This window comes from Halobacillus aidingensis (genome assembly GCF_900104185.1).
Lineage (GTDB): Bacteria > Bacillota > Bacilli > Bacillales > Halobacillaceae > Halobacillus > Halobacillus aidingensis.
The window spans coordinates 1-57671 of the sequence record NZ_FNIZ01000026.1 but is presented as its reverse complement, the minus strand read 5'-3'; the positions used below and the strand labels follow the sequence as shown (position 1 = coordinate 57671).

Annotated in this window: 58 protein-coding genes and 5 tRNA genes; 19 read left to right on the top strand and 44 right to left on the bottom strand. The window is 44.9% G+C overall.

Annotated elements, in window-relative coordinates; genetic code table 11:
• Positions 1-80: 80 nt before the first annotated feature.
• From BLS23_RS18845 to BLS23_RS18820, 6 genes are all read right to left on the bottom strand, one after another.
• A tRNA-Gln gene (locus BLS23_RS18845) sits at positions 81-155 on the bottom strand.
• A 7-nt stretch (positions 156-162) separates the two neighbouring features.
• Positions 163-239, bottom strand: a tRNA-Asp gene (locus BLS23_RS18840).
• A gap of 14 nt (positions 240-253) precedes the next feature.
• Positions 254-325: transfer RNA gene (locus BLS23_RS18835), tRNA-Glu, on the bottom strand.
• 9 nt (positions 326-334) lie between these two features.
• Positions 335-425 (bottom strand) — tRNA-Ser (locus BLS23_RS18830).
• Positions 426-429: 4 nt separating this feature from the next.
• Positions 430-504 (bottom strand) — tRNA-Asn (locus BLS23_RS18825).
• Positions 505-678: 174 nt separating this feature from the next.
• Complete coding sequence (locus BLS23_RS18820) at positions 679-1122, bottom strand: SprT family protein (RefSeq protein ID WP_089654571.1); 444 nt, start codon at positions 1120-1122, stop codon at positions 679-681.
• 75 nt (positions 1123-1197) lie between these two features.
• Here BLS23_RS18820 and cmpA point away from each other — a divergent pair, with 75 nt between their 5' ends.
• Positions 1198-1308: a cortex morphogenetic protein CmpA gene (gene cmpA, locus BLS23_RS18815; protein ID WP_089654570.1), complete on the top strand. Its 111-nt coding sequence runs from the start codon at positions 1198-1200 to the stop codon at positions 1306-1308.
• Positions 1309-1353: 45 nt separating this feature from the next.
• On the opposite strand, the gene BLS23_RS18810 is transcribed toward cmpA, so the two are convergent.
• The 15 genes from BLS23_RS18810 to acpS form a co-directional block, all read right to left on the bottom strand.
• A complete protein-coding gene (locus tag BLS23_RS18810; RefSeq protein ID WP_425250626.1) occupies positions 1354-3525 on the bottom strand; it encodes a Tex family protein in 2172 nt (723 codons plus the stop codon).
• 672 nt (positions 3526-4197) lie between these two features.
• Positions 4198-4794, bottom strand: coding sequence for a PP2C family serine/threonine-protein phosphatase (locus tag BLS23_RS18800; protein WP_089654567.1), 597 nt, complete (start codon positions 4792-4794; stop codon positions 4198-4200).
• Positions 4794-5573: an RNA polymerase sigma factor SigB gene (sigB, locus tag BLS23_RS18795; protein WP_089654566.1), complete on the bottom strand. Its 780-nt coding sequence runs from the start codon at positions 5571-5573 to the stop codon at positions 4794-4796. Before sigB ends, BLS23_RS18800 begins: the two co-directional genes overlap by 1 nt.
• Positions 5545-6021 carry an anti-sigma B factor RsbW gene (gene rsbW, locus BLS23_RS18790; RefSeq protein ID WP_089654565.1) on the bottom strand — a complete coding sequence of 159 codons (477 nt, stop codon included), beginning with the start codon at positions 6019-6021 and terminating at the stop codon, positions 5545-5547. The genes sigB and rsbW overlap by 29 nt, the downstream gene beginning before the upstream one ends.
• A gap of 2 nt (positions 6022-6023) precedes the next feature.
• The gene (locus BLS23_RS18785) at positions 6024-6353 is read right to left on the bottom strand and encodes an STAS domain-containing protein (protein ID WP_089654564.1); all 330 of its coding nucleotides are present in this window, start codon (positions 6351-6353) and stop codon (positions 6024-6026) included.
• A gap of 65 nt (positions 6354-6418) precedes the next feature.
• Positions 6419-7429 (bottom strand): PP2C family protein-serine/threonine phosphatase, encoded by a 1011-nt coding sequence (locus tag BLS23_RS18780; protein ID WP_089654563.1) that lies wholly within the window; start codon positions 7427-7429, stop codon positions 6419-6421.
• 15 nt (positions 7430-7444) lie between these two features.
• The gene (locus tag BLS23_RS18775) at positions 7445-7846 is read right to left on the bottom strand and encodes an anti-sigma regulatory factor (RefSeq protein ID WP_089654562.1); all 402 of its coding nucleotides are present in this window, start codon (positions 7844-7846) and stop codon (positions 7445-7447) included.
• A 2-nt stretch (positions 7847-7848) separates the two neighbouring features.
• Positions 7849-8205, bottom strand: a complete 357-nt coding sequence (locus tag BLS23_RS18770) for an STAS domain-containing protein (RefSeq protein WP_089654561.1) — start codon at positions 8203-8205, stop codon at positions 7849-7851.
• Positions 8206-8209: 4 nt separating this feature from the next.
• On the bottom strand, positions 8210-9079 hold the full coding sequence (locus BLS23_RS18765) for an RsbT co-antagonist protein RsbRA (RefSeq protein WP_089654560.1): 870 nt from the start codon (positions 9077-9079) through the stop codon (positions 8210-8212).
• Between the two features lie 308 nt (positions 9080-9387).
• Entirely contained in the window at positions 9388-9738 is a 351-nt protein-coding gene (locus BLS23_RS18760) for a type II toxin-antitoxin system PemK/MazF family toxin (RefSeq protein ID WP_035511328.1), read from the bottom strand.
• Between the two features lie 5 nt (positions 9739-9743).
• Positions 9744-10025: a CopG family ribbon-helix-helix protein gene (locus BLS23_RS18755; protein ID WP_027956786.1), complete on the bottom strand. Its 282-nt coding sequence runs from the start codon at positions 10023-10025 to the stop codon at positions 9744-9746.
• A gap of 159 nt (positions 10026-10184) precedes the next feature.
• Positions 10185-11345: an alanine racemase gene (gene alr / locus BLS23_RS18750; protein ID WP_089654559.1), complete on the bottom strand. Its 1161-nt coding sequence runs from the start codon at positions 11343-11345 to the stop codon at positions 10185-10187.
• A gap of 222 nt (positions 11346-11567) precedes the next feature.
• Positions 11568-12590, bottom strand: coding sequence for a LolA family protein (locus BLS23_RS18745; RefSeq protein ID WP_089654558.1), 1023 nt, complete (start codon positions 12588-12590; stop codon positions 11568-11570).
• 53 nt (positions 12591-12643) lie between these two features.
• Entirely contained in the window at positions 12644-14143 is a 1500-nt protein-coding gene (locus BLS23_RS18740) for an NAD(P)H-hydrate dehydratase (RefSeq protein ID WP_089654557.1), read from the bottom strand.
• 72 nt (positions 14144-14215) lie between these two features.
• Positions 14216-14575 (bottom strand): holo-ACP synthase, encoded by a 360-nt coding sequence (gene acpS, locus BLS23_RS18735; protein WP_089654556.1) that lies wholly within the window; start codon positions 14573-14575, stop codon positions 14216-14218.
• A gap of 214 nt (positions 14576-14789) precedes the next feature.
• Between acpS and BLS23_RS18730 the strand changes: the two genes are divergently transcribed.
• Positions 14790-15557, top strand: coding sequence for a rhomboid family intramembrane serine protease (locus BLS23_RS18730; protein ID WP_089654555.1), 768 nt, complete (start codon positions 14790-14792; stop codon positions 15555-15557).
• Positions 15558-15819: 262 nt separating this feature from the next.
• Here BLS23_RS18730 and cshA read toward each other — a convergent pair whose 3' ends face one another.
• Positions 15820-17298, bottom strand: a complete 1479-nt coding sequence (gene cshA, locus BLS23_RS18725) for a degradosome RNA helicase CshA (protein ID WP_089654554.1) — start codon at positions 17296-17298, stop codon at positions 15820-15822.
• A gap of 220 nt (positions 17299-17518) precedes the next feature.
• Between cshA and BLS23_RS18720 the strand changes: the two genes are divergently transcribed.
• A complete protein-coding gene (locus BLS23_RS18720; protein WP_089654553.1) occupies positions 17519-18433 on the top strand; it encodes a DMT family transporter in 915 nt (304 codons plus the stop codon).
• Between the two features lie 80 nt (positions 18434-18513).
• The gene (locus tag BLS23_RS18715) at positions 18514-19371 is read left to right on the top strand and encodes a DegV family protein (RefSeq protein WP_089654552.1); all 858 of its coding nucleotides are present in this window, start codon (positions 18514-18516) and stop codon (positions 19369-19371) included.
• 34 nt (positions 19372-19405) lie between these two features.
• On the opposite strand, the gene BLS23_RS18710 is transcribed toward BLS23_RS18715, so the two are convergent.
• The 5 genes from BLS23_RS18710 to BLS23_RS18690 form a co-directional block, all read right to left on the bottom strand.
• A complete protein-coding gene (locus BLS23_RS18710; RefSeq protein WP_089654551.1) occupies positions 19406-20677 on the bottom strand; it encodes an MFS transporter in 1272 nt (423 codons plus the stop codon).
• Positions 20678-20691: 14 nt separating this feature from the next.
• A complete protein-coding gene (locus BLS23_RS18705) occupies positions 20692-21384 on the bottom strand; it encodes an alpha/beta hydrolase (protein WP_089654550.1) in 693 nt (230 codons plus the stop codon).
• Between the two features lie 231 nt (positions 21385-21615).
• The gene (locus tag BLS23_RS18700; RefSeq protein WP_089654549.1) at positions 21616-22020 is read right to left on the bottom strand and encodes a YppG family protein; all 405 of its coding nucleotides are present in this window, start codon (positions 22018-22020) and stop codon (positions 21616-21618) included.
• Positions 22021-22158: 138 nt separating this feature from the next.
• Positions 22159-22440: a glutaredoxin family protein gene (locus BLS23_RS18695; protein WP_089654548.1), complete on the bottom strand. Its 282-nt coding sequence runs from the start codon at positions 22438-22440 to the stop codon at positions 22159-22161.
• Between the two features lie 741 nt (positions 22441-23181).
• Positions 23182-23802, bottom strand: a complete 621-nt coding sequence (locus tag BLS23_RS18690) for an SDR family oxidoreductase (protein WP_089654547.1) — start codon at positions 23800-23802, stop codon at positions 23182-23184.
• Positions 23803-23942: 140 nt separating this feature from the next.
• Between BLS23_RS18690 and BLS23_RS18685 the strand changes: the two genes are divergently transcribed.
• The gene (locus BLS23_RS18685) at positions 23943-25040 is read left to right on the top strand and encodes an SDR family oxidoreductase (RefSeq protein ID WP_089654546.1); all 1098 of its coding nucleotides are present in this window, start codon (positions 23943-23945) and stop codon (positions 25038-25040) included.
• Between the two features lie 85 nt (positions 25041-25125).
• On the opposite strand, the gene abc-f is transcribed toward BLS23_RS18685, so the two are convergent.
• The 5 genes from abc-f to BLS23_RS18665 all read right to left on the bottom strand — a co-directional run bounded on the left by abc-f (position 25126) and on the right by BLS23_RS18665 (position 29857).
• On the bottom strand, positions 25126-26988 hold the full coding sequence (gene abc-f, locus BLS23_RS18680; RefSeq protein WP_089654545.1) for a ribosomal protection-like ABC-F family protein: 1863 nt from the start codon (positions 26986-26988) through the stop codon (positions 25126-25128).
• Between the two features lie 107 nt (positions 26989-27095).
• The gene (locus BLS23_RS22165; protein ID WP_279615135.1) at positions 27096-27203 is read right to left on the bottom strand and encodes an RAxF-45 family protein; all 108 of its coding nucleotides are present in this window, start codon (positions 27201-27203) and stop codon (positions 27096-27098) included.
• Positions 27204-27263: 60 nt separating this feature from the next.
• Positions 27264-27728, bottom strand: coding sequence for a MarR family winged helix-turn-helix transcriptional regulator (locus BLS23_RS18675; protein ID WP_089654573.1), 465 nt, complete (start codon positions 27726-27728; stop codon positions 27264-27266).
• A 94-nt stretch (positions 27729-27822) separates the two neighbouring features.
• On the bottom strand, positions 27823-28746 hold the full coding sequence (locus tag BLS23_RS18670; RefSeq protein WP_089654544.1) for a YegS/Rv2252/BmrU family lipid kinase: 924 nt from the start codon (positions 28744-28746) through the stop codon (positions 27823-27825).
• A 31-nt stretch (positions 28747-28777) separates the two neighbouring features.
• Positions 28778-29857, bottom strand: coding sequence for a hypothetical protein (locus tag BLS23_RS18665; RefSeq protein ID WP_143015304.1), 1080 nt, complete (start codon positions 29855-29857; stop codon positions 28778-28780).
• Positions 29858-30046: 189 nt separating this feature from the next.
• Here BLS23_RS18665 and BLS23_RS18660 point away from each other — a divergent pair, with 189 nt between their 5' ends.
• From BLS23_RS18660 to BLS23_RS18620, 7 genes are all read left to right on the top strand, one after another.
• A complete protein-coding gene (locus tag BLS23_RS18660; protein WP_089654542.1) occupies positions 30047-30499 on the top strand; it encodes a MarR family winged helix-turn-helix transcriptional regulator in 453 nt (150 codons plus the stop codon).
• Positions 30496-31878, top strand: a complete 1383-nt coding sequence (locus tag BLS23_RS18655) for an MATE family efflux transporter (RefSeq protein ID WP_089654541.1) — start codon at positions 30496-30498, stop codon at positions 31876-31878. Before BLS23_RS18660 ends, BLS23_RS18655 begins: the two co-directional genes overlap by 4 nt.
• A gap of 747 nt (positions 31879-32625) precedes the next feature.
• Positions 32626-33297, top strand: a complete 672-nt coding sequence (locus BLS23_RS18645) for a hypothetical protein (protein WP_089654539.1) — start codon at positions 32626-32628, stop codon at positions 33295-33297.
• Positions 33298-33320: 23 nt separating this feature from the next.
• On the top strand, positions 33321-34574 hold the full coding sequence (locus BLS23_RS18640) for an efflux RND transporter periplasmic adaptor subunit (RefSeq protein ID WP_089654538.1): 1254 nt from the start codon (positions 33321-33323) through the stop codon (positions 34572-34574).
• Positions 34575-35488: 914 nt separating this feature from the next.
• Positions 35489-36502: an LLM class flavin-dependent oxidoreductase gene (locus tag BLS23_RS18635; protein WP_089654537.1), complete on the top strand. Its 1014-nt coding sequence runs from the start codon at positions 35489-35491 to the stop codon at positions 36500-36502.
• A 665-nt stretch (positions 36503-37167) separates the two neighbouring features.
• Positions 37168-38115 (top strand): BMP family lipoprotein, encoded by a 948-nt coding sequence (locus BLS23_RS18625; protein WP_089654535.1) that lies wholly within the window; start codon positions 37168-37170, stop codon positions 38113-38115.
• 12 nt (positions 38116-38127) lie between these two features.
• Positions 38128-39867: a methyl-accepting chemotaxis protein gene (locus BLS23_RS18620; protein ID WP_089654534.1), complete on the top strand. Its 1740-nt coding sequence runs from the start codon at positions 38128-38130 to the stop codon at positions 39865-39867.
• 15 nt (positions 39868-39882) lie between these two features.
• On the opposite strand, the gene BLS23_RS18615 is transcribed toward BLS23_RS18620, so the two are convergent.
• Both BLS23_RS18615 and BLS23_RS18610 read right to left on the bottom strand, forming a co-directional pair.
• Complete coding sequence (locus BLS23_RS18615) at positions 39883-40134, bottom strand: DUF2164 domain-containing protein (RefSeq protein ID WP_089654533.1); 252 nt, start codon at positions 40132-40134, stop codon at positions 39883-39885.
• Between the two features lie 20 nt (positions 40135-40154).
• Complete coding sequence (locus BLS23_RS18610) at positions 40155-40757, bottom strand: class I SAM-dependent methyltransferase (protein WP_089654532.1); 603 nt, start codon at positions 40755-40757, stop codon at positions 40155-40157.
• A gap of 157 nt (positions 40758-40914) precedes the next feature.
• Here BLS23_RS18610 and BLS23_RS18605 point away from each other — a divergent pair, with 157 nt between their 5' ends.
• The 5 genes from BLS23_RS18605 to BLS23_RS18585 are packed head-to-tail and all read left to right on the top strand — an operon-like array spanning position 40915 to position 45373.
• A complete protein-coding gene (locus tag BLS23_RS18605; RefSeq protein ID WP_244157278.1) occupies positions 40915-42141 on the top strand; it encodes an ABC transporter substrate-binding protein in 1227 nt (408 codons plus the stop codon).
• Entirely contained in the window at positions 42122-42973 is an 852-nt protein-coding gene (locus BLS23_RS18600) for an ABC transporter permease subunit (RefSeq protein ID WP_089654531.1), read from the top strand. The genes BLS23_RS18605 and BLS23_RS18600 overlap by 20 nt, the downstream gene beginning before the upstream one ends.
• Positions 42970-43770: an ABC transporter permease gene (locus tag BLS23_RS18595; protein ID WP_089654530.1), complete on the top strand. Its 801-nt coding sequence runs from the start codon at positions 42970-42972 to the stop codon at positions 43768-43770. The genes BLS23_RS18600 and BLS23_RS18595 overlap by 4 nt, the downstream gene beginning before the upstream one ends.
• Entirely contained in the window at positions 43767-44732 is a 966-nt protein-coding gene (locus BLS23_RS18590) for an ABC transporter ATP-binding protein (protein WP_089654529.1), read from the top strand. The genes BLS23_RS18595 and BLS23_RS18590 overlap by 4 nt, the downstream gene beginning before the upstream one ends.
• Complete coding sequence (locus BLS23_RS18585; protein WP_089654528.1) at positions 44729-45373, top strand: TVP38/TMEM64 family protein; 645 nt, start codon at positions 44729-44731, stop codon at positions 45371-45373. Before BLS23_RS18590 ends, BLS23_RS18585 begins: the two co-directional genes overlap by 4 nt.
• 781 nt (positions 45374-46154) lie before the next feature.
• On the opposite strand, the gene BLS23_RS18580 is transcribed toward BLS23_RS18585, so the two are convergent.
• From BLS23_RS18580 to BLS23_RS18560, 5 genes are all read right to left on the bottom strand, one after another.
• Complete coding sequence (locus BLS23_RS18580) at positions 46155-47237, bottom strand: FAD-dependent oxidoreductase (protein ID WP_089654527.1); 1083 nt, start codon at positions 47235-47237, stop codon at positions 46155-46157.
• A gap of 55 nt (positions 47238-47292) precedes the next feature.
• Entirely contained in the window at positions 47293-47610 is a 318-nt protein-coding gene (locus BLS23_RS18575; protein WP_089654526.1) for a thioredoxin family protein, read from the bottom strand.
• 72 nt (positions 47611-47682) lie between these two features.
• A complete protein-coding gene (locus BLS23_RS18570) occupies positions 47683-48498 on the bottom strand; it encodes a DUF368 domain-containing protein (protein ID WP_089654525.1) in 816 nt (271 codons plus the stop codon).
• 250 nt (positions 48499-48748) lie between these two features.
• Positions 48749-50263, bottom strand: coding sequence for a glycine betaine uptake BCCT transporter (locus BLS23_RS18565; RefSeq protein WP_089654524.1), 1515 nt, complete (start codon positions 50261-50263; stop codon positions 48749-48751).
• Positions 50264-50464: 201 nt separating this feature from the next.
• Entirely contained in the window at positions 50465-51031 is a 567-nt protein-coding gene (locus BLS23_RS18560; protein WP_089654523.1) for a nucleotidyltransferase domain-containing protein, read from the bottom strand.
• Between the two features lie 126 nt (positions 51032-51157).
• Here BLS23_RS18560 and BLS23_RS18555 point away from each other — a divergent pair, with 126 nt between their 5' ends.
• Together BLS23_RS18555 and BLS23_RS18550 are read left to right on the top strand one after the other, a co-directional pair.
• On the top strand, positions 51158-51709 hold the full coding sequence (locus tag BLS23_RS18555; RefSeq protein WP_089654522.1) for a GNAT family N-acetyltransferase: 552 nt from the start codon (positions 51158-51160) through the stop codon (positions 51707-51709).
• Between the two features lie 90 nt (positions 51710-51799).
• Positions 51800-53308, top strand: a complete 1509-nt coding sequence (locus tag BLS23_RS18550) for a BCCT family transporter (protein WP_089654521.1) — start codon at positions 51800-51802, stop codon at positions 53306-53308.
• Between the two features lie 65 nt (positions 53309-53373).
• Here the strand turns inward: BLS23_RS18550 and BLS23_RS22160 are convergent, their stop codons facing one another.
• The 5 genes from BLS23_RS22160 to ltrA form a co-directional block, all read right to left on the bottom strand.
• Positions 53374-53505 carry a hypothetical protein gene (locus tag BLS23_RS22160; protein ID WP_258871675.1) on the bottom strand — a complete coding sequence of 44 codons (132 nt, stop codon included), beginning with the start codon at positions 53503-53505 and terminating at the stop codon, positions 53374-53376.
• Positions 53506-53527: 22 nt separating this feature from the next.
• Entirely contained in the window at positions 53528-54544 is a 1017-nt protein-coding gene (locus BLS23_RS18545) for an AimR family lysis-lysogeny pheromone receptor (protein ID WP_089654520.1), read from the bottom strand.
• A gap of 660 nt (positions 54545-55204) precedes the next feature.
• A complete protein-coding gene (locus BLS23_RS18540) occupies positions 55205-55816 on the bottom strand; it encodes a metal-dependent hydrolase (protein WP_089654519.1) in 612 nt (203 codons plus the stop codon).
• A 105-nt stretch (positions 55817-55921) separates the two neighbouring features.
• The gene (locus BLS23_RS18535) at positions 55922-56206 is read right to left on the bottom strand and encodes an iron-sulfur cluster assembly accessory protein (protein ID WP_089654518.1); all 285 of its coding nucleotides are present in this window, start codon (positions 56204-56206) and stop codon (positions 55922-55924) included.
• A 178-nt stretch (positions 56207-56384) separates the two neighbouring features.
• Positions 56385-57641 (bottom strand): group II intron reverse transcriptase/maturase, encoded by a 1257-nt coding sequence (gene ltrA, locus BLS23_RS18530; RefSeq protein ID WP_089651672.1) that lies wholly within the window; start codon positions 57639-57641, stop codon positions 56385-56387.
• Between the last annotated feature and the right edge of the window lie 30 nt (positions 57642-57671).

Here is a 57671-nt window from a genome sequence, read left to right as displayed (position 1 = left end):
TGATGATGTTGTTTTTTTGAAGCACAAGAAACATCATATAACTTATTCAGCTTTTTGTCAACTCTTTTTCGAAAGAAAAATGGCTGGGCCAGCTGGATTCGAACCAGCGCATGACGGTACCAAAAACCGTTGCCTTACCGCTTGGCTATGGCCCAAAAAGAGTGGCGGTCCGGACGGGACTCGAACCCGCGACCTCCTGCGTGACAGGCAGGCATTCTAACCAACTGAACTACCGGACCTTTATAAGGTTAAGTGACCCGTACGGGATTCGAACCCGTGTTACCGCCGTGAAAGGGCGGTGTCTTAACCACTTGACCAACGGGCCAAAAATAAATGGCGGAGAAGGAGGGATTTGAACCCTCGCGCCGCTTACGCGACCTACACCCTTAGCAGGGGCGCCTCTTCAGCCACTTGAGTACTTCTCCGTAATGGCTCCAACGGTAGGATTCGAACCTACGACCGATCGGTTAACAGCCGATTGCTCTACCACTGAGCTACGTTGGAATAATTCGTAATGTTCGTTGCTGTTTATCAGCGACGTTTTATATCTTATAACATTTCGTCCGTGGTGTCAAACCTTTTTTACATGAAATTTAAGTCGTTTCCCATGTGTTTTTGGCTTGTTTTGTTAGGACTTAACTAATTTAACATGTGGCCCCTCTTTCGTCAATGGAAAATTTACTTCTTTTTTATATTCCCTTTACATTTCCCACATCCGAAACGTTTTGTGTTCACCCGTCTTTTCCGCTTGTATGTTTGTCCGCATTTTGTACAAACATAGTGATGGAAGTTCCCACTTTTTTCAGAAGGCAATGGTGAACAGTGTCGTGGAGACCCTGTTTCTTTTAATAAAGCCTTGAACTCAGGATCGCGATGCCCAAAACCTTTCCCTTCAATATGAAGGTGGTAATGACAAAGTTCATGTTTAATGATGCCTTCTAATTCGACACCATCTAATTCTACTATATATTTCGGATTGATTTCAATTACTTTTTTAGAAGGAATGTATCTCCCTCCTGTCGTCCGAAGACGAGAATTGAAGTATACATCATGCGCAAAAGGCTTGTCAAAGTATTTTTTCGATAATTCATCGGTCCATTGCTGCAATTCCTGGTCTGTCATAGGAACACCTCCCTCGCCCTTTGCATACTGTATCATAAGAATGAAAAAAGTTGAATATGAAGGAGATGACTTCTTATGCCTTCCTGGTTGAAGAACCAAATGACAAAAGCATTCTTGAACAAAGATAAATATCAAATTAAAATGCTGAATCAATGCTGGTATTACTATCAGCACCTATACAAATAAAAACTACCCGGAAAGCTTTCTCTCTCCAGGCAGTTTCGTTTAGTATTATCCTTGATTGATCATGGTCAAAGCGATCCTCTGCTTTTGTACATCCACTTGATCGACCCAAACGGTAACGACGTCCCCTACCGCCACCACGTCCATTGGGTGTTTGACGAATTTGTCAGCAAGTTTTGAGATATGGACAAGCCCATCCTGTTTCACACCAATATCCACGAAAGCACCGAAGTCTACTACGTTCCTTACGGTTCCTTCCAGTTCCATCCCCTGTTCTAAATCTTCCATTGAAAGAACATTCGTTTTCAACAATGGCTTAGGCAAATCATCCCTTGGGTCGCGGCCAGGCTGAACGAGAGATTTCACAATATCCTGCAGCGTCAACTCCCCAATGTCCAGTTGTTCTGCTACAGATGATGTGTCTACACTTTTCAATTCTTCTGCTAACTTGTCCGTTCCGATATCTTCTGTGGTAAATCCGAACTTCCTCAGCAGTTCCCTTGTCGCTTTGTAACTTTCCGGGTGGATAGGTGTGCGATCAAGAGGTTCTTTTCCGTCTAGTATTCGTAAAAAGCCGATACTTTGCTCAAATGTCTTTGCACCTAAGCGTGGAATATCTTTGAGTTCGGATCGTTTCGTAAACTTGCCTAACTCCTCCCTCTTTTTCACGACATTGTTCGCAACGGTTTTACTTAGCCCTGATACATATTGCAGCAGAGAAGAAGAGGCTGTGTTCACATTAACTCCCACTTGGTTTACCGCCGTCTCTACAACGAATGTTAATGATTCATTCAGTTTTTTCTGAGTTACATCGTGCTGGTATTGACCGACACCGATCGATTTAGGATCAATTTTCACGAGTTCTGCTAATGGATCCTGGACACGGCGAGCGATAGATACCGCACTTCGTTCTTCCACTTGAAAGTCAGGGAATTCTTCACGGGCGAGCTTCGAAGCTGAGTACACACTTGCCCCTGCTTCATTCACAATCATATAAGAAGCCTTCAGCTGATGTCTTTGGATCATATCTGCGATGAATTGTTCCGTTTCTCTGGAGGCTGTACCATTCCCGATGGCCATCAGCTCAATGTCATACGTATCCATGAAGGCAAGAATCTTTTTCTCTGCTCCTGCCGTATCATTTCTAGGTGCTGTTGGGTAGATGACGCCAATGTCCAGCACTTTCCCTGTTTCATCTACGACGGCAAGCTTACATCCGGTACGGTAGGCAGGGTCTACTCCCAGAACCACTTTCCCTTTCAACGGGGGTTGGAGCAAGAGGTTTCGCAGGTTACTGGAGAAAACTTCAATCGCCTGTTCCTCGGCTTGCTCAGATAATGCACCTCGGATCTCCCTTTCAACAGATGGCTGAATTAAACGCTTATAACTGTCCTGAATGGCTTCTTCCAAAATGGAACGAAGCTTCCCGACCGTATGGCGTTTAATGACACTCCTCTCCAAATATTGAACAATCGCCTCTTCAGGAGGCTGAACGGATACTTTAATGATTTCTTCTTTTTCACCACGGTTAAGGGCTAGAACACGGTGGGACACGATAGACCGAACGGGTTCTTGGTAGTCATAATACATTTCAAAAATGCCTTTTTCATCTTTATCTGCTTTCTTTTCAGATGAAGCGATGACACCCTTGTCGTGCGTCTGTTTTCTAATCTTTTCTCGATATGTAGGGTCATCCGAGATCCATTCGGCGATGATATCATTCACCCCTCCCCGGACATCTTCAACCGTATTCACTTCGTGTTCATCAGAAAAGAAGGCTTCAGCTTCCTTTTCAAAGTCGATGTTCTGCTGTTCCCACACTTGAGTCGCGAGAGGCTCCAACCCTTTTTCTTTGGCAATCGTCGCTCTTGTCCTACGTTTTTGTTTATAAGGGCGGTACAAGTCTTCCACTTTTTGAAGTTTTTCAGCGGATTCAATTTGGTGGCGTAAGTCTTCGGTCAGTTTGTCCTGTTCATCAATGAGGCGAATGACTTCTTCCTTACGCTGAACAAGGTTCGTTACATAGTTCCACTGATCTTCTATCTCTTTGATTTGCACTTCATCCAGTCCGCCTGTCAGCTCTTTCCGATAACGGGCGATAAACGGAACGGTATTTCCTTCTTCAAGCAATTCAATGACTTGTTTGATTGTCTGATCCTTCAATTTCGTCTGTTTCGCTACGAGCTTCATAAGCTCGGTATTTTTATTTGTTTCACTCAACAAAATGACCTCCTTCAATGACGTCTCATCCATTGTATCAAATTATAAAAGAGAATACTTGAACACTCAGTTTCGAGACTTTTGTGAGAGTTTAGGGGCTGCGGGAAAAGGTTCGCTTTCCATGGGGCGGGCGGTGAGCCTCCTCAGGCTACGCCTTCCGGGGTCTCACCTGTCCCACACGTCCCATAGGAGTCTCTCCGTTCCCCTCCGCCCCTTTGCCATATAAGTGTCTCGAAACCACTTCCAGAATAAGCTGCTTTTATGCACAGAATAAATGGAGGATACGAACTTGCAGGCACTCTATTCTGGGTGCGGAAAGCTTGTTATGTAGCGCTTTATGCATATACCACAAGGATAGTGGAAGACCCCCCCACACAGTAATGGGGTTCGTTTCTCACATTCATCGAATGGGATGGTTGGGAAGCTGCGAGACTCCCGCGGGAATGGATTGGCTGGCGAGACCCCGCACGAGGAGGCTTGCCGTCATCCCCGCAGGAAAGCGAGTGGCTTCCCAGCCATCCCTGACGCTCAACACGGCAAACGAATCCCAAAACATCTCGAAATCAAGTCTTCCACAATCCTGCCATATACTTTAATAACTAATAGTAAGATGATTGTTCGAACAAAAACAATAAAACCCTTCATTCTACCTTTCGGTTCGAATGAAGGGTTTCAATTATAAGCCATAGCAATCAGTGTGATATCATCATCACGGGATTGACCGTATAATTCTTTATAATGTTGAGTGATTTGCTCAACGTCTCTGGAATGAGTGAAATTTGAAGACAGACGACGGTCATTGACTCCGTCTGAAAACATAAGGAATACCATCCCTTCCTGCACAGTTCCGTGAGAAATTCTCAGCCTGCGAGGATAACCGGATAAGTAACCAGCCAACGGAATGTTGCGATTACGCTTCCCATCCGGGTCCACAGTAATAACCCCGATGTTACCAATCGATGAATAAGAGTAAGTACGAGCGTTAAAGTCGATCCTTAAAATCCCAAGGACCACTCCTCGTTTCCCTACCAACACCTCATTGCATTTTTTGATGAGAGCTTCTAGAGTCAAGTCAGGATGTTCCTCTATCACTTCCATAACCGCCTTGGACGATTCGCGGGCCATTTCGCCACTTCCGAGGCCATCGGCAAGGGCACAAAGGAATGCATCCTCCGTTTCCTTATAGAAATAGCTGTCCCCACAATAATAATTCCCTTTTTTGGCTTTTTGGAAAATAGATAAATCCACCCGTTTATTTTCCTTTTCCACTAGAATACCTCGACAGATTCAGATTGCAAGGCTTCTCTCAGTTTCCTCAATGCACGCCTTTGCAAACGGGATACGTGCATCTGGGAGATGCCCAGTCGTTCGCCTGTATCTTTCTGACTCATGTTTTCAAAGTACGTGCATTGTAAGATTTCCTGTTCGCGTTCGCTAAGGATGGGCAGAATCTTTTCTAAGAGCATCCTCTGATCGATGTTGGAATAACCATCTTCCTGATTTCCAATCAAATCAAGGATGGTGACGGTGCTGCCGTCAGAGTCTGCTTCAATCTTACGGTCGACAGACAGAGCTTTATAGCTTTTGCCCATTTCCATCGTTTCAAGGATATCCTCTTCAGATACTTCTAATTCATCTGCAATTTCTTTTACAGATGGAGAGCGCTGCAATGAGTTCGTTAGTTCTTCCGATACCTTTTTGATCTTCGGCCCAAGCTCCTTGATTCTACGCGGGACATGGACGCTCCATGTTTTGTCACGAATGAAGCGTTTGATTTCCCCAATGATCGTCGGTATGGCAAACGACTCAAAGGACTTTCCGAATTCGGGATCATACCTTCGGATTGCCGCTAACAGTCCAAGCATGCCGACTTGAACCAAGTCTTCATGAATGGTGCTGTTTTTTGAGTATTTACGAGCAATGGATTCTACAAGGTCCTTATAAACGAGGACAACCTTTTCTTGGATCTCTTCATCTCTCGGGTTCTCTTGTAGATAGGCGATCCATTCGTAAACTTCCTCATTGTGGTGTTGTGATTTGGTCGCCATCTTGACCCACCCCGGTTTCATGGAGATATTTTGTCATAAGGACAATGACTCCATATTTGCTATTGATTTCAACTTTGTCCATCAGAGCGTCAATGAGAAACAGGCCAAAGCCTCCTTCGCGCAGTTCTTCGATATCATCATCTTGTTTATAAGGGCCGATATCTTCCTTAATCTCGCCAAGGTTAAAGCTTCCTCCATGATCAGCGACCATGATTTCAAGTCTGTCCTGATAAACACCGAAACCGATGGTAATTTCACCTTCACCCGTTTCTTTATATGCATGTTTCACTGCATTTGTAATCGCCTCTGAAATGGCTACTTTCAAATCTTCGATATCTTCATAAGTGAATCCCATTCGGTTGGCAATCCCTGATATGCTCAGACGGACGACACCGATGTATTCCGCTTTGGCAGGTACCTTCACTTCAACAAAATCAAATGGTTCCATGTTTACATTCCACCTTGCACTGTAGACTCGATGTTTATAATTTCTGTTAACCCCGTAATCTTGAAGAGACGGTAAACACGGTCCTGCATATGGACAAGGCGCATCTCAGATTCATGCTCCTTCGTCGATTTCAAGGCACTGATGAATACACCAAGACCTGTGGAATCCATGTAATTCACATCCTGAAAATCCACCTCTACGACTTGGCCTTTTTCCTTCGTCAGCGGCAGCAATGTATCTTTTAATTTGGGTGCTGTGAATGCATCCACCTCTCCGGTAAGGACGACATTTGAAACACCTTCATTGTTCGTAACATCTATAGATAAATTCATCATAATCCCTCCCAATGTTTCCTAAAAAACGTACTACATAGTTGGTTACCCTGTATAAACAGTTGTTAAACATTCCTTCGTAAAATAATCAATGTGAAATCATCTCTCAACTGGAAGTCCTGCAGACGCTCAAAATGTTTATACACTTGATCCACGATTCCCTGTGCCGGTAGATGAGAATATTGTTTGATGACATGTAAAATCTCTTCCTGATCGATGAATCGATCTCCTTGTCGGCATTCTGTCACCCCATCGGTCAGAAGGATGATCATATCTCCTTTTTCCACTCTCTTTTCATACTGCTTATACGTGACCTCAGGAGATACGCCGAGTACAAGTCCCGGTACATCGATTTCCTCAAATTCATCACGATCTTTATGATAATAGTAACCTGGTTCATGGCCGGCTGATGAAAAAGTGAACGTATGCTCGTTCGAATTATACAATCCATAGAACATCGTAATGAACATGCTTGCGTCTACGTTCCGTTCCACTACACGGTTCAGGCTGCCCAGAATGACACTAGGGTCCGTTCGCATCCCTGAAAAACTGTCCATCGAATATTTGATCATCGACATACAGAGAGCAGCGGGTACACCTTTACCTATGACATCGGCGACAGCGATTCCAAGGCTTCCTTTTCCATCGTGGACAAAGTGATGATAGTCCCCGTTCATTTGCTTCGCAGGAACACTCAAAGCTCCTACATCAATCTCAGATAGATCCGGTTTCACTGTCGACAATAACGTTTTCTGCATATTGGCAGCGACGGAAATTTCCGATTTGAGCTCAAGCTGCTTCTCCCGCAACGTCTGATACTCCTGGTAAGCCAACCCATAAGAAATCATGGTTTCCAGAAGAAAGTTCATAGATGACTGAATATACCTCGGCATATCCGGGTATATTTCCTGTAGCGATTGGATATGAACATTGATGATCTCTTCCGGCGATATGTTCTGCTGCATGGAGTGCTTACTGAACTGTTCCGCTTGATATAGAGCTTGCTCATCCTCGGTCTTAATATACTCTTGTAATAGTTCTTTATAATTTTCTAAATCGAGCTTCAATGTGTTCATCACTTATTACCTCCTTTAACGGAGCCATTTGACGACAGTGATTTCCGTACCTTCACCTTCTCCAGATACGATATCAAAGTCATCCATCAACCGTTTCACCCCTGGCAGTCCTGCTCCAAGCCCTCCTGATGTGGTGAATCCGTCTTCCATAACTTGGCTGATATCTTTGATTCCGGGTCCTTCATCCGTAGCTACGATCCGAATTCCCTTTTTATTCATGTCTTCGAGTGCTTCGAAACAGACTTTGCCTGTTCCTGCATATAAATAAATGTTCCGTGCCAGTTCAGAAATGGCCGTGGCAATCCTTGCTTGATCGACAGTCCCGAAGCCGATCTTTCTGGATATATCTCGTCCAAGTTGTCTGGCTCCGACGATGTCCCACTCCTTCTTTATATTGACACAGGATTGAAAGTCCATATTCACTCCTCCAATTCCTGGCGAAGTTTGATCAATCCTTGTTCTAGATCTAACGCGGTCGGGACATCTTGCATGTGTATACCTAGGTCAATAAGAGTCATCGCAACTGCCGGCTGGATCCCCGTCAAAACAACTTTGGCCCCCATCAAATCCGACATCGTCACAACGTCTCCCAACACTTTGGCAATGAAAGAATCGATGATATCAACGGATGTCAAATCAATGACGACACCTGTCGCTCCGCTTTCATGAATCTTGCTCAAAAGATCTTCTTGGAATTGGATGGCCGTCTGATCATCCAAATCGATTTGTATGGAAATGAGTAAATAGTTATGAAGCTTTAAAATAGGTATCCTCATGTTTTCACTCCCTATCTAGTGAATCAATTAATTTTTCGATGTCTTCATCATTGTTCTGGGTTTCTTCAATACGACGATTTGTTAATTCTAATGCTGTTTGGAACCCTTTCCGCAATGAACTCTTCGTAGGGAACTTCCCTAAATCGATTCCGAGGTTCACAATCGTCTGTGCAATTTCAGGGCGGATTCCCACTAAAATGCACCGTGAACCGATCAGTCGCACAGCCTCAGCTGCTTGGATGATGTGGTGGGCAACCATCGTATCCACAACCGGAACACCTGTGATATCGATCAAAACAACTTCAGCGTTATGTTTGATCACTCCGTCCAAAAGGTTCTCCATGATTAACTTGGCCCGCTCCGTGTCGATGGTTCCGATCAGAGGCATGATCGTAATGTTCTCCATCACAGGGATCAAGGGTGCGGAAAGCTCTTGTAAAGCTACCCTTTGCAAGGAAACGATGTGCTCCCAGCTTCCTGAATACTCGTTGACAAGACGGTTGATGATTGGATCGACCCAGCCATCTACTTTACGAAGGACCTCAGAAAAATAATCCGAGTCGATTTTATCCGATTGTTTGAGGATGAAATCCGTCACTACACGACGGAACACCTGCATCCCGTCTGTTAAATAACTCAACGGCCAGCCGAGATTGATCAAGCGTTCAGAGAAATCGTCCAAGTCAGAAGATAATCCCTGTTTCTCGATACTGGAAAAAATCACATTGACGAATTCACGATTCGTGCTTTCGAACATTTCATCAGAAATCGTCGATGTATAATCATTCTTCTTATGTGTATTGACTTCCTCCAACCACATTTTGACAATGTCATCACTATGTTCTACCACTACATTTTTCAGTCTTTCGTCCATTATCTAAACCTCCGCCTCATAACCCTCTATTGTTCGTGCTTATACTATTTGAATATAACTTTATCAGAAAAAGCCTTACTTTTACACCATTTGCCCTCGCTTTCATCATAAGGGCATCCATATCGCTCATACATGAGTATCTTTCCATACCCTCTGTAAAATGACAAGTGAACCTAATAAAAACCTGTTAATAAAAAACACGCCATCATCAATACCCTATCTATGTCCATTATAAACTAGAAAAGCCAAAAAAAATAAAGTTACCTTAAAAAGGCAACTTTATTTTTCATACACGACGTGCTTTCCGATTAAAAGTCGATCAAACCGAGGCTGATCTGCAAGGCTTTGTTGACCTGCTGCATCATCGGTTCGTCAAGTTGAGTAATCTTATCGGTCAAACGCTGTTTGTCAATCGTTCTGATTTGTTCCAGTAGGATCACAGAGTTTCGCTCGAACCCGTATTTTTCTGCATTAATTTCGACATGTGTTGGAAGTTTGGCTTTTTGTATTTGCGCAGTAATCGCGGCTACGATCACGGTAGGGCTAAAACGATTACCAATATCATTTTGAAGGACGAGTACAGGACGAACCCCGCCTTGTTCTGATCCCACAACTGGGGACAAATCAGCGAAATAAACGTCACCTCGTTTGACTATCACTGGCTTCACACCCCGCTCACTAGTTGCTCCAGGGTGTGTTCGGCCTCCTCTTCAGCTTGAAACGCTTCTGAAGCGATATTTAAATTGATTTTCGCCATTTCCATGTAGCCTCTACGCATGGATTCTCTAATATGTCGCTGTTTCTTCTCACGCAAATACATTTTCGTTGCTTGACACATGAAATCGCTCCGATCACTGTTATCGAGTTGAATGAAGCCATCCACTTCATTGAGTAGGTTATCCGGAATCCGGATGACAATCTCCTGCATGCTATCGGACAAAACCATACACCTCCACCATCTTCTCTCAAAAGAAACCAGTCAATTAGTCCACTCTAATCTTATCAAACGGGAGTGTCCATTGCAAAGGAGTGTTGGAATTTTTTCGTGAATTATGAAAGCTTTTATCCTTACATCGGGAGAATTGTCCGGAAACGGGAAGCTTACTCACAACAAGGAGTTTCTCACTTCTACCGTTCTCCCATCTTCTTGAAAAACTCTCGGCACCCTTTGGCTGATCATGCAGGGTATCTCATAATTGATCGTTTCGAGATGCTCTGCTATTTCATCGGCTGAAATTTCTTGATCCCCTTGTTTACCAATTAAGGTAACCTTTGTCCCTATAGGATATTCCTGATCCAGCCGAATCATGAATTGATCCATGCAAATTCTTCCGACAATCGGCTGACGTTTCCCGTCGACGAGGACCTCCGCACCTTGAAGCTTACGGATCCAACCATCCGCATAACCAAGCGGAATGGTGCCGATCCACTCTTCTTTTTCCGTTGTGTAGGTAGCCCCATAACTAATCGATTCTCCAGCCTCTATTTTTTTGACATGGACCAGCCGGCTCGACAGAGAAAAAGCAGGCTTCAAGTCGATCGGCCGTTCTTTTTTGACATGGGGAGAAGGATAAAGTCCATACATACTGATACCAAATCGGACAAAATGATCCATCCGCTCCGGAACCCTCATACTTGTCGCACTGTTACTTGTATGAATTTCGACATCTTCTGCCCAATTCCTCTTAAAATAAGAAAACATTTCGTGCCAGCGCTCTTGTTGTTTATGAAAATACTCGGATTCTTCCTCATCCGCTGTAGCAAAATGGGTAAACAAAGCTTCCAAATGAAAATCGGAGGTTTCAGCAAGAACAGCAAGGATTTCCTCTAATTCTGCCACCGTTCGTACCCCGATCCGTCCCATACCTGTATCGATTTTTAGATGAAGTTTCAATGGGTTAGAACGCTGAATACCCGCCGCTTCCTTCAGCCAATCTTTTTGGAAAACCGTTAAAGCAATGTTGTTTTCAGCAGCGACCGCAGCATCCCCAGGGCGTGTCCAGCCCATGACGAGAATCGGTGCCTCAATTCCTGCTCTTCTCAGTTTTAAAGCTTCATCCAAAAGTGCGACGGCAAGACTCTTTGCTCCCGCTTTTAAGGCAGCCCTTGCGACTTGCACGTCCCCATGTCCGTAGGCATCTGCTTTGACTACCGCGCAAATGTCTGTCTCTTTTTCCAATCGGTGTTTCAATTGCTGTATATTATACTCAATCGCCGTCAATTCAACCTCTGCGATTGAATCTCTGTAATACGTATCCCATGCCACAATGACCGCTCCTCTCTCTATATCTTTTTATTATTGAATGAGAAGAAGCCAGTGTCAAATATCATAGAAAAAACAGGAATATTGGATAGATTTGGTGATTGACTCTAAAGAAAGCAAAGACTCTCGTGAGCCCAGGGGGGTGAAGCTTGAGGGGCATCTTCCTAACCAGAGTGATGGAAGACCAAAAAATAAAGCAGACCGTTAAGCCTGCTCCTTCCAAGTTTATTTCACCATCGCAGCCGTGTTGATTGAGCTTGCGACAGCGACCATTTCATCTTGCGTCAGTTCATTGCTCGCGAGCTGATAAGTCGTTCCATTATGGTTCCATTCCAGACGGTTGTGTTCGAAGGCTGCAAAAACTCCATCCCAAAGCTGGACAGGTTCACCATTCACCTGGACAGAGTATTGAGCACTTGCCGCTTGAACTTCCGCTTTTTCCTGAACCAATGTGAAGTTCTTATCACCTGCATAGGTCATAATGAATCGTTTTCCATCTTCCGTCTTCACTTCACGTTCATCTGCAAGTTCAGCACCAAATGTCTCTTGTGGATACAGCACTTCTTCAAGCTCTTCCCCTTCCATGTTCGCAACAGGGGCTTCTGTTGGAGCCATGGCCATATTCTTATCGACATCAAAGTCTTCCTTCTTCATGGAATCGTCCTTCGAGAAGTTGGCGAATTGGACTTCCACAAGAGCATTCATATCCTGGTCAAACACTTTCACCATCACAGGATGATAGGTTTTCTTATCAAAGTAAATTTCCTGGAACGGCAGGGTTTTGTTATTTTGATAGTTTGTCTTTGTCTTGAACACAAAGTAGTTTTCGGAAGCATTGAACTCTGCATCCGGATCCGCTTTGATATCATTCAGCAGTGAAGCATAAAGATAAGGCTGACTTGTGTTTTGAGGCCATTCGCTTTGGAACTTGAAACTCTTGTTCAAGGCAGGCGTCAAGACATACACGCCGCTGTCATTTTTCAAAATGATCTGGCTCCCTTTTTCATCCTGATCATTTTGAAGCTTCACACGGTAAAAATCATCCTTTTTATGCCACACTTGAATGTTGTATTTCTGTTCTTCCTTCCCTGTACGCATCTTCATATTCGCTTCGGTCTTATATCCAGCCATTTCTTCCGACTGTTTTTCGAGCTTTTTGACGACATCTTCTTTCGACTGTGAGCCACAAGCTGTCAAAGCACCTAAGACGAACAGACTGAACAACAGGATCAGAAAACGTCTTTGCATAAGACTCAACTCCTTTGTCTCTACTTAAGGACAAAGGGAACGTATGATATGGATCAAGAAGAAAATGTACGGAACGTCCGGGATAAACCTTCAATGACGTCAGAGGCGAGTAGGTCAACCTTCGAATGTCCATCCTGCACAAGTAAATCAGCCGTTGATCCATGAAGGAAACAACCATTGCTTAAGGCATCCATCACATGTTCTGTCTGCATCATCATGCTGAGCAGAATGCCAGAAAGAACATCACCGCTTCCACCTTTAGCGAGGCCTGCATTGCCTGAGACGTCTACCCGCTGTTCACCATCAGGACCTGTAATGATCGTTGAAGGTCCTTTCAGAACGAGGTACACGCCGTGCTTTTCAGCGAATTCTTTTGAATAGGAAAAAGGAGCGCGCAAAATCTCCTGGATGGAAAGACCCGTCAAGTGGGCGAATTCACCTGGGTGAGGCGTCAGAACGGTCGGAACTTCCCTATTTTTCAACTCTCCAAGGAAACCTTTTAAAAGGTACAACCCGTCGGCATCCACCAGTAATGGGGTTTCTTTTTCACGGACCAGTCGCTCCACCACTGTTTCCTGCATAGAGTTGCGGCCCAATCCCATACCGACAGCGATACCATCGTACCCTCCCAGGTCAGGAACTCGTCCTCCATTTTCCCCTTCTACAAAAGTCGCTTCTTGCACATACGGAGAAATCGCAGGAATCGCTTCAGAATCCGTGGATACCGCAATCAATCCCGCCCCGCTCCGCAGAGCTGCCCTCGCCGTCATAGCGACAGAGCCGGGCATCAAGCGAGACCCTCCGATGACCAATCCTTTTCCGTGCGATCCTTTATGGGAATGAGCCTCTCGTCCAGGCAAGGTCCTTTCGACATCAGCCCTCCCCCAAAGCCTCCTCCGGTGATCCGGAAGTTGTTTGGGTGGCAGTCCGATTTCCACGACCGACCATTCGCCATAGTATGGCTGTGTGTGTTGTAAAAAGGCACTCTGCTTCGGCGCTTCGATGATCGACGTGTAATGAGCTTGGAATGCCTCAAAATCCTCTTCCCCTTCATCTGCCGGCACACCGGAAGGGAGATCGACGGCAAGTCTTACAATTGATCTCTCATTACAGAGACGGACGATATCCGCGTAGGGCTCTCTCAGCCGCCCCTTCACTCCGATCCCTAACATCGCGTCGATGCATACATCTGCACGACATAGAGAAGTATTCAAGTCTTCCGAACTCTTCAATAGTCTGTACGGGTGACCAGAAGCTTGGAATATCCTCTTATGTGCTTCTGCATCTCCAGTGGTCTTTGCGTCCGGAACGACTTGCCAAGCCTCCACATCGTATCCAAGGTTCAACAACGTCCTGGCAATGACGAATCCATCGCCGCCATTATTGCCAGCACCTATCAGGACGACAATCTTATGCTCTTTTTGAATGTGGCGGAGAAAGTCATACGCAACCGCTCTCCCGGCATTCTCCATGAGCATCTTCCCATCTAGTCCAGCGGCTTCCATGGCCACTCGATCCCGTTCGTACATTTCTTGTGCGGTAACAATATCCAATTCGTTCCCTCCTACCCGCATTACAATGTTATGAGACAACCTATGTAATTATGTCTGCCCTCCTATACCTCCCTAGCACTCTTCCAAAACCACCTGAGCAATGGCATGATCCGAACTATGACTGATGGACACCCACACCTGATAGCGATCGTAGCCTTTCGCCTTCATCATAGGCGCCCCTGTCGTTTCATTTGATAATATTTCAACGTCATGGAAACCGAGCTTGCCGATTCCTGTACCCGTCGCTTTGGCAAAAGCTTCTTTTGCAGCAAACCGACCCGCCAAGTATTCCACTTTTCTTTTTTCATTCAACGATTCGTAACGAAGATGTTCCTCTTCAGTCAGTATTCGTTGAACAAAGCGTTCTCTTCGCTTTATACTTTGTTTAATACGATCCAATTCAATGATATCTACGCCGATGCCTTTGATCACAATTCATCTTCCTTTTCATTAACAATCTATGAACAGTATACCCGAATCTTTTCACGGTAAAAAAGAATACGAGGAAGCTGCGGGGATTACATTATAATAGGAGTTCAATGAACTTTATGCACGTTTACTGACCTCGGTGATTTCGCGGAGGTCACCGAGGGGCAGAAAACTCCCCCCCTCATCTTAATCTTGAACGTAAAAAAGGAGATTAATCATGTTTGTACGAACGGAAAGTTTTAAAGAATTTATTCGATTTTATCCGATTGTTTCATTTCTCGTTGGGCTTCATTTCTTTTTATGGCTGTTGATGGATTTTCTGCAGCTCGGTTTTGCGGTTGACTTGAAGGAATGGGGCATTGGGATGAATGCCTTGATTTTGAACGGCGAATATTGGCGCCTCGTCACTCCGATTTTCTTACACGGAGATTTCACCCATGCCCTGTTCAACTCCTTTTCCCTCGTCCTCTTCGGGCCGGCCCTTGAGCAGATGTTAGGAAAAGGAAAGTTTGTTGTGATGTATTTATTTGCCGGCATTGTCGGCAACCTCGGTACATTTATCGTTAATCCGGATGCCTATTACTGGCACCTTGGGGCTTCAGGAGCCATTTTCGGTATCTTCGGCGTTTATCTATTTATGATCATGAACCGGAAACACTTGATTGATACAGCCAATTCGCAAATCATTCTCGCCATTTTTGCGATCGGTTTATTCATGACTTTTGCACGGCCAAACATCAATATCTTCGGTCACTTATTCGGACTGATTGGCGGTTTCGCCATTGCTCCTGTCATTTTAAAAAATGCACGCCGCTTTTCTTTATGGCAAGTCCGCACCCGTCACTCGCGTTCCGACAGTGATGACATTTCTTTCGATCCGAATCGTTGGCAGAAAAGAAAATACGGACGGAAGAACACAGGCAAGTACATTCTCTGGGGTATCATCATCTTCCTTGCCTTGTTCGCACTCGTCAACCGCATGTAACGGCTCCATCCTCCAGGGTGGAGTCTTTTTATCTTTTCTACCAGGACCGCTCTGCTGATAGAAACATCAAAGTCACTGATAAAAGCGCTAAACCCACTGATAAAAACTTGAAAGTCACTGATAAATACCTAAAACCCACCGATAAAAGCTTAAAACTCACTGATAAAATTTCGTCCTGCCATATACATTAACAGCAATGTTTATCAGAGCATAAAAAAAGATCAGCCCTCGTACAGAGGACTGATCTTTTCAATGGTCTTACTTAGCTGCGGCCTTTGTTTTGGTAATTGCCGCGCTTGCTGCCGCCTTTGCCGCTGAAGTTCCGGTTGCGGGATTTATTTTTGCTGTTGAAGTTGCGCTTGCCGCCTCCACCTTTGCGGTAGCCACCTTTTTTCTTACTCTTGTCACGCTGTGCGTTTTTCACACTGATCGGTTGAACAGAAGACAAACGGACAGGTACTTCACTGCGTTCTTTTGTCATCATTTTCAGTGCAGCAGCGACAAGGTCTGTGGACTCATATTGTTCAAGCAGTTCGTTAGCTGCCTGCTTATAATTATTCAAATCGTTGTTTGTAATCGTTTCTGCCAACTTCTCAACAGCCACTTTTTGCTGACCGCGTGCTGCTTCTTCAGAAGAAGGTACTTTCAGGCGTTCCACTTTCTTCTTCGTGAGTTTTTCAATCAGGTGAAGCTGATCTTTTTCACGAGGTGTAACGAAGGAAATGGATTTCCCTTTACGTCCGGCACGTCCAGTACGTCCAATACGGTGAACATAGCTTTCTGGATCCTGCGGAATGTCAAAGTTGTACACGTGAGAGACATCAGAAATGTCCAAGCCACGTGCGGCAACGTCTGTTGCGACAAGGATCTCGATACGTCCGCGTTTGAACTTGTTCAATGTGGACATACGCTTCCCTTGTGTCAAGTCACCGTGAATGCCTTCAGCACTGAATCCACGAGCTTGAAGACCGTCAGCTACTTCATCAACACGACGCTTTGTACGACCGAAAATAATCGCCAATGCAGGGTCATGGATATCCAGCAAACGTGTCAGTGTATCGAATTTGTGCTTTTCCGGAATCTCTACGAAGAACTGTTCAATGTTTTCCACTGTCATTTCTTTCGCTTTGACTTTTACTTCTTCCGGGTTATTCATCAATGTTGTTGCAATATCACGAATTTCTTTCGGCATTGTCGCAGAGAAAAGCAATGTTTGGCGCTCTTCTGGCAGTGCCTTCAAAATGTCACGGATATCCTCGATAAAGCCCATATTAAGCATTTCATCCGCTTCATCAAGTACTGCTGTGTGGACATCTTGTAACTTGATTGTTTTACGACGGATGTGGTCCAGCAAACGTCCTGGTGTTGCTACGACGATGTCATTGTTTTTCAAGGCACGGATTTGGCGTTCCATGTTTGATCCACCATAAATTGGTAGGACACGAATGCCTTTTCCTTTACCTAGACGGTTAAGCTCCTCTGCTACTTGAATAGCCAATTCCCTTGTCGGGGCGATGACAAGTCCTTGAACGGCTTTCACTTGCTTGTTGATTTTTTCCAGCATCGGAATACCGAATGCAGCCGTTTTTCCCGTACCTGTCTGAGCTTGACCAATGACATCTTTCCCTTCTAGTCCTAGAGGGATTGTTTGTTCTTGTATTGGTGTTGTTTCTTCAAAACCCATAACGTCTAATGATTTTAGGATAGGTTTTGATAATCCTAGTGATTGAAATGTTGTCACAGTAATTTCATACTCCTTTATTGTTTAAATCTTCTACCTATATACATGTAAAAAAAGCCTTCTGCCACAGGAAACGGGAGAGGCTTCTCTGGTATCTGCCTGATAGATTCATTCATCATAACACATATAACATAGTTAATTCTACACATTTCGGCTATGCTTTTCAAACGTAATAATGATAAAATGAGAAAAAAATGACGTATACCAGAGGAGGGCTCGCTTGGAAAAGCCTCCAGTTCAACCATATATTATTTTGTTTATAGGCGTCCTTTCCATTTCCACTTCCGCGATTTTCGTCAAACTCGCAGGAGATGCGCCGGCGGCGATGATCGCTTTTTACCGTCTGGCCATTGCAGTCGGAATTATGGCTCCTTATGTATTATGGAAACATTTCGATGAAATAAAACAAACGAATAAGAAAGATTGGGTTCTTGCGATTTTATCGGGTGTATTCCTCGCCTTCCACTTTATTTTGTGGTTTGAATCATTGAATTATACGACCGTCGCAAGTTCCGTCGTCCTTGTTGCCCTCCAGCCGGTCTTCGCTTTTATGGGGACCTACCTCTTCTTCAAAGAGCGATTCACTGTCGGAGCCATTCTGAGTCTTGTCATCACATTGACAGGAAGCGTAATCATCGGCTGGGGCGACTTTCAAATAAGCGGCACGGCTTTGTTCGGTGATCTGCTGGCCCTGCTTGGTGCTATTACCGTTACCGGTTATTTCCTGCTTGGTCAGAACTTACGTAAACGTCAGTCCATCATGACCTATACGTTCATTGCTTATGGGATGGCAGCGGCCACACTTCTACTCTATAACCTGGCGCTCGATTATTCTTTTACCGGTTACGACGGTGATCAGTGGCTGATATTCTTAGGCCTTGCGATCATCCCGACCTTCTTCGGTCATACGCTGTTCAACTGGACATTGAAATGGCTCAGCACCTCGACGATTTCCATGGCTGTACTCGTCGAACCAATCGGGGCTTCTATTTTAGCCTATTGGATTTTGGATGAAGTGATCACATGGACGCAATGGCTCGGAGGATCGATTGTCATTTTCGGTCTTATGATGTTCATACTGAGCACGATGAAAAAGGTTAAACCGAAATTCACTCATGAAACAAACCGCCGATAGACCGCTAAGTTTGATATAATATTGAATAAGTATGGGGTACACCTCAATAGTACGATGAATTTAAGAGAGCAGGTGAAGAAATGACGATACAACTGATCATTGATGGAGGCGGAGATCTGCCTCATGGAATGATGGAAGCACATAGTATTCAATATGTTCCGCTTAACTTACACTTCGGAGATGAACAATATAAAACAGGGGAAACGATCGATTTGCCTACGTTTTATGAAAAACTGAAGCAGTCTGATGAACTTCCCCGTTCTTCTTCTCCAAGCCCGAATGATTTTTATGAAAAATACAAACAGATCGATCCGAACGATGAAATTTTAGTGCTTGCCCTTACTCAGGGATTAAGCAGTACATATGAGAGTGCTGTCATGGGTAAGGACATGCTCCTTGATGAAGAACCGGACCGTAAAATTGCCGTTCTCAATACGAAGACGGCCTCCTGCGGCATTGCATTACTCGTGCATGAAGCGACGGCCCGCATGGAAGAAGGATACGATTTTAACCAGCTGGTCTCCCATATGGAGGAGCGGATTGAGAAGACGACGACACTCTTCATTTTGAAGACACTGGAAAATGTCATCAAAGGCGGACGACTGGATAAGGTCAAAGGGGCCATCGCCAAGACACTGAATATCAAACTTCTTATGAAAGCGAGCGATGATGAAGGCGCAGTAGAAGTGACGGAAAAAGTACGGGGCAACAAGAAATCCTTGCGCCGCTTTGTCGACCAAATCGGTGAGTATGCATCCAACCTGGAAGACCGCGTCATTGCGATGTCCCATTGCAACGATGAGGACCGGGGAAAGAAAGTAATGAGTACAATCAAAGAACGTTACAATTTCAAAGAATCTCTCTTTATGGAAACAGGACCCCTTATCTCCACATACGCAGGAGAAGGCGGCCTCGTCATCGCTTTCTTTAAAGACTAAAAAAACGTCAGAGGTTTTAAACCTCTGACGTTTTTTATGCGTGATAATCCTCATATTTCGGCTGGGGTGACAATAACGCAAGAATACCTGCGGTCACCGGAAAGAGAATGGTCAGCAGAATGACTTCCTGATAACCTCCCAGCCAGTCAAAAAACAAACCGAACGGAAGCGGCCCAAGCGCTGAACCAACGACCATGACCGTTTGGGCAAGCCCTTTGATACTCCCAAGGTGTTCCCTCCCAAAATAATTAGGCCAGACGATATTCAATACGATCCGCTCAAAGCCATTGACGAACCCCCAGAATACACCAAAGGCAACAGCCATCCACCATGAATTTGTGAACAATAGGATGACCAGCGTAAAGATGTGGCCAAAGAACGTGATGGCCAAAATATAATGCACCTTGAAACGATCGACCAGATAACCGCTGACGAATGTAACCGGAAATCCGATGACGGCCATTAAGGTCAGTACCATGGCTGCTACCCCTGTATCCAGTCCTCTTAAATCCATGATGGACACCATATGAAAAGTAATCGCCGTGTTTACGAGAGCTGGGACGATGACACAAAACAAAATAAACCAAAAAGCTCTCGTCGCCATGGCTTCTTTCAATGTCCAACTCTTTTCATTGACCTCAACGTTCGGGTTCACTGATTCTTCTTTGACCGGTTTCGGCGTCCCGTCCGGCACTTCCCCGATGTGCTCGGGTTTGTTGCGGACGAAGAAGAAGGCCAGTGGAACAAAAAGAATCAACAGTGCGCTTCCCCATAAGCCCCATGTCATTCTCCAACCGAAGGATTCAATCAGCCATGTATTCAGTGGTGGCAACAGAGCAGAACTAGCAAATCCACCGATCGCCATAATACTGAGCGCTCGTCCCCTCTTCCTTATGAACCATTGGGGCACAAGCGTGTTCGGAATCAATGTCATCGATCCCTGCCCGAATAAACGAATCATAAAGAAGCCAAAAAACATCATAATCGGCCCGAGAAGAAAAGCATTCCAAAACAAAGCTAATGCTAAACATGAACCAATCGTAACCATCATCGCCCGCTGTCCGAAACGGTCGATGAGGCGCCCCATCATAAACAACGTGATTCCCGCTAACAATGTAGCCGCTGAATAAATACCAGAAACCAACGACCGTGAATACTCAAAATCTTCTATGTAATAATCAATAAAAATGGAGATGGAATAGGTTTGACCAGGTCCTGAAAAGAACACGCTCAAACCGGCGACCATCACAACAACCCATCCATAATAAAAAGGTGTATGGATGGGTTGTCCACGGTTATTATTCATTTTTCCTCTTCCCCCTATGGTTGACTCACAAAATCCATCACTTTATCAAACAATTCTTCGCTGTCATCCCCATGACAGATCAAGTGCTTCGACTTTTTCAAGAAAATGACCTCTTTTTCTTCAGACGGAATTTCTTCTTCCAAATACAAAGCCGCTTTCTTTGGCACCATGCCATCAAGCTCCCCTTGGATGATGAGCACAGGACAACGGACCTGGTGTAAATAAGGCCGTGTGAATTGGACACATTTCATAAATTCGAATGTGGAAAAAAGATAAGTATCCTTCAATTTTTTTTGGTACCTGAGAAAAAGCTCATTGTCTGCAAGCACGCCATTCCACGCATCTGCAACCATCGCAAGAATATCCTTATACATCTGCGGAAGACTGACATACTTTCCAGCCGCCGACAAAAGCACCAAACGATCCAGATGATACTTTGCAGTCAAGTAAGCAGCAATCATCCCACCCATGGAAAAGCCGATAATATAAATGGTATCGTGTCTTTTCATGAGGTGCAGCAAAGCGAGTTCTGCCGTAGCAATCCATTCTTGATAATAGTGCCCTTCAAGATCCAAGTTCTCCCCGTGCCCCGGAAGCGTAGGATTGGCAATTTCCCAATCCGTCCGTGCTTCCAGAAAGTCGACGAGGGGCTGGACTTCATCCGGGCTTCCTGTGTACCCGTGAATACATAAACACCCGATACTCATGTTCCTACGCCTCCACCCGATCATTTATTTCGTTATGCGAAAAATTATAACACATTCATTTCCCATTTTTATCCAAGAAAATCTCCTTGATTACGAAAAAGGCTCCGGTCTGTATGCTCATTTTGAGGTTGGTTGGGAAGATAAGAGAACTAACCTTCTGCTCACAGCTACATGTTTCTCTACATTTTCTTATGCCTAAAGAAAATGCGCGCTAAATGAATAGCGCGCGGTTTACTTGATGCCTTTAACGAATGTCCCGATCCCTTTAACAATTGGACTGACATCTTTTACGGTCTTTACGACCTGACCGGTAGTCGACATCATTTTGTCGAAGTCAATCTGGCCATCTTCTTTTTGAAAATAACTCATGACGCCTTTGGACATATTGCCGACGTTGAATGAAGAATTCGGATTCGGATTCGGATTCGGATTCCCGGTCTCAGTATAACCTGTATAGTCATAACTATTCACATATGGATTTTGAAAACCATACATGGCTTGATTGTACGGGGTATAACCCCAGACGTTCCCCTGGTTATTGGACATTTGCTGGTAGTTCATCTGATCGTAAGGAAGACTGGAAGGATACCGATACCAGCCATTATTGTAATAATAGTAAGGATTATATGGGTACATGAATGTTCCACCTTTAACGTATGATACTTCAGCCTATGAAAAAGCACATGAAAAAGTGAAACGAAAGCGATGAATACCAGGCTTATTGATGCTTTTGGACAAAAAAAACAAGTGATGATCATCACTTGTCGAAACCATTTAGGAAAAGTTCATGGAGTCAGTCCTAATGTACTGAGGATTTTCTTTTATTCTCAGTTTCTGTTTCATTTTACGTTCTTGATAACCGAGAATCTTTTCTCCATCTATAAATACAGCGGGTGTACCGTAAATTTTGTTTCTTTGTAGTTCTTTGAAATGGTCACGGTTCTCCGATACATTCCGCTCTTCATAATCAATTTCCCATTCTTCCAATGTTCCTAATACCTTCTCACAATAGTGACAGTTCCGACTGGTGTACACGATCACTTCCGGGTTACCCAAAGCTTCCCCTCCTTGTGTCTATTACAATTCTGTCTAGAAATTTTATACCCGTTTTCACATCAGCTAAACCTATTTTCTCATTATAATCCGCTCATTTTTTGTCACGGTTTTGTCATTTTCATCACATCCCTTTTACATTAACGCTCCCTATACTTGAAGACTCAGTTTCGAGACTTTTGTTGGGTGGATGGGGGCTGCGGGGAATAGCTCGCTTTCCGCGGGAGCGCGGTGAGCCTCCTCGAGCTTCGCTCTGCGGGGCCTCACCATGCACTTTTTTTCCCGCAGGAGTCTCGCCATTCCCCTCCGCCCCTTAACCATTTAAGTGTCTCGAAAATACTCCCAAAATAAGCAGCTTTCGAGCGTAATAGAAGTTGGTAAATTCACTCTTAAAACAGGAGCACTTGTATTCTGAAGCTTTCTATAGAGCCCTTTTCAACTAGAAATCTGTAGTTTTGGAAGATGCTCCTACTGTGTATGTGGGGTCGTTTCTCACATCCATTGAATGGGGTGGTTGGGAAGCTGCGAGACTCCCGTGGGAGAAGGGGGCTGGGGGGGTTCCGGCGGGCGGTAGTCCGAGGAAGCTTGGCGCTCCCCCACAGGAAAGCGAGTTGCTTCCCAGCCACCCCTACCGCTCAATACGGCAAACGAAACCCGAAACATCTCGAAATCAAGTCTTCCACAATCCTGCCATATACTTAAACAAACGACTTAAAAAAGAAGGAGCGCGAGGCTCCTTCTTTTTTATAGTTCTTCAATCGGTGTGTCGCCGCTGATGAGGTCGTAGCTTTGGTGGATGGAATCTTCTACAGAGAGAAGATGAACAAGTGTGGCGGCAACATCTTCACGTGGAATCTCTCCTTGGTCTGTACGTTCTTTCAACGTCACCTTCCCTGTGCCTGCATCGTTGGTCAGACCGCCGGGGCGGACGATGGTATAATCCAAGTCTGTACTTTTCAAGTATTCATCGGCGCGTCGTTTAGCGTAAAGATAAAATTTGAAATCGTCGGGCGCTTCTTCCGCGCGGTCTGCTCCGATTGAACTTAACATCATGTACCGCTTCACCCCATTGGCTTCCGCATGCTCCGCTGCCTTGATTGCTCCTTCCTGATCGATGACGATGGTCATGTCTGCGCCTGTATCAGGGCCGGATCCTGCCGCGAAGATGACGGCATCCATTCCTTTGAAAGCATGTTCAAAATCTCTCATTAGGTCTCCATGTATGGTTTCTACACCTTTTTCTTCGAATTGAGGAATTTGATCCTTCTTACGGACCATCGCATATGGGGTGTGTTCGGTTTCTACAAGTTTATCAACTATGTGTTTTCCTACTTTTCCATTGGCTCCTATAACGAGAACTTTCATTTGATAACCTCCTAAAAAATCTGTGACTCGTTCTTGTTTTCCCCTCCTCCTGCACAATAAACAAGTGAATAGGCAAAAGAAGGAAGTTCAATGATCCATCACGAAAAGGTAATCAAACGGATTACGGAGGCGATATGGTCATGTCCAACACGTATTTGTTTACCGGTTTTCCAGGGTATTTAGCTTCAGCATTAATTGAAGATCTTTTTAGGAACAGGAATTCCATAGAGAAACTCTACCTCCTTCACCTTCCCTCTATGGAAAAACAAGCGAAAAAGCAGATAGAGACGTGGAGAACAGTCCAAGGTGTGAATACTGGAAAAATCGAACTCGTCCCAGGGGACATTACTCAAGAAGGGTTGGGACTCTCATCCGGAACATCTATGCAATTACTACAAGAGGTGACCCACGTTTTCCACCTTGCCGCTCTTTATGATTTGGCCGTCCCTCTCATGCCGGCATGGAAAGTCAACGTCCAAGGGACAAGAGAGGTGAATCGCTGGCTTTCCCAATGCCTGCATTTGGAACGTTATATTTATTTCAGCACCGCCTATGTTTCAGGAAAACGGGAAGGGACCGTTTACGAAAAGGACCTCGCTCATGGGAAAGGTTTCAAAAATCATTATGAATACACGAAACATGAAGCAGAATATCTCGTTCACCGGATGTGCAAAAAAATCCCGACAACCATCATCCGCCCCGGGATCGTAGTCGGACATACTAAATCAGGAGCGACCGCCAAATTCGACGGACCTTATTTTATATTGAACTTAGTAGAAGCTTTAAGAAGTCTGCCCGTTCTCCCTTATTTCGGAAAAGGAACAGCACGTGTCAACCTCGTGCCTCAGGATTATGTTATTGAAGCGACAAACTACCTTGCCCATCATCCAGAAAGCAGCGGCAAGACGTACCACCTTACAGACCCCAATCCTTACACAGCCAAAGAAATCTATGAGCAGCTCAGTTATGTGTATGCGGACAAACACCCTCGTTTCTCCTTACCACTGAGTCTTGCCAACCAATCACTAAAGTTCCGTTCTTTACGGAAAGTTTTAGGTATTCAAAGAGAAGCTCTTGATTACTTCCTTTGTAGTGCAGACTATGACAACCATCAGGCAGAAATGGATCTCGCTGCCTCAGGCATCTTTTGTCCTGATTTTTTTTCGTATACCGACGCCCTCGTCGACTATTATCGTGAGAAAAGAGGCGATCCTTCTAAACATGTTTCCATCCTATAGATGGATACGGGGTTGTTCATGCCGGTCACCAAAAAGGGTAGGAAACTTTCCGTTTCCTACCCTTTTCCTAGTACTGGACAGACCATCACTGGGCTTCCATCCAGTTTTCATAAAGAGATTCTAAGTCTTTTTCCAACTTATCTTTGTGCTGTTGGAGTTTCATTAACTCATCTACATTGTCACCGTTCTGCATCTGTTGATCGATGGTTGAAATCTCCCCCTCGAGACAAGCGATTTCTTTTTCCCAATCGATGATCGGTTCTTCTTTGATGTGGTTTTCTGGATTTACTATTTTTTCACGTTTTACGGGCTTCTCTTCTTCACGCGCTTCTAAAAGGGCGTGCCAATGTTTCTTCGTTTCATCATACGTACCGATATACCTGTGAAGTTTTCCATCCACAAGAAAAGCGGTGTGAGTGAAACACTGGTCCAGGAAATGGCGATCGTGGGAAACCCCGATAATCGTTCCTTTAAATTGATTGAGCGCTTCTTCAAGAACTTCTTGTGACTCCACATCAAGGTGGTTGGTCGGTTCATCCAGGATCAGCACCTGAATATCCTGGTGCATGAAGATTGCAAGCTTCAAACGCATCTGCTCCCCTCCGCTTAGGTGGCGGATTTTACGGAAGACGTCATATCCATAAAACATGAAGCCCGCAAGCCTGTGCCGTGCTTCCCCTTCGGTCACCCGGATGTGATCCCTGAAGTGGTCGATCATCCGCTGGTCGCGATCGGCTTCCTGCAGAGGGTTTTGCGGAAGATAGCCTACTTTGATGGACGGCGCCTGTTTGATCGTCCCTGCGCTTGGTGTTTCTTTTTCCAATAAAATTCTCAAGAATGTGGATTTCCCGCTTCCATTGGCTCCGACAATCGCGATCCGGTCCTGATAACGGACGTGAAGGTCGACACCGTCCAATATCGTTTCGTTGCCGTATTGCTTCTTCAGCGATTCAATGGTGAATACGTCTTTCCCTGTCCGACCATCCGATTCAAGGGAAAGATTCATTTTTTTCGGATCGATCACCGGCTTATCAATCTTCTCCATCCGTTCTAACGCTTTTTCCATGCTTTTCGCTTTTTTGAAAAGCTTAGGATTCGGTGGAGTGGCTTCATTCGCCCATTGCCTCAACCTTCTTATGGCCTCTTTCATCTTTTTAATCTTCTTCTGTTGTTCTTCATACTGGTGAAATTCGGCAAGCAATTTTTCTTCTTTTTGTTTCTCAAAAGCGGTGTAGTTGCCTTTGTACGTATCAATTTCGCCGGATTCCAAATCCATAATGTCTGTGACGATGTGATCAAGGAATGCGCGGTCATGGGAGATGACACAAATGGTCCCGTCGTAGGCTTGCAAATACGCTTCCAGCCATTCGATCGCTTGTAGATCCAAATGGTTTGTCGGTTCATCAAGCAAAAGCACGTCGGGGTCTTCCAGCAACAACTTGGCAAGACCAAGTTTCGTTTTCTCCCCTCCGCTCAAACTTGAAAATGGCTGATCCAGCAAATGAGCGATATTCAATCCGTTCGCCACTTGTTTGATGGAGGCATCCATTTCGTACCCACCACGGTGAGTGAAACGCTCCTGTATTTCCCCGTAAGCGGCAATGGCTTTTTCCATTTTTTCAGGATGTGTCATATCCTCTTCTAATTCTTTCATCTGTTCAGCCATAGAGACGAGTTCAGTAAAGGCAAGCTGCAAGTATGCTCTACCCGTTCCCGCCCAATCCGCTGGAATCTGTTTCAAATAACCGATGGTCGCTCCTTTTTGAATGAAGAGGTCACCACCATCCAACGATTCCTCTTTGGTCATGATTCTGAAAAGGGTGGATTTTCCGCTGCCATTACGACCGACAAGCCCGACACGCTGACCGGGTTTGATTTCCATATCCAAAGCTTCGAACAATACTTCTCCACCGACAATTTTATATAAATTCTTTAATGTAATGATCATTTCAAATTCCTCCTAAAGACTTTTTGAAAACACAAAAAAAGCCAGAGGTCTCGTTACCTCTGACTTTGATCTGTGAATAATCAGGTATGAGACGCTACATTGCTTCACTATTCAGATGCCATTTTGGACATACGTGTCCCGTTGACAGCTGAATCGTGAATAATTGCACGGCGTACATAGTTAATCTGATAGTCAAGCACGTGCATCTGTAACATCTTCATACCCTCCTTTGTCTTTAGAATTACTCTCATTATATCGGATCGTCAGAAAATTGGCTACTCTTTTTTGGAATCTGCGGACTTCCCAAGTTTCTTCAATAGTTCGATGGCATCCTTCTTCTCTTCATCCGTCAGCCCATCCATAATCGATTCAATCTCTTTCCAATGATCGGGGAAGATGCCGTTCAACAGGTCCCGCCCTTTTTCCGTAATGGACGCATAAGTGATCCGTCGGTCGTTTGGACAAGGCACACGTTTCAAGTATTCCTTTTTCTCAAGCTTGTCCACCACATAGGTGATACTGCCGCTTGCGAGCAGAATTTTCTCCCCGATCTTCTGCAGTGGCTGGTCTCCCTGGTGATACAGAAGCTCAAGCACTCCGAATTCTGTCGGGTTCAATTCATATCGTTGGATATCATCCTTCACTAAATCTGCGATGGTACGCTGAGCTTTTGTCAATACGACAAACAGCTTCAACGAAGGATCTTGTTTTTTCTTGCGGTACAGTTCTTGTTCGTTCATCACGTTCGCCCATCCTTTACAAAAGATAAAGATAGTATAAGTTTAACAAATTCTAACTGTCAAACCACCCCTTTTCCGCAAATTCACGGTTTCCTTAAGGGTTGTCCATATTATGCAACGCGTTCGGTCCTCCACTTAAGAAGGTAAAGTGACCCGGAAGCACCTCCAATTTTTCCGGTGTCTTCCCTTTGATTTCCCCATCCATGTCAACATCCTGCTTAAATTCAACATCGATGTTCACCTTCTCTCCTTGATAGTGGGAAAGCTCCTGGAATTCACTCTGATCGGTTTGCGGCCGTCCCATCGTCATAAGTTCCCTGAATAATGTCAGATTGGAATTCTTCACAACCAGAACGTCAAACTTCCCATCCTGCAAGTCGATCGTCGGGACAGGAAGGCGTCTCGTCCCTATGAATTGTCCATTCATGACAAGAATCATCACCGCCTCCCCATCGACCTCTTCATCATCCACGGTCAGTTTGAAACGAAAAGGCGTTGCCTGATTCATTGTTTTCAGTGCGCTCATGAAATAGCTGAGTACACCGAACCGATTCTTTTGATTTTCATCAATGTTAAAGGAGGTTTGTGTCACAAGACCGATGCCCCAGAAATTGATAAAATAATCGTCCTCCGTCTTCCCTGCATCCACAGAAACTTCTCTCCCTTCAATAATGGATGCAGCCGCTTGATTAAGCCGCTGAGGTGTATCCAAAACCCGGCTGAAATCGTTACACGTTCCTCCTGGAAGCACACCGATCACCGGACGATTTTCCATCGGTGCAAGACAATTGACGACTTCATGCAAGGTTCCATCTCCTCCAAAGATGAAAAAGACTTCAACCTCGGGCCCGTAATGCCGGCAATTTTCATATAAATCGTCCAAGGATAACGTTTGGATAATCTTTAACTCCTTCACCTCTTTACTCAATACCGGCACCACTTGCGAAAGAGCCGTCTCTAACTCTGCTTCGTCCTTTTTTCCGTTATATATAAAGATTCCACTTTGATAACGAGGCATAGAATCCCTTCCTTCCTCTTATCATAATTGACTAAATGTCTTTCTTTGAAACCGGTCGTGCTTCAATTAATGTTTGTAAAAACCTTTCTGGTTCATCGACAGTCAGGAATATTTTCATCACTTTACGTTTGAAACCAAATACACGATACCCCTCCACCGCTTCGCTCAACCGGATTTCGAACTGCGGGGGCACCTTTTCAAGCCCAGCAAGCATCAAAGTGAAGGAATCACGTTCCCCAGGCAAGGCTTCCCCTTCATACCGACGAACATCCGCCACTTTTTCTAATGGCACCGTCATGTGGAAACGAAGCCCTTTTTGAAAATGAAGATGGTTATTCTGAATGACGACAGGACTTTTACGAATGGCCTGATAGTCGGCAATTAGGAAGACGAGCGCATAAAAATCAAGGAGGGTCGCAATCCATGCGATCGTGTGGCTGTACTGCATGAGCATGACGTGGACAGCAATGATTTCAATGAGCATCGCATGAACAAACATGAGAAAAACACCGAAGTATTCACTGTTTTTGTGATAACTGAAGGTATGTTCACCAGCAAGCTTATCATCCAGATGCGGGAAAAAAACATAGCGGATGGCGGAAACATCTGTGGCTATCACTCCGATCAGCCGTTCCAACTTGGGATAGCCTCCAAACGTCTGTTGGTTCGCTATGGAAATTCTTGAAAGTAAATGCGGAATTGTGTGTTTTGAAGCTTTGAAGTTATTTCTCCACGTCTTCAGATTCTTGATGAAAATAACAAGAAGGAAAAGTTCTAAGAGGATGAAACCTGCCTCAACGAGGATAATGGATACGTTCATGTATTGCAGATGTTCTTTAGCATATGCAGGAACAATCCAGTGGACGAATCCTGCTCCTAAAAGCCAGAGAGGAGCAAGCAATGACAATGTCGCCTTTCTCCGGAGGACAAATAAGAAAAGAACGACCGGGAGAATGATCATGACATCAAGGACGGTCGCCAACACAAGAATTGGTGGAACTTGGCCTGTCACTTCCATTTTCTGAATAAAAAAGTTTGAAAGCAGTAAGGCAGCAATGAAAAGCACGCCTCCGTAAAACGATTTCGGATGCGTTTTTACTATTTGAACCATAACGACCCACCCCTTCTTTTCCTTTATTTTACTATAAAGCAGCAGATGTGATTGAGCTTTGATGGTAAAAAGTTCATGTAACAGATAATAGTTCATAAGTTCGCCATAGCTCCTCTTATGTGAAACACTTTCGTTTACTTCTAAGCGAAGTCGTATTATACTATAATTTGTTTAGGGGGCTAAGTAAATATGAAACAAAACATAGATCAAAACTTAGGTTACAACATCAATATGGTCGCGCATTTTTTACAAAATATATATAACCAGCGATTAGGAGAGTACGGATTGACCCACTCACAGGCGAAAGTCATCTACTTCCTGGCCAAAGCGGGCGAGCAATCCCAAACGGATCTGCAAAAACAGCTGCATATTAAAGCATCATCGATGAACGGCTTGATTGAAACACTTCTGAAGCACGAACGCATCATGAAAAGGTCCTGCCAAAAAGACAAACGGACAAAACTTGTGAAGCTTACGGATAAAGGATTAGAGTTGCATGCTACCATTCTAAAAATCATTGCTGATATTGAAGAAGAGGCGAACCAAGGGTTGTCAAAAGAAGAACAGCAAGTCATGATTTCCTGGTTGAAAAAGATGCAAGCCAACTTGAAACCTAAAACATCAAGGAGCGAAGACAAATGAAACAACAAAGTCAACGGTTAGGGACCCAACCCATCCCGAAATTATTAACGAACTTATCCGTGCCCGCCATGATTGGCATGTTTGTCATGGCTCTCTACAATGTTGTTGACACGCTCTTCATCGCTCGTGGTGTCGGGATTTTAGGCGTATCTGGTGTCAGCATCGGCTTCCCGGTGATGATGATCATCATGGCCATTGCCGCAGCCGTCGGTATCGGTGGTGCCTCAGTCATCTCTAGACGTTTAGGGGAAAACAAACAAGAAGAAGCCAACCAGGTTTTCGGAAATATCCTTTTTACCATCGTTATAGTCTCAAGCTTCGGGTTCATTGGTGCCTTCACTTTCCTTGAACCTTTGCTGAAGCTGTTCGGGGCAACGGATAACATTATGCCTTATGCAACGGACTATTTGTTCCCGATCATGCTTGGATCGTTCTTCTTTTCTTTCGCCTTTACGACGAACAGCATCATCCGTTCAGAAGGAAACTCGAAGTTTGCCATGATGACAATGATCATACCGGCTGTTTTGAACATGATCCTTGATCCGATTTTCATCTTCGGTTTGGATATGGGGGTACAGGGAGCTTCTGTTGCCACCGTCATCTCTCAGGCGACCGTAACAATCGTCGTCTTGAATTATTTCTTAAAAGGGAAATCTTCACTGGTAGTCAAAGCTTCCTATTTGAAACCGCAATGGTCCGTCATCCGTGAAGTGTTAACCATCGGTATGCCAGCTTTTATCCGACAAGTATCCGGAAGCGGCATGATGATCGCCATCAACCTGATGCTCATTAAATTCGGCGGTGAATTCGAAGTCGGTGTCTTCGGAATCGTACAAAAGCTTGCGATGTTCACCATCATGCCGATGATCGGTGTCCTTCAAGGCATGCAGCCGATTATTGGCTATAATTACGGAGCCAAAAATTACGACCGTTTGAAAGAAACGGTTATGCTCGGTATGAAAGTCGTTACGATCATATCCGCGGGCATTTTCATCCTGATGATGGCCTTCCCAGAGGGTTTGATGAACATCTTCACTGGAGATGAAGCGACCATTGAAACAGGGGCTTATGCTATCCGCATCATGTTTGCTCTTGCCATTCTAATTGGAGCTCAGGTGGTCAGCGGCGGCCTGTATCAGGCATTAGGAATGGCAAAGCCAGCGCTTATCTTGTCTATGGCGCGCCAAGTGCTATTCTTAATTCCGCTTGTATTGATTTTGCCGAATTTCTTCGGAGTGACAGGCGTGTGGCTCGCCTTCCCTCTTTCTGATCTGTTCGCTTTCGTTCTATCCATGATCTTCCTTTATAAAGATCGATCGCTATTTTTTAAAGAGAAGAATCAAGACCCGCCCTACCAAGCGGCGCCTTCTCAAGGCTAAATGAAACGCACGGTGCATCCAGCACCGTGCTTTATTTTTGGCTCTGTAAACGGTGACGTTAATTATTAAAGAATATGGCAGGGTTGTGAAAAACTCGATTTCGAGATAACCAGGGTTCGTTGCTAGGTTGAGCGTCAGGGGTGGCTGGGAAGCTACTCGCTTTCCTGTGGGGGAGTGGCGAGCTTCCTCGGACTTCGTCCTGCGGGATCTCGCCTACCTCCTTTATCCCACGGGAGTCTCGCAGCTTCCCAACCACCCCATTCAATGTATAAGTAAAACGAACCCATAAACCAAGGATGAAATTCCTGGTCTATAGTAATAAAGCGCTCTATAGCAAGATTTTTCATTCAGAATAGCGGTCATGGAAGTTCATACTCCTCCACTTTCCTAGTGAGTAAAAGCAACTTATTCCAGTAGTGGTTTCGAGATACATACATGACAAAGGGGGCGGAGGGGAATGGGGAGACTCCTGCGGGAAAAAAGTGCTTGGTGAGACCCCGCAGAGCGAAGCTCGAGGAGGCTCACCGCGCTCCCGCGGAAAGCGAGCCATTCCCCGCAGCCCCTATCCACACAACAAACATCTCGAAATCGATTCTTCCACAATCGGGAGCTTATATGAAAAAATAACAACGGAATTTATCCACCTAACTTTTTCCAACTAGTTTGCAAGGTAATTATAGCAACAACTGACAATTTCCGTTAGAATAAGACAGAGAGTTTTATTTTCTATATTAAAGGATGGAACGCATGACATACTCGATTCATTTAATAAAGCTATTTACAAGCCGGGAAGACCATTTGTTCAAACTGAACGAAGCGGAACGGCTCAAAAACGTTTGGAATCTATTATTCTTTTTATTAGGTTTGACGATTCTTACATATGTCTGGACAGCGTGGCTTGGTCTCGGTACGGATGCGATTTCTGCCAACATGTCTGACCTGAACAGAGTCGAATATGAAATGAGAAAAGCCTGGTTCTTAATTGGACGCGCCGGTTTCGCGATCCTTTTATTCTTGTTCACGCTTTTCATTTCATCTTTCTTTTTCTGGTTGTTCAACAACGTGTCTTATAAAAAACTCTTTATTCTGCAGATGAATGTATTGCTGATCATGCTGATCGAACGGATCACCTGGATTCCGCTAATGGTTTATGCAGGTATTGATTGGTACGTCTCTCCCTTTTCTTTCGGAGTGATCGCCTCTTATTTCACTAGCATTGATTGGGTCATTTACTTATGCGGAGCCATCTCCATCTTCCAACTTTTCATCATTTGGTACCAGGTGAAGTGTATCTCCTGGCTTTCTAAGACGAAAATTGGCTGGATCTGGATCGGTGTTGTTTTTTGGCACATGTTGTTATGGGCAGGTACGGCCGCCCTATCTAAATTCGATTTGTATCTCCTTTATTTACTCAGATAAGAAAGCAGCAGGTGTAAAGATCTATGAAAAAAATCAATGTTAAAGGCAGAATCCTCGGAATCTTGATTGTCGCCTTCGTTACGACCAATGCTTTCCTCATCTTCCTTGATGAAGGAGAACAAGTGGATCGCAAGTCTTATATCAATGAATTGTCCAAGACAATCACCTATGATTTATTTGAAAAAATGGATACAAAAGCTGTGTTCACGTCTGAAGAAACAGAGCCTGTCTATTTCAATGAAGATGTTGGATCGTTCAATGAGTTCCTTGTTGAAGAAGGAGACACCGTCAGTGAGGGTGATGACCTCTACACGTACGATGTCTTGAACTATTATCAGGAGGAATCCCGTCTTGAGTCTGAAGTCAGCCGATTAGAAGAAGAAATTGACGCGATTGAAGATTTAATAGACGAAATTGAGAGCTATCGCGTACCTGATCCTCCCGACACAAACGATAACTCAAGTCTGTTCAACAATAATTCCGATACAAGTGACGCTACTCCCCCTTCCTACGTAGAAACCGAGTACATGAAAGAAGAGAAGATTGCCGAACAAGAAGCAGAACTCGCAAAACAAGAAGCCATGCTCGAAATGGTGGAAGACCAACTGGACCAGCTTCAGGACGAAGGTGATCGAATCACCGTTACAAGCGCTTTTTCAGGAACGGTCAGCGAAATTTCTGAAGACCTGGACGCCCCTCTTCTTACATTGGAATCTACGAACCTAGTATTAGAAGGAACCATACCTGAACAAGAACGGAAGGAAATCGAAGAAGAAATGGTCGTCGAAATCCATGTTCCCGAACTGGAATATGAAACGACAGGTACATTGACGTCTGTGGACGATTACCCAGAAGAAGTCGAGGTCCATCGCTCAAGCCGCTATCCTTTCAAAGTTTCCCTGGAAAACCCTTCCGAAGAATTGCTGGCTGGCTATCATGCGGATTTAAAAATCATTACAGATGATGCTTTAGGTGTAGTCACTGCTGTTGAAAAGGCGTTAGAGACTGAAGAAAATCTTTATGCATGGGTGATGAATGAGGAAGGAATTCTAGAGCGCCGTGACATTGAAACAGGAATTGAAGAACAAGGCCTCGTCGAGATCATATCAGGTCTTGAAGATAGTGAATGGCTCGCGGTAGCGCCGAAAGATGAATTCAGAAATGAAGCGATCTTCTTCACACCACTACATACCGATGACCTTAGAGTACGCCAGATGTTCAAGATGGAACGTCAGTCCATCCTGACTTACGGTTTACTAGGCATCCTATCCAGATAACTCTAAAGAAAAGCCGGCTGTCCCCCAGACAGCCGGCTTTTCTATGTCCACTCAACAAATACCCTTTTAAGATTTATTAAAGAATACGGCAGGATTGTTGAAGACTCAGTTTCGAGACTTTTGTTGAGTGGATGGGGGCTGCGGGGAATAGCTCGCTTTCCGCGGGAGCGCGGTGAGCCTCCTCGGACTGCGTCCTGTGGGGTCTCACCATGCACTTTTTTTCTCTTAGATATCCGGTTCTGGCGCCTAGCGGCTAGTGAGACTTCCCTCGCTTCTGTACGATAAGTCAACATCGAATCACTGCGTTCTTCGTGTTTCCTTTATCTCCGCCAGCTCAGTCCAGTCCAAACGCCGCTGACCGAGGCGCCTCCACACTTAAGGTAGGAGTCTCGCCATTCCCCTCCGCCCCTTTACCATGTGTAGTCTCTCGAAACCACTTCTCAGAATCTCTGCTTGTTTGCTAAAGCGAAGTAGATAATTTAAAACTCCCCCCATTGGTCATTCCGAGCGTGAAAGCTTGATGTAAAGCGCTTTTTACCAGTTTCTGATTGGGGAGGAAGACATCCCGTCATGATAGAGGGAATCGTTTCTCACATGCTTCGAATGGGGTGGTTGGGAAGCTGCGAGACTCCCGTGGGAGAAGGAGACAGGCGAGATCCCGCAGGACGCAGTCCGAGGAAGCTCGGCGCTCCCCCACAGGAAAGCGAGTGGCTTCCCAACCACCCCTTACGCTCAACCCAGGAAACGAACCCAGGAACATCTCGAAACTGAGTCTTCAAGTATAGGAAGCTATAGTTAAGGTTCGTTTGGAGAAAAGAAGGAAAAGAATTGTTTTACATTTGCATCTGCACGTGGCACATGGGACGATAGTAGTTAGATAGAATGACAACGAACGAAGTAAATGGGGTATGAAAATGAAATTAAGTGTATTGGATCAATCCCCTATCTTAACAGGGACAGACCCAAAAGAAGCCTTACAACAAACAACAGACCTCGCAAAGTGGACGGATAAGCTGGGATATCACCGTTTCTGGGTGTCTGAACATCATAGTACAAGCAGTCTTGCAGGGTCTGCACCTGAGATACTCGCGGCCCACCTGGCTGCCCATACAAAAAACATCCGAATTGGCACAGGAGGCGTATTACTTCCCCACTACAGCTCCTATAAAGTCGCGGAAGCCTTTCGAATTCTCGAAACCCTCCACCCTGATCGCATTGATCTTGGAGTGGGCCGGGCTCCTGGTGGGATGCCTAACGTCAACTTAGCGTTAAACCGTGGAAAAGTGCCAAGTATCGAAGACTATCCATCCCAAGTGGAAGAGTTGATCGCTTATTTACATGGACAGGACCCACACGGTATGGACGTGTATGCAACACCAAAAGGAGAAACGGCACCACCCGTGTGGATGCTTGGCTCAAGCGGAACAAGCGCTCGCTTGGCTGCAGACTTAGGCGTCTCTTACTCCTTCGCCCACTTCATTAACGGACGTGGTGGAATTCGGGCAATGGATCGCTATCAAGATTATTTCACAACCTCTATGCAGCAAAATAAGCCCATAGGAAATGTCTCTGTTTTTGTCGTCTGTGCAGAAACTGATGAGCATGCGGAGTATTTGGCTTCAAGTCTGGATCTTGCTCTTTTACAAATTGAACAAGGCGGAAAGCGCACACACTTCCCCACTCCCGACGAAGCACTCAGTCATTCGTACACCATTTTTGAAGAAGAACGAATCCAGGACAACCGAAATCGGATGATTGTCGGTTCTGTTGAAAAAGTAAAGGAAGAGATTGAGCAGTTGGCGGAGAGCTACAACGTAGATGAAGTGATCGTCAACACGATCGTCACTCCATTCGAAGATCGATTACGCTCCTACGAACTACTCGCCGATGCTTTCCAATTAAGCCATTCCACAACCACGATGACCTAACGTCATCGTGGTTTTTTCTATTTCACCACTATTCAACATAAAGGCAGGATTGTGTAAGACTCGATTTCGAGACTTTGGTTGAGTGAATTGGGGCTGCGGGGAATGACTCGCTTTCCGCGGGAGCGCGTTGAGCCTCCTCGGACTCCGTCCTGCGGGGTCTCACCTAGCACTCTTTTCCCGCAGGAGTCTCGCCATTCCCCTCCGCCCCTTTACCATATCAGTGTCTCGAAACCACTTCTCGGATAAGTAGCTATCCAGCTTGATGGGAGTGTAAGAATAAACTCCCATGTCCAGGTTCATGAATCCTGAAAGCTTGATACAGAGCGCTTTATGCTTCTAACAGTAGGGTAATGAAAGACAATTCAACTTGGCAAAGGAGTTCGTTTCTCACATTCAACGAATCGAATGGGGTGGTTGGGAAGCTGGGAGACTCCCGCGGAAATGGATTGGCTGGAGAGACCCCGCAGGAAAGCGAGCGGCTTCCCAACCACCCCTGATTCCCAATACGGCAAACGAACCAATCCCGGTTATCTCAAAACTGCTTCTTCCACAATAGGGAGCTTTAGTGATATAAAAGAGGATATTAAGTCTTCCTTCCTATTTAAATCGTCCTGGTTGTTTCCGATATTTATAGATGTCAGACATCATAACAAGGAGTGGTGATTTTGCAACGTCTATACATACCTTTCGTCCTCCTTTCCTTACTTGTAGGATTGGTTGGATGTGCGAACAATGAAACGAAAGCGAATACAGAAGATCCGATAAGCGCTGGTCTTATTGTCACAGACAGCGGACTGGGGGATGATTCTTTCAGTGATTCTGCTTTTCAAGGCCTTGAAAAAGCTCGTGATGAGTTAGGCATCACTTTCGATTATCGGGAGCCGTTCGATCAGGATTATGAAAAGAATGCCCAAGAGCTGTTGGCCCAAGACCATGATGTCATAATAGGACTTGGATATAATTCTCAGGAAGCCATTGAGAAATTAGCGAAAGAAAACCCGGACCAGTCATTCGTGATGATTGATGCTGTTTCTGAACTTGAGAATGTAACATCCATCACCTTTAAGGAAGATGAGGGCAGTTACTTGATCGGGCTCATTGCTGGAATGAAGACGAAAACAGGTACCGTCGGATTTATTGGTGGCGAAAAAATCCCGGTCGTAGAACGTTTTGAGGAAGGATTCAAAGCAGGGGTAAAAGAAGCGAATCCAGACGCACAGGTCTTGTCTGTTTATGCAGGAACGTTTGATGATGATGAACTAGGAGCTTCTATCACGAACGACATGGTGACAGAAGGTGCTGACTTCGTATTTCCTGCCGCAGGTTTTACAGGCATCGGTGTTCTAAAAGAAGCTCAGAAACAAGAGATCTACGCGTTCGGTGTGGATAGCGACCAATTTTTCGTAGCTGAAGAAGCTGTCGTCTCTTCCATGCTTAAAAATGTCAACGTCGCCCTTTATGATGTGATGAAACTCTTGAGTGATGGACAAAAGCTCGATGGAGGTACACAAACGCTCGGCATTCAAGAAAATGGTGTAGGTCTTGCTCCGATCCGCTTGATTGAATTGAATTCAGAGGAACAAAATCTATTAAATGAAGCGACAGGAAAGTAAGGGGGAAACGTGATGACTATCGGAAAAAGATTGTATACAATGACTCTCATTCCATTACTTTTATGCCTGGCACTCATCAGTTTCATCGTTTTTCAAATGATGGACTTACAACGTTCATCCAATCAAGATGTCCAAATTTTACTTGAAGGTAAAGAATTGCATGGTCAACTCGTCAGTGTGGAACAGGCTTTGACCACCTACGGATACAACCCGTCAGAAGCTTCCCGCAGCGAAGCAGAAGTTCTAATCGAACAAACTGCCAGTATCTTCGGGGATATGGAACCTCTCATTGCAACGGAAGCTCAGGAACAATGGTACAACCAGGCACAATCGAAATTTGAAAATTGGACAGAGCTTGCTTCAGGGGCTCTGGCAAGCAACGATACCAATGAAGTACAACGTCAAGCCGCCCGTACTGGAGGAATCATCAACGATATCTATATGCTTCAGCAAGAAGCCCAATCCTGGTATGACGCTCAAATGACGGACCAAAAACAGACGATTCAGAACTTGATCCTGTTCACCATCATCGCAGCTGCCGTCCTGGTAGTTTCTACGATTCTATCAACGACAAGACTTACGAAACTTATCGCGCGCCCGATTCGTGATCTTGCTGAAAAAGCATCTGAAGTAGCCAATGGAAACTTAAAAACTTTGATTGAAGTGAGTGATAAAGAGAAGGACGAAATTGGTCAATTGAAGCGATCGTTCCGTACGATGATCGGTAACTTAGAAGGAACCGTCCAATCCGTTCATCACATTGGACAAAATGTACAAGACTTCAGCTCCCGTCTTCACAATGAGATGGGTGGTCTTTCTGAAATATCGAGTCAAGTAGCCAATTCAACCGATGAACTTGCTCAAGGGAGCCAATCCATTTCTGAAGATGTTCAGGATGTGGCAAATCTAATGGATGATCTCCATCAAGGATTTGAATTGAACCGTGAACAGGGACAATCCTCCAGGAAGGCCAGTCAGCAAGCCCTCACTTATGTGGATGAGGGGCAGACGAGCATTACAGACCAACGGGCGCTCATGGACCGAAGTGCGGCGTCGATTGCGAACGTAGAAAAGTCCGTTAATCACTTCATCCAATATACGGATCAAATTGAATCAACCGTCAAACTCGTCAATGATATCGCAGAACAGACGAACCTTCTTGCTCTGAATGCTGCCATTGAAGCAGCACGTGCTGGTGAACATGGAAAAGGCTTCGCTGTCGTCGCTGAAGAAGTTCGCAAACTTGCTGATCAGTCCACCTCAGCCACTGGACACATCACAGAAATGGTGACGCAGATCAGAGATGGCGTTCAAGTCATCGAACAGGAAATGCAGGAGACCATCCAAATTTCTGAACAGCAAAACCATTCTGTAGATACATCCAAGACAGCTTTTGAAAAGATAACAGCTCAAGTGAAGTCCATCGATGAACAGCTGGGAGCCCTAGTCACTGGCCTGGATGAATCTAAAGATAAGAGTGCGAATGTTTATGTTTCCATAGAAAATGTGAGCAGTATCGTTGAAGAGACAGCGGCAGGCACAGAAGAAATCTCTGCGTCTACCGTCGAGCAGCAAGCCGCCTTCCAACAGATGATCAAAGAAACCGATCACCTGGAAAATATGGTGGCCGACTTGAACGAGCAATTGCAACATTTTGAATGGAATCAACGAGTGGAAGAACAACAAATAGAAAAAGATCTTGAAGTAGATTTTGAAGATGTTGATGAAGAACCATACACCGCTTCAGCTTAATGAAGCGGTGTTTTTTTACCTGCGTGTCGGTTTACCAGCTGGGCGTTCGAGGGAACGAAGATCTTCATCGACGTTCATAATCTTCTGTTCTACCATCTGTCTCGCGTCTGCTACTCCTTTGTTATAAAAGAAGGGGCCCATCTCTTCTGCTAGCTTATGTACCCATTGTTCAGCTGCAAGGTCACCGATCACCTCTCCCCGTTCTAGTTCAAAGTATTCTTTGACCTGATCCACCATATATTCTCTTTCATCTTTTTTTAATTTCATATGCTTTCCTCCCTTTTTCCTTATCCTATCATATCGTTTTTCATTCCTGTCACACAGACCGCATCGTTGGGTTTTTCTGATTTGTAATGGATCCATACATTTCGAAACCCTGCTTTCACAAGAAGGTTTTGCATTTGACCACCCAGCACTTCCGTTGTGTCATCAGTGGCTTCTTTTTCATGCGGAACAATCGTCAGGGCGATTTTCCCCTTTTCACTGAGCAACGTCCGCAAGTGGCGGAGAATTTCTACGGGCCGGTCCCAAAACGTGATATTGTTGACGGCATAGATTTTATCTAAAGGTTTGTGAAAATGAAGCAATTGACAGGCGTCGCCATGAAAAATACCAATCTGCTGTGAACACGCTTGATCATTTAACTTCTTTAATACCATTTCAACCATCGCCTCTGAAGGATCGATTCCATACAAAGCCTCCGGTTCCAAGGCAGCTATTTTTTTCAGAGCTGATCCAGAACCAAATCCGACCTCTAAAACGCGGTCATCCTTTTCTATATCCAGAAAAGACAAGGTCCAGTCGTTCAACTCCCTGTTCTCTCTTTCCATAAACATTCCGGCAAACTTGCCAGCTAGTCCTTCTGGTTTCGCGAATTGATTGTAAATCATATATCCGTCCTCCTTTTCCCTCCCTTTACCCGTATCTTTTTAGGTTCACGCATTACGAAAGTAGTATTAGTTTTTTTCTTTTCGGTTTGTTTGTATGATAAATGACAGAGGGATTTTTGTAGTACCCATATAATGAGAATCATAGGGGGAGATTCGGTTGAAGAAGTTTATACCATTTTTCCTGCTGGCGATTCTGTTTTTGACAGCCTGCAGTGAAACATCCACAAATAATAAAGATTGGACAGAAGCTTCGTGGGAAGAGATCGAAGCAGCGGCAGAAGGAACAGAAGTCCGCCTGTACATGTGGGGTGGGGATGAAGGAATCAATGCCTACATTGATGACTATGTCGCACCACAGCTGGATGACCAATACGGAGTCTCGCTGAAACGCGTCCCCCTCGACACGCCGGAGATTTTACAGAAGCTCCAAACAGAAAAACAAGCGAATAAACAAGACGGCTCCATTGATGTGATATGGATCAATGGAGAGAATTTCAAAAACGCGAAAGAAAACGAATTGCTGATGGGTTCTTTTACAGAAGTTCTGCCTAATTTCAATGATTACTACAATACGGAAGATCCAGCTTTCCAAACGGATTTCGGGACAAAAGTGGAAGGAATGGAAGCACCCTGGGGCAAAGTCCAGTTCGTGTTTCATTATGATTCAGAAAAAATCACCAATCCTCCCGCTACATTCGAAGAATTACAAACGTGGGTGGCTGAAAACCCTGGTAAGTTTACCTATCCGACAGCTGAAGAATTTACAGGCAATGCGTTCTTAAGACACGTCTTATACGCTCAAGCAGAAAAGCCTTCGGATATTTATGAGCAATCCTTGGAGGAGAACAACATCACTCCAACTGCTGAACGTACGTGGTCCTATCTTAATGAAATGGAAAACGACCTATGGCGCTCAGGAGAACATTACCCAAACAGCCTGACAGAATTAGACCGGTTGTACAGCCAGGGGGAAGTATGGATGACGATGGGATATAACGAATCACGGGCCGAATCATTGATTGAAGAAGGCGTATTCCCTGAATCTACACGTTCGTTCGTCATGGAACCAGGATCCATCGGAAATACGCATTTTCTCTCTATTCCTTTCAACAGCCCGAATCAACCTGGTGCGTTGGCGGCCATCAACTTCATGCTTTCGCCAGAAGCCCAACTGGAAAAATATAAACCGGATGACTGGGGAGAGAATACGCCGATCAGCTTTGACCAATTACCTGAAGACATAAAAGAGGAATTTAAAGCTGTCGAACGTGGGGAAAGCGTGTTATCAACAGAAGAACTTGAAGAGAGCTTCCTGCCGGAGTCAGAAGCCGCCTATGTCGACTGGATGAAGGAACAGTGGTTCAATGAAGTTGTTCAAAAATAGAACCTTCCTTCTCTTTCTTCCTGCGGGCATTTTTTTGATCATCCCTTTCTATGGGTTCATCCACGCGGTCATCCAAAGCTTAGGTGGAGAAGGGCTAGCCCATTACGAAGAGATTTTAAACTCAGAACGGTTTCTTTCTTCAATGTGGTTTAGTATTCGAACAGCAGGAATAGCTACGATCGTTTCCATTATCCTTGGTCTTGGTTTCACAAAGTGGTTTCACCCATTGTTAACCAAAACCTCTCCCAGGCTGATGGTTTGGATCCCGATGCTTTTCCCACATTTCGTATGGGGGTACATGGTCATCCTCATACTCTCAGAAACAGGTTGGACGGCACAAGCCTTTATAGCTGCCGGCTGGCTTGAAGATACATCAAACTTTCCCGTCTGGACCCGGGATCCGCAAGGCATAGGGATCATCATCACGTATGTATGGAAAGAAATCCCCCTTGTTATACTGCTGCTTCTTCCTGTGTATGCATCCATCCACCCTGAGTATTACGCTCTTGTAGACAGCCTTGGGGGAAACGCGTGGCATCGATTTACTACGGTCGATCTCCCAAACCTCCTCCCTGTTCTCGTGGAGTCATTTTTGATCATCTTCTCCTTTACTCTGGCAGCCTATGAGGTTCCAGCTCTGATCGGCACCACTTTCCCGGAGATGATATCCGTGCTCGGGTATGAGTGGTTTTATGGAAGCTCTTGGGAAGACCGGCCATTGGCTTTTGCCGCCATGGTCCTGACTAGTTTATTCCTCCTGGTGCTTACCTTGATGAGCTACTATGGGTTAAGCAGGCCCAAATGGAGAGCGATGAGGAGCGATCGACCATGATTCGAAAAAAAGTGTTGTTTCTTATTTTGACCTTGCTTTTTTTCATCATTCCGCTAACCGTTTTGCTATTACAAAGCATAAGTGCTCCTTGGCGCTTCCATACGGGACAAGGCATAGACTGGGGATGGCAAGAGTACTCCACCCTCTTTCAGAATCCTCAATTGTGGGAAGCGACATTCATATCCATCGGGATTGGGTTTGCTGTACTGTTCATCAACGTCGCGATCGGTTTGTTTACAGGAAAAGCTCTAACCCCCTACGCTTATCGTGGAAAAGCCTGGCTGGAGGCTCTGCTTTTATCACCGATTTTGATTCCATCCTTAGCCATTGCGATGGGACTCCACCTGTTCATGATTCGAGTCGGCCTTGCAGACACTATTTGGGGCGTGATGCTCATCCATTTAGTACCAACCGTGCCCTACAGCATCAAGATCTTTCATAACAGCTATCAGCAAATCGGAAAAGCGATGATGGAGCAGCCTCACATTCTTGGAGCAGGATTTTGGACACAGGTCTTTACGGTAGAACTCCCTTTACTCAGACCTGCAATCCGGAGTGTCACCTTTTTAACGATTGTGATCAGTTTGAGCCAATATGCCATCACCGCCATTATCGGTGGCGGCCGGGTGCTGACATTGCCATTGGTCTTTTTTCCTTTTCTCAATAATGCCAACACGTCAATCATGGCTGCATTCTCGATCTGGTTCGCACTCATCCCAGTTTTCATGTACATCATCATTGAAGCTTTGATGATGTTTCTCCCCTACTCTCGATTGCCATGGAGGAATCATCGATGACACAGACGAAATTAGAAATGAAAAACATTACAAAAACCTTTAATCATGACAAGATTTTGAATGAACTGACCTTCCACCTTGAGAAAGGTGAAATCATGAGCATTGTCGGACCTTCAGGCAGTGGAAAAACGACCCTGCTCCGTATACTTGCAGGGCTTGAGAAGCCGACCGATGGCGAAATTATCATGAATGGAAGAGACATTACGAAACAGAAAGCGAACCGGCGCAGCATCAGCCTTGTCTTTCAGCAGCCTTTGCTTTTCCCGCATATGACCGTAAAAGAGAATATCGTTTACGGAGCAAAAGTTTCAAAAAATTATAAAGAAGAAAAGATTGAATCTTTACTGGAAGCGATCGGGATGGCACGTTTCCGTGACCATTATCCTTCTGAGATTTCCGGCGGACAGCAGCAGCGGACAGCCCTCGCCCGTGCGATGGCTACGGAACCTGAAGTAATTCTGTTTGACGAACCCTTCAGTAGTCTGGATCCATCTTTAAGACAGGATCTTAGATACTGGGTGCGTGACTTCCTTGCATCGAGAGAAACGACCGCGGTTTTCGTTACACACGATATGGAAGAAGCGATGATCATGGGAGACCAAATCGCTGTCTTTGAAGACGGGAACTTCCAACAGATTGGCACAGCTGAAACGTTACACAAGTCGCCTGCCAACATGAGAGTCGCTACCTTTTTAGGGGGCCATCTCATTTTGAATGATCACGAATTCGCCCCTTTACATGCCGTACGAGTAGGGACTCAAAAAACATCAAAAAATGAGGTTAGCTTCCACGCAACTGTCGAGCACATCACTTACCAGCATGGGCGGCCGGTGGCACATTTATATGTCAACAATCTTGAGAAGAAAATATCAATACCTATCGACGAAACGTTCCCCACACGGGAAGTCCAGGTAACCATTCCGGCTGGTTCCATCCAGACCTTCAGCGGAGAAATTCTATGAACAAGAAAAACATATTACGGACCGCTTTGTTCCTTGGCCTATTTATTGCTCTTGCTTGGTTAGTTCGCTCCCGGTTTGACGTAAGTGCGGATAACATCCGCTCCTATATTCTATCTTTCGGCGCCATAGGACCACTCATTTTCATGGGGCTGTATGCCATCGGCCCCATCGTTGTGTTTCCTACCTCCGTTCTCTCGCTCGCCGCGGCTTTCGCCTATGGGATCTGGCCCGGCATGCTATATATCGTCATCGGAGCTACAGGAGCCGGTGTCACCGGGTATATCATGGGGAGATTTTTCGGAGACTCTGTACTCAAATTCCACCAGTCGAAATGGGCAGGGAACATATACGAGCGGATGCAGGGACAAGGTTTCCTTTATGTGTTCATCCTGCGTCTTATTCCCCTTGTCGGATTCGATATATTAAGCTATCTAGCAGGAATGACGAGAGTAAAGTTTCTCTCTTTCGTCCTGGCTACGGTGATCGGGATGCTTCCCGGAACATTCGCTTACAGCCTGGTCGGAACAAGCCTTGCAAGCGGAGACCGTACACTGATTCTCATCGCCTTCAGTGTCTTCACCCTCCTCCTCGTCACCACCTACCTCTTCCGCAACAAAGTACGAACCTGGCTAAAACTATAAGCATTATTCAACTATTTGGCAGGATTGTGGAAGACTCGATTTCGAGACTTTTCGGGGTTCGTTTGCCGTGTTGAGCGTTAGGGGTGGCTGGGAAGCTACTCGCTTTCCTGTGGGGGAGTGGCAAGCTTCCTCGGACTTCGTCCTGCGGGATCTCGCCTATCTCCTTTCTCCCACGGGAGTCTTGCAGCTTCCCAACCACCCCATTCCATGAAGGTGAGAAACGAAACCCTTTACTGCGGGAGGGTGCCTTCCACTATCCTGGTGTTATAAGCATAAAGCGCTCTATAACAAGCTTTCCGATGCAGAATAGCGCCCTTGGGAGTTCCCTTCCCCTCCCATTGCCATGTGCATAAAAGCAGCTTATTCCGGAAGTGATATCGAGATACTTATATGGCAAAGGGGCGGAGGGGGATGGCGAGACTCCTACCTTAAGTGTGGAGGCGCCTCGGTCAGCGGCGTTTGGACTGGACTGAGCTGGCGGAGATAAAGGAAACACGAAGAACGCAGTGATTCGATGTTGACTTATCGTACAGAAGCGAGGGAAGTCTCACTAGCCGCTAGGCGCCGGAACCGGATATCTAAGAGGAAAAAAGTGCATGGTGAGACCCCACAGGACGCAGTCCTAGGAGGCTCACCGCGCTCCCGCGGAAAGCGAGCTATTCCCCGCAGCCCCCATCCACTCACCAAAAATCTTGAAACTGAGTCTTCAAGAATAGGGAGCTTTAGTAAAAAAAGAAAGAGTCTTTGACAGTGTCCGGAGGGGACGGTTCAAAGACTCTTTTTACTTGTATTTAGCCATGAATTCACGATCAATTTTATTTTTCAACTGCCACGCCTTCTTATTGTGCGAACTGACCGGTCCATATACAAGAAACCCTTTCTTCCCGCCTGTTGATAGAATATAAAGGGCATTCTTTTGTGGAACGAACGAGTCCAGTGGTAAACCGGAAAGGTAGCTTTTCAAGTTCTGCCAAAGGACCGGCCCCTGTCTTACGGCATACACACCACTTTTCGGAAGGCTCGGGTAATCAATCATTGTGACACAATCACCAGCACCAAAGATGTAATCATAGTCACGAAATTGCAAGGTCGATCGTACAAGTGCGAAGGAACGTTCATCTATGGCGAGTGACGACTTTTCAAAAATTGGATCACCAATGGCTCCCCCCAGCCATAATACACCCGTATGGCGAACTCGATTTCCGTTGTCCGTTTTGACGAATTCTTCAAAAACCTCTTCGACATGTTCGTTCTGCCAGACACGGACCCCTTTTTTCTCCAGTAACTTTTTCAATCTTGCTGAGACCCACTTCGGTCCATCAGCAAGTATTCGATCAGACGTGATTACACGAACTTGGCCGGGGATTTTGTGTTTATCCTTATAAGCTTGGATCGACATGGCAAGCTCTGTTCCAGCCGCACCACCCCCAACAATCAACGGTTTTGTCGTCTCTCTCAACGTTCTAATCTGATCTGTAAATTCGTAATTCGGCTTAATTGTTCGTGCAGCTGAGTCCTCAAACGATAAGGGTAAACTTTTAGAGCCAATATCGAAACTTACGACATCAAAGGGATAAACGGATCCATCTTCACACACGATCTTTTTTTGTTGCGGTTTTATAAAGGCTGCTTTCTTCGGAATCCAATGGACGTTGGCCGCATTCGCTAACTGACGAATATCAACACGAATATCCTCTTCAGAATAAAGACCTTCTGTGTATCCTGAAAACATTCCTGAATAGTACTGATAAGGCGAAGGTGTAATCATACAAACATCGACCTGCCTCCAACTTTCATTCCGCAATCGATTTAATATTTCCAAGTGAGCATGACCTGCGCCAACGAGCAATAACCTTTTTGACAAGAGAGCACCTCCTTACAGAAAACGTCCACATGGCAGGACCATGTGGACGCGTACTTTAAAGACTTGCTTGTAAAAACTCCTCTACTTCTTCTGGAGTTTTAGCATTCGCACTATGAAGATGGGCTTTTTTGTTGCCATCTTTAAAAATGAGGATGCTTGGAATCCCCATCACTTCATACTTTTCTGCGATCTCTGGAAGTTCATCGCGATTGACATTATACCAATCGTATCCATTATATTCCTCTAGGATGTCTCCGATAAACATATCCATGCGTCGGCAATCCGGGCACCAGTCCGCTTCGAATTTCACGATGACCGGACGGTCGCTTGCAATTGTTTCGTTGAACTTATCCGTTGTATGAATGGCTTCCATCAAACTCAATCTCCTTTATAAATAACTACTTCTTATCATACCCAAAATGTATGCATTTGTCTTTCGTCAGGCTTACTTGTATTCCACCCTACCCAATAGCCATGCAGCAAGCAGACCTCCAAGGAATGCAACGATACTGACAAGCATCATCACTCCCGTGCCAGGCACTCCAGGAAAAATAACGAATACAGAACCAATAACCAGACCAATAATGACCGCGAAGGTCCCAGACGTATAATTTTCAAGGAAAAACTTCACAATCTTACTCATCACAACGATACCACAGACGATTCCTGCACCTACAACGGCGATGATATCAATTCTGAAATCAGAAATTCCTGAAGTTACGGTCGTATATACTCCGATAATCAATAGAATAAATGAACCGCTGATTCCAGGTAGAATCATAGCACTGCTGGCAATCCATCCGGAGAAAAACAACAGAATATATCCGGCAAACGATAAGTTTTGCATTGGTTCAGACTCTGCTGTCTGGAAAAATGCCATGGAGGCAACTAAGACAGCTCCGATCAGTAGTAACAAAAAGTGTTTTGCTTTAAAATTATGTTTTACATCTGCTTTATGTGTTAAGTACGGCAACACTCCGATAATCAGGCCCAGGAAGAAAAACTGGGTCGGCCCCGGGTAGTGTTCAAATAACCACTCGATCAAGTTGGCCATCAAACCGATGGCGATAACCACTCCAATTCCAAGTGGCAATAAAAATTTCAGATGTGTTTTCCATTCTTTACTAAAAAAACCGTTAATGGCTTCAATCAGACGGTCGTAAATGCCGAGAACGACTGCAATCGTCCCTCCACTTACACCTGGAACGACATCACTCGCTCCCATCAGCATCCCACGATAAATATTTCTCCATTCCCACATATCTCTGGCTCCTTTTATATCTAACCCATTTCCTTTTTATTCTATCAGATTCCTCTAAGCTTTTATGATACATTTTCATGAAAAAAAACACAAAGAGTTCAAGCCTGGATCCATTCCTTTGTTATCGACACTTCTTAAATAAAAAGGCATCCAAGGAATCTACCACTCTTAAAATGTAATACGATATCTATCAATGAGGAGATTGATGGAAGAAGGAACTTCCGCTTCGTAACGCGAAAGTTCCTTCTAATTAGGCTGATGTTTTTTCTTCTTTATCCTTCCCTCGATCAAGCGCGATTTTATCTGCTCGAATTGCCTTGTACAAGGATACAACCATCAAAATCATGATGAAAGAGAATGGAAAAGCAGCGGATATGAGCGCGTTCTGCAGCGCCTGCAGTCCACCGGAATATAATAGTACAGCAGCCATGGACGACTGGACAATTCCCCATACGAATTTAACCATCGTAGGTGGTGTTAGGGAACCATTTGTCGTCTGCATCCCCAATACAAAGGTTGCAGAGTCTGCGGATGTAATAAAGAATGTCCCGATCAATACCATCGCGATAATCGACAGGATCAAACCTAGTGGGTAATTATCAAATGTTCCGAACATCACTTGTTCTGTAGCTAGATCGGAAAGCCCACCTTGATCTTGTTGGACTTTGATCGCAGAAGATCCGAAAGTTGAGAACCATAGAAAACCTACAGCAGACGGCACGAGTAGAACACCTGATAAAAATTCCCGGACCGTACGTCCTTTGGACACACGCGCGATAAAGATTCCTACAAATGGGGACCATGCGATCCACCATGCCCAGTAGAAAACCGTCCAGTTGTTGATCCATATACGGTTTTCTTCATTGTTCGGTGCAAGACGGAAACTCATGGTCGGCAAGTTTTGTAAGTAAGCACCGATCGTATCTGTAAACATGTTCATAATGAAGAGCGTTGGACCTACAATCAACGTGATGGTAAGCAAGGCTAAAGCTAGAACCATATTTGTATTACTTAAATAACGAATCCCCTTACTCAATCCCGTATAAGCGGAAATCATGAACAAAACGGTAACGACGGCAATGATGAGCAATTGAATACCGAATGAATCTTCAAGGGGGGTTAAGAACGTCAAACCGCCATTGATCTGTGCTGCACCAAATCCAAGGGTCGTCGCTACACCGACAATAGTCGCAAACACGGCGATGACATCGACGACTTTCCCCCACGGCCCATTCATTTTATCTCCGAATAAGGGCTCGAGTGTTGAACTAATTAAAGCTGGTGCACCTCGACGGAACTTGAAATAAGCGAGGACTAGAGCAACGATAGCATAGATTCCCCATGCATGAACTCCCCAGTGGAAGTACACGAATCGCATGGATTCATTCAGAGCGGCCGCTGTCCCCGTCTCTGCGGTCGGGGCATTATTGGCATAAAAGTAGATCGGTTCTGCTGCTCCCCAGAAGACGAGCCCGATTCCCATCCCGGCACTGAAAAGCATCGCGAACCATGTCGCGTAATTGTATTCAGGCTTGTCCGTAGGCTTTCCAAGTTTCATTTTTCCATAAGGACTGAAAATCATATAAAGACAGAAAATCACAAAACCAGTAACGATCAGTAAGTAATACCATCCAAAGTGAACAGAGATGTAAGATTGGATACTTCCTGTGATACTTTCAAGATTTTTGGGGGCAACCGAACCCCAAACGACTGCAAATAGTGCAATGGCTAATGTAACCCAAAAAACAGAAGTGACTTTTTTCATTGTTAACTCCTTTCCAAAACTTGTGCGTATTTTCGATACAAGGGGATGTTCATTCGAGGGGGTAGCGTTCGATGTATGTTTATCGAATACCCAAACCGAGAAAAAATAAACAATTCGTCGAATATTCCCTACATAAATATAGCCCAAAAGACGGATGTCTCCTGGGCTTTTATCATTTTATAAGTTTCTTAGAATGAACGTTCAATAGAGTAAAGCTTCCAGCCACGGGTGTTCAGGCTGGTGATGCATCAACGCCTGTTTCAACCACTCCTTCTGGTGATCATTCAAGAAAGGGAAGACGTGAAGAAAGTCCTCCTCGTCTTTCTCTGTTGTATAGGTTGATTTATAAAGAAGCACAATTTCAGGGTTCAAATACGAATGCCCATGTTCTGACTGCAGATGCATACGACTGATTTCGAATGTAATAGAGGGATCTCTTCTGAACTGCCAGCGATGCTTGTTTTTTTCATTGAGGAGAATTTCTAATCGATGGCCCTCTTGAGAAAAGGCATGGATTTCATGGTCAGGAAGTGTAAGTGTCTCTCCTTCCCAACGCTTGATATCCTTCTTTTTGACGACATGTAATTCCCACGATTTCAATGCTTCGTATAATTCGTGTTGGTCTTCACGGAAAATGGCGACTTCCACATCTTCGTGATGCCTCGTTTCTTCTCCGATATGAAGGTCAATGGCCCATCCTCCTGCAAACATCCATTCACTATCAAATTCACTTAACCATTGGCGGACTTCTGTACATTTTTCAAACATGCGAAACCTCCTCTTCAACATTTTGTCCGAGATTAAAATCTCATAACCACGATCCTGCGACAACTCTTTCTTTTGGAAAAGTTTTCTTATACGATGGAAAATAGATTAAAACATGGGGGAATGGATATGCTGAAAGGAAATCTTGTTGAACTCCGTCCTGTTTCAAAGGACGATTTGAAACATTTATTTAAGTGGTCGAATGATGAAGAAATAGCGAACCTTGCACATGGGAGCGACTCCGCCTATCAAAATAACAACCCGCAAGAAGATATAGAAGCTTTCTATGAAAAAAACCTCACCGCACAACCTCTTTGGGAAAATGGCCGTGTTTTTATTGTCTATACGATGAGTACAGGAGTGCCTATTGGAAAATGCAGCTATAGCAACCTCAATCCAGTGACAAGGACAGCAGAAATCGGTTTGAGCCTCGGGGAAAGAGAATATTGGGGACGTGGATATGGCAGCGACATCATTCAAACATTGTTGAAACACCTCTTTTACACATTGAACCTTGAACGAGTTCAACTGGACACATGGAGCGGCAACACACATGCGCTAAGACTCTATGAAAAAACAGGCTTCCAGACAGAAGGGCGACTCAGAAAAAATGAATATGTGGATGGCGCTTATTATGACACCATTCTCATGGGAATGCTTCGTTCCGAATTCAAGTTGTAAATGTTTTTCATAGGAAAATGTAGGGAATAACTAAATCGATCATTAAATTCATGTTCATCTACTATCCATGTTTCATGAAAGGAGTCCACGATGAAAGATCAACTTAAAAACCCTGTTTTTCTCATCTCCGCTACCGTCATCACTGTCCTAGTCATCGTAGGAGCGATCAACCCTGAAGGCTTCGGTACAGTCGCTGGTGCCTTATTTGAATTTACTACTGTTAATTTCGGCTGGTTTTATCTCATATCCGTCTTCGGCTTTGTCATATTCTTAGCTGCTCTCGGACTGAGTAAATACGGAAAAATCAAAATCGGGCCTCAAGATTCAAAACCTGAATTTCCTTTCTTTACGTGGATTGGAATGCTATTCTCCGCTGGATTCGGGGTAGGACTCGTATTCTGGGGAGTCGCAGAACCGATGAGCCACTTTTTTGAAACCCCCTTCTCAGATTTGGATGCCCAAACCGAGGATGCGGCGCGTGTGGCCATGGGCTATTCATTCTTCCACTGGGGGATTAACCAATGGTCCGTTTTCGCCATTGTCGGGCTGCTTATTGGCTTCTTGCAATTCAGGAAGGAAAAGAACGGGCTCGTATCTACAGCTCTTGAACCCGTGCTCGGGAAATCAAAGCCTGTGAAGTACACCATCGACTCATTAGCCGTCATCGCTACAGTGATGGGAATCGCGACTTCCCTTGGACTGGGAATCCTTCAAATGAACGGTGGATTAAACGCGGTATTCGGCATTCCGAATAGTACATCGATCCAGCTTATCATAACAGGCGTACTGCTCGTCTTATACTTAACATCATCCAGTACTGGATTAGAAAAAGGGATTAAATGGCTTAGTAACTTGAATCTGGCCCTTTGCTTAGTTTTACTTTTATTCGTCTTCTTCGCCGGTCCGACTGTCTTTATTTTAAATAGTTTCACCTTAGGAATCGGGGATTATATTTCGAACTTTGTGGGGTACAGTCTAAGGTTGACCCCTTATGAAGGAGGAAGTTGGCTCCGTGATTGGACGATTTTCTATTGGGCTTGGGTTATTGCATGGTCTCCATTTGTCGGGGCCTTCGTTGCCCGCGTTTCCCGCGGCCGAACGATTAGGGAGTTCATATTCGGTGTCCTTGTCGTTCCACCGCTGATTGCTTGTTTATGGATCGCCGTTTTCGGTGGAACCGCCTTGAACAGTGACTTGAACAATGGAACCAAGATTGCTGAAGCCGTCAACAATGATGTGACGGTCGCCCTCTTTAAAGCCTATGAATACCTGCCTCTTACAGGGGTTTTATCCTTCTTATCGATTTTATTGATTGCGACGTTCTTAATCACATCTGCTGACTCAGCCACATACATTTTGGCAAGTATGACAACCAATGGCAGCCTAACCCCTGCCCTTGCCATTAAAGTGATTTGGGGTATCCTGATGGCAGCCATCGCGGGTGTGCTACTGGTCGCCGGTGGCCTGGATGCCTTGCAGACGGCTTCCCTCGTTTCTGCTCTTCCGTTTACAGTGATCATCATTCTCTTCGTTTATGCCTTTACGAAGATGATACGAAAAGAACCACTGCCCGAACGACACAAAAGAAAGAAAGAATAATTGAGAACGAAAAAGGTGTCCTTTTCCAATCACGGAAGGACACCTTTTCTTTTTCATCCCAATTTTTAGATTTCTGGATTCTCTATACTCCAATAACCTCCATCACCTGGGTCGTGGACGGTCTTCATCTCTCCCATTCCCCATGAACCTGCGAGGGTTAGAAAAAGAACAAGAAATAATCCGGCTAACCTTTTCATAAAAGAAAACCTCCATTTATTTTTATATTCTTTCTAAATATGCTAGTGGAAGTTGGGCAAAGAAGTAATCCCCTTGTTCATGGATGAAACGATGATAGGAATGCTTGAGCATCTCCCTGTTTCCTTTTGCCAGACCCAAGTAACTTTCTTGAAAGGGCGTGAGTGATGGCAGGGAATGCAGGATTTCCTGAGTCTTTTTATAATCTCCTCGTGCTAAAGCAAGGTGAGCTTGCTCTACTGGATCTGTGGTAGATATCCCTTCTGTTTCCTGATGAAAAGCAGATATGAAAGGAAGCGAGCGATTTTTCACTGTTTGCAAAAAACGTAAATGCCCATGTTTTTCAGCAATTTCCATAGACTTTAATAACGATTCCATAGAAGAATCATAGCCATTAAAAAGCTGGCATAACGCCAAATCATGATGCATGCGGCTCTTCCTTCTTGGAGATACTTCTGTGTTGATCATTTTATATGCATAACGGCTAGCAAGAATGGAGTTATTGGTCTTCCAATAATGATAAAAAAGCAGCTCTTGATAACGTTGATTCAAATAATAATACATCAAAGGCTCGTCTACTTGCTGAAGCGCCTGATCGCACTCGTCCAAATACTTGTCCAAGGCTGTAAATACTTTCAAATCTTGATAAGAATAAACGAGGGTGAACAAATGAAGACATCGTAACGATGGATGCGTAAAATGGAGATCTTTTAATTCATCCAGATAATTTTTCTTTTTATCTCTACCCATCTGAGACAGGATCACCTGATACAAGTGCCCCGCCTCTTTATTTATGTAAGGGGAAGCAGTAATGACAGACAACTCTTCAAAAAAATCATTCATATAAAAAAATTCCATACAGACAATTTGTTCATCGATCGATGTGGGGAACTGGGAGAGGATGTGGTCTTTCGTCTGTAAGACAGCATCTTTTCGAGGGTACTTCCTTAAGTAACCCAGGTATACATCATATAAAGAGGAAGTGCGACTCATTTGAAGCTTTCGCAATGGGCTCGGTTCAATTAGTTGATAATCTGTCAAAACACTCGCCCTCCTTATCTATCTTTCTTCTATTTTATTGAATTTTCGAAAATATGTCTATACAAAACTTAAAGATATTGAAATATTTTTGGATTATATTTCCTTTTATCCACCTCTTCATATTCCATATCCGCTCCCTATTCTTGAAGACTCAGTTTCGAGACTTTTGTTGAGTGTATGGGGGCTGCGGGGAATAGCTCGCTTTCCGCGGGAGCGCGGTGAGCCTCCTCAAGCTTCACTTTGCGGGGTCTCACCAAGCACTTTTTCCCCGTAGGAGTCTCGCCATTCCCCTTCGCCCCTTGCTATAAGAGATTCTCGAAACCCCCTACCAGTAATAGGAGTTTTATAGTTAAGAATCGTATATCTACGCGGTTTAGACAGGACTTCACATTACAATTAGGCAGGATAATGTAAGTGGGATTTCGAAAACCTCATATGGCAAAGGGGCGGAGGGAAACGGTGAGACTCCTATGGGGTGTGCGGGACAGCTGAGACCCCGGAAGGCGTAGCCTGAGGAGGCTCAGCGCCCGCCCCATGGAAAGCGAACCTTTTCCCGGAGCCCCTAGAAACCCCACCAAAGTCTCGAAATCAATTCTTCCACAATCCTGCCATATTGTTTAATAAGTGGGTATAGAAAAAAGACACTACTAGAATGTAGTGTCAGAAAATGTTTGAGGTGAGGTACCATACGTTCCATAAAAGCAGGCTGTAGACAATGAGACGCTCGCTGTTGGATCCTGTTCGGAAGGTAAAGATGAACTGTAAGTATTTCTTGGAAAAAGGATAAGCCAATGGGATGCCTTTTTTCGTTATGTAATCCCCGAACAAATGGGAAACCACTCCTATGATCAATCCTCCGATATACATACGGGGGATTGCGAAAGCTTGTTCAAGGATAATGCCGTACCCGATGAGTAAACCGACAAACAACACGGAGTGGGTCATTTTTCTATGTCCACGAATCATAATGAGGATGGGTAAAAGCAGCATGACGAATATTTTAAGTTGTTCTCGATATGTTTCCAAATATTCTGGAACAAACAAGTAACATAGAAATGCGACGGTAAAGACCGTCATAAGTCCTCGCCAAAACTTGTGGCCGAGGGTAGATGTCGGTGTGTCGATATCCGGCAAAAGCGAGCCGAAAAGGACGAACACAAAAAATAAAACCGTTTGGAGAGGCTGTTCAGGCATCCACTCGAACGTAGGGAGTAATGTCATTGCCCCCACTCCGAAAGTGAAGCCCACAACCTGGTGTCCTGATGCCATCATGATGTGTAGCGATCCCCTCTTTTCTTATGTACATTTCACTATGGAGAGCCCCATACCCGGGTCGTTCTCCTATAAAAATAAACCCACAAAACTGTGGGCATCTATTCAACAGTCTTTTTCGGGAAGTCCAAGCATCTGAAACTTCGGTCCTTCCATTGTCTGCTTACCTTCAATTGTCAAAGTTTCCGTCATATGGGCAATTCTACTGTCTATGGCCACGGGAATAGAATTGATGTGATGAAGTTCATCATCCCCTTCCGGTTCACCAATCGTCATACCGATATCTGGTTCCCCACACCCGTAACCAGCAAAAAACAAGCGCAGGCATACTGCATCTTCATCTTCTAAGATTTGATTCAACAAATCTCTCGCTTGGTCGGTGATCTTCATCGACTTCACCCCTTCGACTATAAAATACCATAATTACCAGCACGCCTGGTAGTGATACGAATCGCATCTCATACGCTTTAGCTATTCTTCCCTTCAGCTAAATAGAGATAGGGGGAGGTGACTAACCTCCATCCCTCTCACACCACCGTACGTACGGTTCCGTATACGGCGGTTCCAATCATGTCTGACGAATAAATTTGTATCTTAAGACAATACTCTTCAGCCCTAGGCGCCACCAATAGGTGGTGCCTAGGGTTTTGTGTAAGACGGGACTTCTCGCAATTCGCCAGTAAGCCTTCCGTGAGTTTCCCCATTCGTGGGCTTTCTGCGGAGAGATTCCCAGTTTGATCAGTTTCCTGATTTTCGTTTTGGGAAGTCTCCATTCTTTCCAGCGAATCATTCGAAGTCTTCGATGAAGCCATGATTCCAACTCTTTCAATACACTTAGTGTGTCAATTAGGCTATAATAATTCATCCATCCTTGTAGGAATAGATTAAGCTTCCTCACTCGATTCTCCATCGATATTCGTTCTTTTCGTGAAGTAAGACTTCGGACTCGGTTCTTAAACCGTTCGATGGAACGCTTAGCTAATCGAATCTTAGGGATTCGATTAGGAGTGAAGCTGAACCCCAGAAGTTTTCTCTTCCAAGGTCGGTCCACGGCACTCTTCTCGCGGTTTACCTTCAGTCGTAACTTCTTCTCGATGAAAGATGTGATGGACGCCATCACCCTTTCCCCTGCACGCTTAGACTTCGCGTAAATATGAAAGTCATCCGCATACCGAACGAACTTGTGACCACGCTTTTCCAGTTCTTTATCCAGCTCGTCTAATACGATGTTGGAAAGCAACGGACTGAGGGGGCCTCCTTGAGGAGTCCCTTCCGTATTTGGGCTTACAAGACCCTGTTCCATAATACCTGCTTGAAGGTATTGTCGGATAAGGTAGAGAACGTTCTTATCCTGGATACGGTTGGATAGGGTTGCCATAAGTCGGTCATGGTTGACTTTATCGAAGAACTTCTCCAAGTCCATGTCCACGACCCAGCGGTATCCTTCTTGGATGTACTCTTTTGCCTGACGGACAGCTTGGTGGGCATCTCGATTTGGACGGAACCCGTAGCTGTATTCCGAAAAGGTCGGGTCATACATCTCGGATAGTTGTTGGGCGATTGCCTGTTGAATAAATCGGTCTGTCACCGTGGGGATGCCCAGCTTCCTCTTTCCGCCGTCTGGTTTCGGGATTTCGACTCGACGTACCGGTTGAGGTTGGTAGGTTCCCGACCGCAGGCTTTCCACTAATGATGTCCACTCTTCTTTTAAATGCGTACGTAGGGATTTTACGGGCATTTGATCGACACCGTGGCTTCCTTTATTCTTTTCTACACGCTTGAGCGCTTGAAGTAAATTCGGTCGTGACAGTACACGATTTATCATAAGATACATTCCTCCGTGAATGACGTTTCC

Excerpts from the sequence above, each read along its gene's own strand:
- BLS23_RS18670 (WP_089654544.1), bottom strand. The coding sequence starts at position 28,746 with ATGCCTCGTTATCAAAGTGGAATCTTTATATATAACGGAAAAAAGGAC.
- BLS23_RS18590 (WP_089654529.1), top strand. The coding sequence starts at position 43,767 with ATGACACAGACGAAATTAGAAATGAAAAACATTACAAAAACCTTTAAT.
- BLS23_RS18700 (WP_089654549.1), bottom strand. The coding sequence starts at position 22,020 with ATGTACCCATATAATCCTTACTATTATTACAATAATGGCTGGTATCGG.
- BLS23_RS18600 (WP_089654531.1), top strand. The coding sequence starts at position 42,122 with ATGAAGTTGTTCAAAAATAGAACCTTCCTTCTCTTTCTTCCTGCGGGC.
- BLS23_RS18755 (WP_027956786.1), bottom strand. The coding sequence starts at position 10,025 with ATGGTTTTGTCCGATAGCATGCAGGAGATTGTCATCCGGATTCCGGAT.
- BLS23_RS18635 (WP_089654537.1), top strand. The coding sequence starts at position 35,489 with ATGAAATTAAGTGTATTGGATCAATCCCCTATCTTAACAGGGACAGAC.
- BLS23_RS18820 (WP_089654571.1), bottom strand. The coding sequence starts at position 1,122 with ATGACAGACCAGGAATTGCAGCAATGGACCGATGAATTATCGAAAAAA.
- BLS23_RS18655 (WP_089654541.1), top strand. The coding sequence starts at position 30,496 with ATGAAACAACAAAGTCAACGGTTAGGGACCCAACCCATCCCGAAATTA.
- BLS23_RS18685 (WP_089654546.1), top strand. The coding sequence starts at position 23,943 with ATGTCCAACACGTATTTGTTTACCGGTTTTCCAGGGTATTTAGCTTCA.
- rsbW (WP_089654565.1), bottom strand. The coding sequence starts at position 6,021 with ATGGAACCATTTGATTTTGTTGAAGTGAAGGTACCTGCCAAAGCGGAA.
- cmpA (WP_089654570.1), top strand. The coding sequence starts at position 1,198 with ATGCCTTCCTGGTTGAAGAACCAAATGACAAAAGCATTCTTGAACAAA.
- ltrA (WP_089651672.1), bottom strand. The coding sequence starts at position 57,641 with ATGATAAATCGTGTACTGTCACGACCGAATTTACTTCAAGCGCTCAAG.
- BLS23_RS18585 (WP_089654528.1), top strand. The coding sequence starts at position 44,729 with ATGAACAAGAAAAACATATTACGGACCGCTTTGTTCCTTGGCCTATTT.
- BLS23_RS18780 (WP_089654563.1), bottom strand. The coding sequence starts at position 7,429 with ATGAACACATTGAAGCTCGATTTAGAAAATTATAAAGAACTATTACAA.
- BLS23_RS18560 (WP_089654523.1), bottom strand. The coding sequence starts at position 51,031 with ATGTTTGAAAAATGTACAGAAGTCCGCCAATGGTTAAGTGAATTTGAT.
- BLS23_RS18730 (WP_089654555.1), top strand. The coding sequence starts at position 14,790 with ATGTTTGTACGAACGGAAAGTTTTAAAGAATTTATTCGATTTTATCCG.
- BLS23_RS18715 (WP_089654552.1), top strand. The coding sequence starts at position 18,514 with ATGACGATACAACTGATCATTGATGGAGGCGGAGATCTGCCTCATGGA.
- BLS23_RS18785 (WP_089654564.1), bottom strand. The coding sequence starts at position 6,353 with ATGAATTTATCTATAGATGTTACGAACAATGAAGGTGTTTCAAATGTC.
- BLS23_RS18745 (WP_089654558.1), bottom strand. The coding sequence starts at position 12,590 with ATGCAAAGACGTTTTCTGATCCTGTTGTTCAGTCTGTTCGTCTTAGGT.
- BLS23_RS18665 (WP_143015304.1), bottom strand. The coding sequence starts at position 29,857 with ATGGTTCAAATAGTAAAAACGCATCCGAAATCGTTTTACGGAGGCGTG.
- abc-f (WP_089654545.1), bottom strand. The coding sequence starts at position 26,988 with ATGATCATTACATTAAAGAATTTATATAAAATTGTCGGTGGAGAAGTA.
- BLS23_RS18615 (WP_089654533.1), bottom strand. The coding sequence starts at position 40,134 with ATGAAATTAAAAAAAGATGAAAGAGAATATATGGTGGATCAGGTCAAA.
- BLS23_RS18660 (WP_089654542.1), top strand. The coding sequence starts at position 30,047 with ATGAAACAAAACATAGATCAAAACTTAGGTTACAACATCAATATGGTC.
- BLS23_RS18770 (WP_089654561.1), bottom strand. The coding sequence starts at position 8,205 with ATGAGGATACCTATTTTAAAGCTTCATAACTATTTACTCATTTCCATA.
- BLS23_RS18565 (WP_089654524.1), bottom strand. The coding sequence starts at position 50,263 with ATGAAAAAAGTCACTTCTGTTTTTTGGGTTACATTAGCCATTGCACTA.
- BLS23_RS18645 (WP_089654539.1), top strand. The coding sequence starts at position 32,626 with ATGACATACTCGATTCATTTAATAAAGCTATTTACAAGCCGGGAAGAC.
- BLS23_RS18765 (WP_089654560.1), bottom strand. The coding sequence starts at position 9,079 with ATGGACGAAAGACTGAAAAATGTAGTGGTAGAACATAGTGATGACATT.
- BLS23_RS18535 (WP_089654518.1), bottom strand. The coding sequence starts at position 56,206 with ATGAAGATCACCGACCAAGCGAGAGATTTGTTGAATCAAATCTTAGAA.
- BLS23_RS18620 (WP_089654534.1), top strand. The coding sequence starts at position 38,128 with ATGACTATCGGAAAAAGATTGTATACAATGACTCTCATTCCATTACTT.
- BLS23_RS22165 (WP_279615135.1), bottom strand. The coding sequence starts at position 27,203 with ATGTTACAGATGCACGTGCTTGACTATCAGATTAACTATGTACGCCGT.
- BLS23_RS18705 (WP_089654550.1), bottom strand. The coding sequence starts at position 21,384 with ATGAGTATCGGGTGTTTATGTATTCACGGGTACACAGGAAGCCCGGAT.
- BLS23_RS18610 (WP_089654532.1), bottom strand. The coding sequence starts at position 40,757 with ATGATTTACAATCAATTCGCGAAACCAGAAGGACTAGCTGGCAAGTTT.
- BLS23_RS18555 (WP_089654522.1), top strand. The coding sequence starts at position 51,158 with ATGCTGAAAGGAAATCTTGTTGAACTCCGTCCTGTTTCAAAGGACGAT.
- BLS23_RS18710 (WP_089654551.1), bottom strand. The coding sequence starts at position 20,677 with ATGAATAATAACCGTGGACAACCCATCCATACACCTTTTTATTATGGA.
- sigB (WP_089654566.1), bottom strand. The coding sequence starts at position 5,573 with ATGGCGACCAAATCACAACACCACAATGAGGAAGTTTACGAATGGATC.
- BLS23_RS18595 (WP_089654530.1), top strand. The coding sequence starts at position 42,970 with ATGATTCGAAAAAAAGTGTTGTTTCTTATTTTGACCTTGCTTTTTTTC.
- BLS23_RS18775 (WP_089654562.1), bottom strand. The coding sequence starts at position 7,846 with ATGGACTTTCAATCCTGTGTCAATATAAAGAAGGAGTGGGACATCGTC.
- BLS23_RS18550 (WP_089654521.1), top strand. The coding sequence starts at position 51,800 with ATGAAAGATCAACTTAAAAACCCTGTTTTTCTCATCTCCGCTACCGTC.
- BLS23_RS18540 (WP_089654519.1), bottom strand. The coding sequence starts at position 55,816 with ATGATGGCATCAGGACACCAGGTTGTGGGCTTCACTTTCGGAGTGGGG.
- BLS23_RS18640 (WP_089654538.1), top strand. The coding sequence starts at position 33,321 with ATGAAAAAAATCAATGTTAAAGGCAGAATCCTCGGAATCTTGATTGTC.
- BLS23_RS18575 (WP_089654526.1), bottom strand. The coding sequence starts at position 47,610 with ATGGAAGCCATTCATACAACGGATAAGTTCAACGAAACAATTGCAAGC.
- BLS23_RS18675 (WP_089654573.1), bottom strand. The coding sequence starts at position 27,728 with ATGAACGAACAAGAACTGTACCGCAAGAAAAAACAAGATCCTTCGTTG.
- BLS23_RS18570 (WP_089654525.1), bottom strand. The coding sequence starts at position 48,498 with ATGTGGGAATGGAGAAATATTTATCGTGGGATGCTGATGGGAGCGAGT.
- BLS23_RS22160 (WP_258871675.1), bottom strand. The coding sequence starts at position 53,505 with ATGAAAAGGTTAGCCGGATTATTTCTTGTTCTTTTTCTAACCCTCGCA.
- BLS23_RS18690 (WP_089654547.1), bottom strand. The coding sequence starts at position 23,802 with ATGAAAGTTCTCGTTATAGGAGCCAATGGAAAAGTAGGAAAACACATA.